The sequence below is a fragment of the Bifidobacterium sp. LH_419 genome (genome assembly GCF_056356955.1).
This window is the reverse complement of record NZ_JBKEVG010000009.1, coordinates 1-57,671: the sequence shown is the minus strand read 5'-3', so window position 1 is coordinate 57,671 and position 57,671 is coordinate 1. Positions and strand designations below refer to the sequence as shown.

46 protein-coding genes, 4 tRNA genes, 1 rRNA gene and 1 pseudogene are annotated in these 57,671 nt (G+C 66.4%); 36 read left to right on the top strand and 16 right to left on the bottom strand.

Annotated elements, in window-relative coordinates; genetic code table 11:
• The first annotated feature begins 49 nt into the window (after positions 1-49).
• The 5 genes from AC1AYX_RS07030 (at position 50) to pstB (ending at position 5,102) form a co-directional block, all read left to right on the top strand.
• The gene (locus tag AC1AYX_RS07030) at positions 50-757 is read left to right on the top strand and encodes a response regulator transcription factor (protein ID WP_476502838.1); all 708 of its coding nucleotides are present in this window, start codon (positions 50-52) and stop codon (positions 755-757) included.
• A gap of 260 nt (positions 758-1,017) precedes the next feature.
• Positions 1,018-2,145 carry a phosphate ABC transporter substrate-binding protein PstS gene (gene pstS / locus AC1AYX_RS07025; protein WP_476502837.1) on the top strand — a complete coding sequence of 376 codons (1,128 nt, stop codon included), beginning with the start codon at positions 1,018-1,020 and terminating at the stop codon, positions 2,143-2,145.
• Positions 2,146-2,325: 180 nt separating this feature from the next.
• A complete protein-coding gene (gene pstC / locus AC1AYX_RS07020; protein ID WP_476502836.1) occupies positions 2,326-3,279 on the top strand; it encodes a phosphate ABC transporter permease subunit PstC in 954 nt (317 codons plus the stop codon).
• The gene (pstA, locus tag AC1AYX_RS07015; RefSeq protein WP_476502835.1) at positions 3,279-4,277 is read left to right on the top strand and encodes a phosphate ABC transporter permease PstA; all 999 of its coding nucleotides are present in this window, start codon (positions 3,279-3,281) and stop codon (positions 4,275-4,277) included. Before pstC ends, pstA begins: the two co-directional genes overlap by 1 nt.
• 45 nt (positions 4,278-4,322) lie before the next feature.
• Entirely contained in the window at positions 4,323-5,102 is a 780-nt protein-coding gene (gene pstB, locus AC1AYX_RS07010) for a phosphate ABC transporter ATP-binding protein PstB (protein WP_055427879.1), read from the top strand.
• A gap of 701 nt (positions 5,103-5,803) precedes the next feature.
• Here the strand turns inward: pstB and AC1AYX_RS07005 are convergent.
• Entirely contained in the window at positions 5,804-7,198 is a 1,395-nt protein-coding gene (locus AC1AYX_RS07005; protein ID WP_476502834.1) for an NCS2 family permease, read from the bottom strand.
• Between the two features lie 128 nt (positions 7,199-7,326).
• Between AC1AYX_RS07005 and AC1AYX_RS07000 the strand changes: the two genes are divergently transcribed.
• From AC1AYX_RS07000 to AC1AYX_RS06975, 6 genes are all read left to right on the top strand, one after another.
• Positions 7,327-8,088, top strand: a complete 762-nt coding sequence (locus AC1AYX_RS07000; RefSeq protein ID WP_476502833.1) for a hypothetical protein — start codon at positions 7,327-7,329, stop codon at positions 8,086-8,088.
• Between the two features lie 376 nt (positions 8,089-8,464).
• Positions 8,465-8,986: a 50S ribosomal protein L10 gene (rplJ, locus tag AC1AYX_RS06995; protein ID WP_034527148.1), complete on the top strand. Its 522-nt coding sequence runs from the start codon at positions 8,465-8,467 to the stop codon at positions 8,984-8,986.
• A gap of 128 nt (positions 8,987-9,114) precedes the next feature.
• Positions 9,115-9,495: a 50S ribosomal protein L7/L12 gene (gene rplL, locus AC1AYX_RS06990; protein ID WP_101621482.1), complete on the top strand. Its 381-nt coding sequence runs from the start codon at positions 9,115-9,117 to the stop codon at positions 9,493-9,495.
• A 200-nt stretch (positions 9,496-9,695) separates the two neighbouring features.
• The gene (locus AC1AYX_RS06985; RefSeq protein WP_476502832.1) at positions 9,696-11,141 is read left to right on the top strand and encodes an FHA domain-containing protein; all 1,446 of its coding nucleotides are present in this window, start codon (positions 9,696-9,698) and stop codon (positions 11,139-11,141) included.
• A gap of 13 nt (positions 11,142-11,154) precedes the next feature.
• Positions 11,155-14,763 carry a helicase gene (locus AC1AYX_RS06980; protein ID WP_476502831.1) on the top strand — a complete coding sequence of 1,203 codons (3,609 nt, stop codon included), beginning with the start codon at positions 11,155-11,157 and terminating at the stop codon, positions 14,761-14,763.
• Positions 14,760-14,960 carry a hypothetical protein gene (locus AC1AYX_RS06975; protein WP_476502830.1) on the top strand — a complete coding sequence of 67 codons (201 nt, stop codon included), beginning with the start codon at positions 14,760-14,762 and terminating at the stop codon, positions 14,958-14,960. The genes AC1AYX_RS06980 and AC1AYX_RS06975 overlap by 4 nt, the downstream gene beginning before the upstream one ends.
• Before the next feature lie 9 nt (positions 14,961-14,969).
• Here the strand turns inward: AC1AYX_RS06975 and AC1AYX_RS06970 are convergent, their stop codons facing one another.
• From AC1AYX_RS06970 to AC1AYX_RS06960, 3 genes are all read right to left on the bottom strand, one after another.
• On the bottom strand, positions 14,970-15,671 hold the full coding sequence (locus AC1AYX_RS06970; RefSeq protein WP_476502829.1) for an SAF domain-containing protein: 702 nt from the start codon (positions 15,669-15,671) through the stop codon (positions 14,970-14,972).
• A gap of 219 nt (positions 15,672-15,890) precedes the next feature.
• Positions 15,891-16,076 (bottom strand): FmdB family zinc ribbon protein, encoded by a 186-nt coding sequence (locus AC1AYX_RS06965; protein ID WP_476502828.1) that lies wholly within the window; start codon positions 16,074-16,076, stop codon positions 15,891-15,893.
• Positions 16,077-16,272: 196 nt separating this feature from the next.
• Entirely contained in the window at positions 16,273-16,905 is a 633-nt protein-coding gene (locus AC1AYX_RS06960; protein ID WP_476502827.1) for a 5-formyltetrahydrofolate cyclo-ligase, read from the bottom strand.
• Between the two features lie 111 nt (positions 16,906-17,016).
• Here AC1AYX_RS06960 and AC1AYX_RS06955 point away from each other — a divergent pair.
• From AC1AYX_RS06955 to dapC, 13 genes and pseudogenes are all read left to right on the top strand, one after another.
• A pseudogene (locus AC1AYX_RS06955) lies at positions 17,017-17,679 on the top strand (GNAT family N-acetyltransferase); the annotation flags it as partial.
• 155 nt (positions 17,680-17,834) lie between these two features.
• Positions 17,835-19,241 (top strand): hypothetical protein, encoded by a 1,407-nt coding sequence (locus AC1AYX_RS06950; protein WP_476502826.1) that lies wholly within the window; start codon positions 17,835-17,837, stop codon positions 19,239-19,241.
• Between the two features lie 159 nt (positions 19,242-19,400).
• Complete coding sequence (gene groES, locus AC1AYX_RS06945) at positions 19,401-19,694, top strand: co-chaperone GroES (RefSeq protein ID WP_034527158.1); 294 nt, start codon at positions 19,401-19,403, stop codon at positions 19,692-19,694.
• A gap of 148 nt (positions 19,695-19,842) precedes the next feature.
• Positions 19,843-20,793 carry an AAA family ATPase gene (locus AC1AYX_RS06940; RefSeq protein WP_476502825.1) on the top strand — a complete coding sequence of 317 codons (951 nt, stop codon included), beginning with the start codon at positions 19,843-19,845 and terminating at the stop codon, positions 20,791-20,793.
• Between the two features lie 2 nt (positions 20,794-20,795).
• Complete coding sequence (locus tag AC1AYX_RS06935) at positions 20,796-25,445, top strand: transglutaminaseTgpA domain-containing protein (RefSeq protein ID WP_476502824.1); 4,650 nt, start codon at positions 20,796-20,798, stop codon at positions 25,443-25,445.
• A 254-nt stretch (positions 25,446-25,699) separates the two neighbouring features.
• Positions 25,700-25,781: transfer RNA gene (locus AC1AYX_RS06930), tRNA-Tyr, on the top strand.
• A gap of 1 nt (position 25,782) precedes the next feature.
• Positions 25,783-25,854 (top strand) — tRNA-Thr (locus tag AC1AYX_RS06925).
• A gap of 4 nt (positions 25,855-25,858) precedes the next feature.
• Positions 25,859-25,932: transfer RNA gene (locus AC1AYX_RS06920), tRNA-Met, on the top strand.
• A gap of 63 nt (positions 25,933-25,995) precedes the next feature.
• On the top strand, positions 25,996-26,163 hold the full coding sequence (rpmG, locus tag AC1AYX_RS06915) for a 50S ribosomal protein L33 (protein WP_007053013.1): 168 nt from the start codon (positions 25,996-25,998) through the stop codon (positions 26,161-26,163).
• A 125-nt stretch (positions 26,164-26,288) separates the two neighbouring features.
• On the top strand, positions 26,289-27,539 hold the full coding sequence (locus tag AC1AYX_RS06910; protein WP_476502823.1) for a UDP-N-acetylmuramate dehydrogenase: 1,251 nt from the start codon (positions 26,289-26,291) through the stop codon (positions 27,537-27,539).
• Between the two features lie 105 nt (positions 27,540-27,644).
• Positions 27,645-29,174 (top strand): amino acid permease, encoded by a 1,530-nt coding sequence (locus tag AC1AYX_RS06905; RefSeq protein WP_476502822.1) that lies wholly within the window; start codon positions 27,645-27,647, stop codon positions 29,172-29,174.
• Positions 29,175-29,251: 77 nt separating this feature from the next.
• Positions 29,252-29,575: a ferredoxin gene (fdxA, locus tag AC1AYX_RS06900; protein ID WP_034527169.1), complete on the top strand. Its 324-nt coding sequence runs from the start codon at positions 29,252-29,254 to the stop codon at positions 29,573-29,575.
• A gap of 124 nt (positions 29,576-29,699) precedes the next feature.
• A complete protein-coding gene (gene dapC / locus AC1AYX_RS06895) occupies positions 29,700-30,872 on the top strand; it encodes a succinyldiaminopimelate transaminase (protein ID WP_476502821.1) in 1,173 nt (390 codons plus the stop codon).
• 73 nt (positions 30,873-30,945) lie between these two features.
• On the opposite strand, the gene dinB is transcribed toward dapC, so the two are convergent.
• Positions 30,946-32,220 (bottom strand): DNA polymerase IV, encoded by a 1,275-nt coding sequence (dinB, locus tag AC1AYX_RS06890; protein WP_476502820.1) that lies wholly within the window; start codon positions 32,218-32,220, stop codon positions 30,946-30,948.
• A 51-nt stretch (positions 32,221-32,271) separates the two neighbouring features.
• Here dinB and AC1AYX_RS06885 point away from each other — a divergent pair, with 51 nt between their 5' ends.
• Entirely contained in the window at positions 32,272-33,219 is a 948-nt protein-coding gene (locus AC1AYX_RS06885; RefSeq protein WP_476502819.1) for an EamA family transporter, read from the top strand.
• A gap of 290 nt (positions 33,220-33,509) precedes the next feature.
• Here the strand turns inward: AC1AYX_RS06885 and AC1AYX_RS06880 are convergent, their stop codons facing one another.
• From AC1AYX_RS06880 to AC1AYX_RS06835, 10 genes are all read right to left on the bottom strand, one after another.
• On the bottom strand, positions 33,510-33,665 hold the full coding sequence (locus AC1AYX_RS06880) for a hypothetical protein (RefSeq protein ID WP_476502818.1): 156 nt from the start codon (positions 33,663-33,665) through the stop codon (positions 33,510-33,512).
• Between the two features lie 539 nt (positions 33,666-34,204).
• Complete coding sequence (locus AC1AYX_RS06875; protein WP_476502817.1) at positions 34,205-34,537, bottom strand: HNH endonuclease signature motif containing protein; 333 nt, start codon at positions 34,535-34,537, stop codon at positions 34,205-34,207.
• 312 nt (positions 34,538-34,849) lie between these two features.
• Positions 34,850-35,032: a hypothetical protein gene (locus AC1AYX_RS06870; protein WP_476502816.1), complete on the bottom strand. Its 183-nt coding sequence runs from the start codon at positions 35,030-35,032 to the stop codon at positions 34,850-34,852.
• Between the two features lie 61 nt (positions 35,033-35,093).
• Positions 35,094-35,495 carry a hypothetical protein gene (locus AC1AYX_RS06865; RefSeq protein ID WP_476502815.1) on the bottom strand — a complete coding sequence of 134 codons (402 nt, stop codon included), beginning with the start codon at positions 35,493-35,495 and terminating at the stop codon, positions 35,094-35,096.
• Positions 35,492-35,680 carry a hypothetical protein gene (locus AC1AYX_RS06860; protein ID WP_476502814.1) on the bottom strand — a complete coding sequence of 63 codons (189 nt, stop codon included), beginning with the start codon at positions 35,678-35,680 and terminating at the stop codon, positions 35,492-35,494. Before AC1AYX_RS06860 ends, AC1AYX_RS06865 begins: the two co-directional genes overlap by 4 nt.
• Before the next feature lie 138 nt (positions 35,681-35,818).
• Positions 35,819-36,010 carry a helix-turn-helix domain-containing protein gene (locus AC1AYX_RS06855; RefSeq protein ID WP_476502813.1) on the bottom strand — a complete coding sequence of 64 codons (192 nt, stop codon included), beginning with the start codon at positions 36,008-36,010 and terminating at the stop codon, positions 35,819-35,821.
• Between the two features lie 1,282 nt (positions 36,011-37,292).
• Entirely contained in the window at positions 37,293-39,899 is a 2,607-nt protein-coding gene (locus AC1AYX_RS06850) for a toprim domain-containing protein (protein ID WP_476502812.1), read from the bottom strand.
• Between the two features lie 212 nt (positions 39,900-40,111).
• A complete protein-coding gene (locus AC1AYX_RS06845; protein WP_476502811.1) occupies positions 40,112-40,321 on the bottom strand; it encodes a hypothetical protein in 210 nt (69 codons plus the stop codon).
• 447 nt (positions 40,322-40,768) lie between these two features.
• Positions 40,769-42,259, bottom strand: a complete 1,491-nt coding sequence (locus AC1AYX_RS06840) for a site-specific integrase (RefSeq protein ID WP_476502810.1) — start codon at positions 42,257-42,259, stop codon at positions 40,769-40,771.
• Positions 42,260-42,469: 210 nt separating this feature from the next.
• Positions 42,470-42,557, bottom strand: a tRNA-Ser gene (locus AC1AYX_RS06835).
• A 316-nt stretch (positions 42,558-42,873) separates the two neighbouring features.
• Here AC1AYX_RS06835 and AC1AYX_RS06830 point away from each other — a divergent pair.
• The 7 genes from AC1AYX_RS06830 (at position 42,874) to rpsI (ending at position 50,274) form a co-directional block, all read left to right on the top strand.
• Entirely contained in the window at positions 42,874-44,244 is a 1,371-nt protein-coding gene (locus tag AC1AYX_RS06830; RefSeq protein WP_476502809.1) for a CapA family protein, read from the top strand.
• Between the two features lie 35 nt (positions 44,245-44,279).
• Complete coding sequence (locus AC1AYX_RS06825; protein ID WP_476502808.1) at positions 44,280-45,341, top strand: NAD(P)-dependent oxidoreductase; 1,062 nt, start codon at positions 44,280-44,282, stop codon at positions 45,339-45,341.
• Positions 45,341-45,982, top strand: a complete 642-nt coding sequence (locus AC1AYX_RS06820; RefSeq protein WP_476502872.1) for an IMPACT family protein — start codon at positions 45,341-45,343, stop codon at positions 45,980-45,982. Before AC1AYX_RS06825 ends, AC1AYX_RS06820 begins: the two co-directional genes overlap by 1 nt.
• A 22-nt stretch (positions 45,983-46,004) precedes the next feature.
• A complete protein-coding gene (locus tag AC1AYX_RS06815; RefSeq protein ID WP_476502807.1) occupies positions 46,005-46,655 on the top strand; it encodes an AbrB family transcriptional regulator in 651 nt (216 codons plus the stop codon).
• A gap of 91 nt (positions 46,656-46,746) precedes the next feature.
• The gene (gene malQ / locus AC1AYX_RS06810; RefSeq protein WP_476502806.1) at positions 46,747-48,912 is read left to right on the top strand and encodes a 4-alpha-glucanotransferase; all 2,166 of its coding nucleotides are present in this window, start codon (positions 46,747-46,749) and stop codon (positions 48,910-48,912) included.
• Between the two features lie 400 nt (positions 48,913-49,312).
• On the top strand, positions 49,313-49,762 hold the full coding sequence (gene rplM, locus AC1AYX_RS06805; protein WP_476502805.1) for a 50S ribosomal protein L13: 450 nt from the start codon (positions 49,313-49,315) through the stop codon (positions 49,760-49,762).
• Positions 49,763-49,782: 20 nt separating this feature from the next.
• Positions 49,783-50,274 carry a 30S ribosomal protein S9 gene (rpsI, locus tag AC1AYX_RS06800; RefSeq protein ID WP_034527187.1) on the top strand — a complete coding sequence of 164 codons (492 nt, stop codon included), beginning with the start codon at positions 49,783-49,785 and terminating at the stop codon, positions 50,272-50,274.
• A 137-nt stretch (positions 50,275-50,411) separates the two neighbouring features.
• On the opposite strand, the gene glgX is transcribed toward rpsI, so the two are convergent.
• Positions 50,412-53,177: a glycogen debranching protein GlgX gene (gene glgX, locus AC1AYX_RS06795; RefSeq protein WP_476502804.1), complete on the bottom strand. Its 2,766-nt coding sequence runs from the start codon at positions 53,175-53,177 to the stop codon at positions 50,412-50,414.
• Between the two features lie 307 nt (positions 53,178-53,484).
• Between glgX and AC1AYX_RS06790 the strand changes: the two genes are divergently transcribed.
• The 4 genes from AC1AYX_RS06790 to AC1AYX_RS06775 all read left to right on the top strand — a co-directional run.
• Positions 53,485-54,489: a zinc-dependent alcohol dehydrogenase family protein gene (locus AC1AYX_RS06790; RefSeq protein WP_476502803.1), complete on the top strand. Its 1,005-nt coding sequence runs from the start codon at positions 53,485-53,487 to the stop codon at positions 54,487-54,489.
• A gap of 429 nt (positions 54,490-54,918) precedes the next feature.
• Positions 54,919-56,226, top strand: a complete 1,308-nt coding sequence (locus AC1AYX_RS06785) for an MFS transporter (RefSeq protein ID WP_034527192.1) — start codon at positions 54,919-54,921, stop codon at positions 56,224-56,226.
• 127 nt (positions 56,227-56,353) lie between these two features.
• Positions 56,354-56,755: a VOC family protein gene (locus AC1AYX_RS06780; protein ID WP_034527195.1), complete on the top strand. Its 402-nt coding sequence runs from the start codon at positions 56,354-56,356 to the stop codon at positions 56,753-56,755.
• 587 nt (positions 56,756-57,342) lie between these two features.
• Positions 57,343-57,671, top strand: a 16S ribosomal RNA gene (locus tag AC1AYX_RS06775); the annotation flags it as partial.

The following is a 57,671-nucleotide window of genomic DNA, read 5'->3' as shown; positions in this document are numbered from 1 at the left end:
GGGCGAACGACTAGGATTGTCCACGTAACAAAACAGGGGAAAGGTGATCATGACGCGCATTCTCATCGTGGAAGACGAGGAATCCTACAGGGAACCGCTGGTGTACCAGCTTACGCGGGAAGGATACGACGTCTCCGCCGCCGCGACCGGCGAGGAAGGGCTCGAACTGTTCACCAAGGGCGGCATCGACTTCGTGCTGCTCGACCTCATGCTCCCCGGCATCGACGGCACCGCGCTGTGCCGCCGCATCCGCGAGCAGAGCCGCGTGCCGATCATCATGCTCACCGCCAAATCCACCGAGATCGACAAGGTCGTCGGGCTCGAGCTCGGCGCCGACGACTATGTGACCAAGCCGTACTCGTTCCGCGAGCTGCTCGCGCGCATCCGCGCCGTCATGCGCCGCAACCAGCAGCCCTCGGGATCGGGCGACGGCTCCGGCGCCGACGACCTGCCGCTCGTGTGCGGCGACATCTCGATGCAGGTCGGCCAGCATCAGGTCACCGTGCGCGGCGAGAACGTGTTCTTCCCGCTCAAGGAGTTCGAGCTGCTCGAATACCTGCTGCAGAACAAGGGCCGCGTCATGACCCGCCACCAGCTCATCGACCGTATCTGGGGCTCCGACTATGTGGGCGACACGAAGACGCTCGATGTGCACGTCAAGCGCGTGCGCGCCAAGATCGAAGAGGACCCGAGCCACCCCAAGTACCTCACCACCGTGCGCGGCCTCGGCTACAAGATCGACAAGCCGGCCGCCTGACCCATTCAGGCTCCCTCTGACGAGGGAGCCGGCAGCCTTCTCGTCGCAGGAGGCCGGCTCATGCGCCAAACTACGCGCAAGTCCCTGAAAACGACGTAGGCATTGATTGCGGATTGTTCATCGTCCGTTCACTGATTTCGGCCGGTGAAAGCCGTCGCTCCCTCTAGTCTTGAAGATGTCAAGAAATGACGGACGGTTCGGAATGCGTCTCCACACCACATCCGGATCGCCTCTTGCAAGTGATAGAGGGAAAAGAAACAATGCGTAAGAACATCCTCGTTCGCTCCATTGCCGCCCTGTCCGGCATCGTGATGCTGGCCGGCCTTGCGGCCTGCGGCGACAACACCGCCTCCACTTCCAACGGTGGCTCTGATTCCACCACCAAGTCCGAGCCCATCTCCGGCAACTTCGCCGGCGCCGGCGCCTCCTCCCAGCAGGCCGCCGTCGAGGCTTGGACCGCCGCCTTCCAGGGCACCAACCCGGACGCCAAGATTGCCTACAACCCGTCCGGCTCCGGTGCGGGCGTCTCCACCTTCCTCACCGGTGCCACCGCGTGGGCCGGCTCCGACAAGGCCCTGTCCGACGACGAGGTCTCCCAGTCCAAGACCGTGTGCACTTCCGGCACCGCCTTCGACGTGCCGGTGTACATCTCCCCGATCGCCGTGGTCTTCAACCTCAAGGGCATCTCCGACGCGGGCAAGCACATCGACCTCGACGCCTCCACCATCGCCAAGATCTTCGACGGCAAAATCACCAAGTGGGACGATCCGGCCATCGCCGACCAGAACAAGGACCTGAAGCTGCCCGACACCGACATCACCGTCGTGCACCGCTCCGATAAGTCCGGCACCACCCAGAACTTCGTCTCCTACTTCAAGGACGCCGCCCCGAACGACTGGAGCTACGACCTGTCCGAGAACTGGCCGAACTCCGTCGGCCAGGGCGCCAAGGGCACCTCGGGCGTGATCTCCACCGTGCAGCAGGCCGACGGCACCATCGGCTACGCCGACTTCTCCCAGGTCGGCAAGCTCGGCACCGTCGCCGTGAAGGTCGGCGACACCTACAACGAGATCTCCGCCGAGGCCGGCTCCAAGGTCATCGAGGATTCCGAGCTCGACTCCTCCGCCAAGGGCGACAACCGTGTGGTCGTGAAGATCAACCACGAGACCACCGCCAAGGGCGCCTACCCGATCGTCCTCGTGTCCTACATGATCGCCTGCCCGGCCTACAAGGACGCGAAGCAGGGTGAGTTCGCCAAGGCGTGGCTCACCTACGTCACCTCCTCCGATGGCCAGAAGGCCGCCCAGGACGCCGCCGGCTCCGCGCCGCTGCCGTCCAGCCTGACCGCGAAGATCACCAAGTCGATCGAAGCCATCAAGACCAAGTGATGACCTTCCCGGGTCGTCCATACGGGCGGCCCGGCACGGTCCGAACAGCTTAATTGAAGACACCGAATCTGTGAGCCGCAGTCGTGCGAACGGCTGCGGCTCACAGCCGGTTTTCGGAAAACCGTGCTTGAAGGTTCTCACGCACTCGCAATACGCACCAATTTCCACTAAGGAGAATCCGTGAGTTCGCAAGACACACCGGTCACGCAGCCGGCCGGCGGCAAAACGGCGGACAAGGTGTTCAAAGGCATCGCGTATGCCTGCGGCATCCTGATCCTCGTCGTGCTCGCCGCCGTGTTCCTGTTCCTCTTCTTCCGCGCATGGCCGCTCATCGGCGGTGACCAGACCGCCAACAGCGCCACCATCTCGAGCTTCACCGGTGGCAAGACGTCGAGCTTCTGGGGCTACGTGCTCCCGCTGCTCTTCGGCACCGTGCTCGTCTCCATCCTCGCCCTGCTGATCGCCTTCTTCGTCTCGATCGGCATCGCCCTGTTCATCTCGCACTACGCGCCGAAGAAGATCGCCACCGCGCTGAGCTACGTGGTCGACCTGCTCGCCGCCATCCCCTCCGTCATCTACGGTCTGTGGGGCGGCTTGATCCTGGTGCCGGCCATCTACCCGTTCTGGAACTGGGTGGCCACCTACCTTGGCTTCATCCCGTTCTTCGCAGGCCCCGCCGCCAACCCGCAGCGCACCGTCGCCACCGTGGCCGTCGTGCTCGCCGTGATGGTCCTGCCGATCATCACCTCCATGTCGCGCGACATCTTCCTCCAGACCCCGACCCTCCAGCAGGAGGCCGCCTACGGTCTGGGCGCCACCAAGTGGGAGATGATCAAGCTGGCCGTGATCCCGTTCGGCAAGTCCGGCATAGTGTCCGCCTCCATGCTGGCCCTCGGCCGCGCCCTCGGCGAGACGATGGCCGTGTTGATGATCCTGTCCCCGGGCCTCACCTACTCCATCAAGCTGCTGCAGGCCTCGCAGAACCAGACCATCGCCGCGAACATCGCCGCGCAGTACCCTGAAGCGAACGATCTGGGCGTCTCCACGCTGATCGGAACCGGTCTGATCCTGTTCCTCATCACCTTCGTGGTCAACTACGTCGCCCGTAAGATCACCGAGAAAGCGAGCGTCTGATGGCTGAAGCAACCGCGACCAAGAAGAAGAACCTCGACGGCGCGCCCGTCATCGACTTCGACAAGTTCCGTCCGACCCGCTCCTCGGAGAACGCGCGCAAGCGCAAGGACTACTTCATGACCGGCCTGATCGGCCTGGCCTTCGTCATCGCCTGCCTGCCGCTGATCTCCGTCCTGTGGACCACCATCGTCAACGGTCTGAAGCGACTGAACCTCAACTTCCTGTCCTACAACATGACCGGCGTGGTCGGCGGCAACCCGACCCCGTCCGGCGGCTACGGCGGCGTGCTCCACGCGATCATCGGCACGCTGGAGATCACCGGCGGCGCCATGGTCATCTCCATCCCGATCGGCATCATGTGCGCCGTGTACCTCGTCGAATACGCGCACGGCGGCAAGCTCGCCATGACGATCTCCCTGCTCGTCGACGTGATGAGCGGCATCCCGTCCATCGTCGCCGGTCTGTTCGCCTTCTCGATGTTCACCATCGTGTTCGGCCCCGGTACGATCAACGGCTTCGAAGGCTCCGTCGCACTGTCGCTGCTCATGCTGCCGACCGTCGTCAAGTCCTGCGAAGAGATGCTCAAGATCGTCCCGAACGACCTGCGCGAGGCCTCGCTGGCCCTCGGCGTCACCAAGCAGCGCACAATCACCAAGATTGTGCTGCGCACCGCCCTGCCAGGCATCGTCTCCGGCTGCATCCTCGCCATCGCGCGAGTGATCGGCGAGACCGCCCCGCTGCTCATGACCGCCGGCTACATCTCCAGCACCAACGTGAACCTCTTCTCCGGCCAGATGACCACCCTGCCGGTGTTCGTCTACCAGGAGTACTCGAAGCTCAACGCGAACTGCCCGGCCCACGCGACCGCCGCCTGCGTGCCGACCATCCCGATGGAACGCGCCTGGGCCGCAGCCCTCGTGCTGATCATCATCGTGCTGCTCCTCAACCTCATCGGCCGTCTCGTCGCCAAGGTCTTCGCCGTCAAGACCGGACGCTGAGCCGCGAAACGTAACGCATCGTAAGCAACCAAAAGGAAATTCATCATGGGACAACGCATTGACGTCAACCACGAGAACATCTACTACGGCGACTTCCTCGCCGTGGAGGATGTGAACATCAACATCGAGCCGAACAAGGTGACCGCGTTCATCGGGCCGTCCGGCTGCGGCAAGTCCACCGTGCTGCGCACCCTGGACCGCATGCACGAGCTCATCCCCGGCGCCCACGTCGAGGGCGAGGTTCTGCTCGAAGGCAAGAACCTGTACGACAAGGACGTGGACCCGGTCTCCGTCCGCCGTGACGTCGGCATGGTCTTCCAGCGCCCGAACCCGTTCCCGACGATGTCCATCCGCGAGAACGTGCTCGCCGGCGTGCGCCTGAACAACAAGCACCTCAACAAGTCCGACGCCGACGACCTCGTCGAGTGGGCCCTGCGCGGCGCCAACCTGTGGAACGAGGTCAAGGACCGTCTCGACAACCCGGGCATCGGCCTGTCCGGCGGCCAGCAGCAGCGTCTGTGCATCGCCCGCGCCGTGGCCGTCCACCCGCAGGTCGTGCTGATGGACGAGCCGTGCTCCGCCCTCGACCCGATCTCGACCTTGGCCGTCGAGGATCTGATCAACGAGCTCAAGGACGACTACACCATCGTCATCGTCACCCACAACATGCAGCAGGCCGCCCGTATCGCCGACTTCACCGCGTTCTTCAACCTGAAGGCCGTCGGCGAGCCCGGCCACCTGGAGTATTTCGCGGACACCACCACGATGTTCAACAACCCCCAGAACGAAGAGGCCGAGCGCTACATCTCCGGTCGCTTCGGCTGATCGCGCGACGGATATCGCCGTCACCGCATCGGAAAGCCCCGTCGCATACATATGCATTGCCTGTGTATGCGGCGGGGCTTTCCCGTTTCTGTGGCGTTCCTCTATGGGGAACACCACGCCAGCGGTGTCTGCGACGCGTCGGTGTTGCTAGGCATCCGTTTCGTTTCGCAGGGGCGCTTCCTAGTGAAGCATGTGGGGCTCAGCGTGTCCGTTTCGTTTCGCTGAGTTGGCTTCTATCTTCTGGTGAAACGCATGGGGGTTGTGATATCCGTTTCGTTTCGCTGAGCGGGGGAAAGGGGACGCCAGCGGTGTTGAAGGGGGACGCCAGCGGTGTTGAAAGGGACGCCAGCGGTGTCGGATATGCGCCGGTGACTCCGTACCAAACACCCGTTATCCGCTCTTTACAGTGCCAAACACCCGTTTCGAGGGGGTCGAACCGTCCATTTGGCGCTGTAGATACCTGATAACGGGTGTTTCAGCCGGGGAAAGGACAGCAGCGGCCTAGCCTTGGCACAGTTTCGATTTGGTCTCGCCCGGTCCATGCTTGGCCTTGATTCGCCTGGTCTAAGCTCCCTGATTCGTCCTCCGGATATGGAAAGACCCCGCCGAAGCGGGGTCCAGTCATCATGCGCCATGATGAACCAGCCGGCGGCCACCACGTGACCAGCCGACCGTCACCACAGGATCACAGGATCACGCGATCACAGGATCGCCATGCACACGAAGTCGATGATGAACAGCGCGGCCACGACCCAGATGATCGGGTGGACGTCCTTGGCCTTGCCCTTGCAGGTCTTCACGATGCAGTACATGATGAAGCCGCCGGCGATGCCGTAGGAGATCGAGTAGGAGAACGCCATGAACGCGGTGGCGAAGAACGCCGGAATCGCGTCCTCGATGTTCGTCCAGTTCACTTCCTTGAGGGATGCGGCCATCATGCAGCCGACGATGACGAGCACGCCGGCGGTCGCGGCGGACGGCACGGCGGAGATGACCGGGGCGAGGAAGATGGACAGCGCGAAGCAGATGGAGACGACCACGGAGGTCAGACCGGTGCGGCCGCCCGCCGCGATGCCCGCGGAGGACTCCACGTAGGTGGTGGTGTTCGAGGTGCCGCAGATCGCGCCGATGGAGGTGGCGATTGAATCGGCGAACAGGGCCTTGTCCATCTTGGAGGAGAAGCCGGAGCCGTTCTCCAGCGCCTTCTCGTCCTCGAGGGAGAAGATGCCGGTGCGGCGGCCGGTGCCGAGGAACGTGCCGAGCGTGTCGAACGTGTCGGACATGGAGAATGCGAAGATCGTGACGATCACGAGCGGAAGCCTCGCCGGGTCGGAGAACAGCGCGGGGAAGCCCTGCGGCGTGAAGATCGCGCCGAACGTGGTCGGCAGTTCGGAGAACGTCTGCGACAGGGACTGGGCGGAGCCGAAGTTGGTCACGCCGAACGGGATGCCGACGATTGTGGTGATGACGATGGCGAGCAGCATGCCGCCCTTGACCTTCATCACGGTGAACACGACGGCGAGGATCAGACCGATGAGGAACACCCACAGCACCGGGGTGTTGAACGTGGCGAGACCCGGCGTCGCGGCGGTGGCGAGGCCCTTGCCTGCGGCCTTCGTGTCCTTCGGGGTGAAGGTGATGAGACCGACGTTGAGCATGCCCACGTAGGCGACGAACAGGCCGATGCCGCCGCCGATCGCCTGCTGCAGCTGCTCGGGGATTGCCATGATGATCATCTTGCGGATCTTCGTGACGGTGATGAGGATGTTGATCAGGCCGCACAGGAACACCATGCACAGCGTCTCCTGCCAGGTGAATCCGAGGCCGAAGCAGACGGTGTACGTGAAGAACGCGTTGAGGCCCATGCCGGCCGCCTGCGCGTACGGCACGTTGGCGAACAGGCCCATGACGAGCGTGCCGATGATCGCCGCGATGATCGTGGCGAGGAAGACGCCGCCCCATGGCATGCCCGTGGACGACAGGATCTGCGGGTTGACGACGATGATGTACGCCATCGCGAAGAACGTGGTCAGACCGGCCAGGATCTCGGTCGAGGCCGTCGTGCCGTTCTCCTTCAAGTGGAAGAACTTCTCCATATTCTCTTCTTTCCTTGGAATGGTTGGCAAAGCCGTGGCCGATTATATCGCGGGCGCGTTGCGCGGAAGCGGGGCCGGCGGGATTAGACTGGGCGGCGGAACGATAGGTCTCGCATGATGGGGGAGCGATGGGCAAGCCGGCGGTAGAGGTGTCGATTCGCGCGTGGAGGAAGAACACGGTGCATCCGGGGCAGGAGCGCGGCCGCGTGCTGCTCATGCCGGGCACCGGCTACAACTGCGACCGTCCGCTGCTGTACTGGTCTGCGCAGGCGCTCGTGGAGGACGGCTGGCGCATCGACCGCATGAACGTCGCCCACGCCTCCGACGACCTGTCGACGGTGATTCCGGTATTGAACGGGGCGATCGACGGGTGGGTGGCTTCCGTGCGCGCCGAGGCGGCGCCGTCGGAGCGTCCGCCGCGGCTGCTGCTCATCGGCAAGTCGCTCACGACGATGACCTATCCGCACGTCGCCACGACGTTCGGCCTGCCGTTCGTGCTGTTGACGCCGGTGCTGCATCACGCGGACTTCGACCCGTCCGCGCGCGTCATCCCGGTGCCGCGCGTCGGCGACGACATCATGGCCGAGCCGGACGCGCCGGCGGTCGGCGTCGCGCGCGCGGTCGTCGACGGCGACGCCGCCGCGCTCGCGGGCGGCGACGCCGAGCTGGAACGGTGGCGCACGTCGCGGTATCCCGGTCCGGCACCGCTCGTGTGCGCCGGCACCGCCGATCCGTTCTATGACCGGGCGCGTGCGAACGCGTTGACCCCGCACGTGCACGAGTATCCGGATGCGAACCATTCGATCGAGGTGCCCGGCCACTGGCGCCGTTCCCTCGACTATCTCAAGGAGGTCGCCGCCTCCGTCGCCCAGTACGCCGCCACGATCTGATCGGTGATCGCGGCCGGGTCCGGCTCCCTCGATCGCGGCCGGGTCCGGCTCCCTCTGATGAGGGAGCTGTCGGCGGAGCCGACTGAGGGAGAGACGACCGCGGGGCCGGACGATGGACGACGCGACACGCCCATGTGACGCGTTGTCCGTGACCCCACGTAACTTATCCACTCGTAAACCACAGACCGTTGGTTGAGGTGCGCGTGAGTGCATCTCCGAAGTTCGGCACGCCGAGCCAACGCAGGTTGAGAGATATAAGCCCATTTACGGGTGAGCCGGAAACGGCCTTATGTTGCTCTGCCTGCGCGCAGGGCTTTTTTATTGCCCGGCGGGGCGTCCGAACCTCAGGTCAACGGCCGACTTAGGAAGGAACGCCATGAAGAGGCCCGAAAAGGAAGCGGTGGTCGCTCAGCTTACGGCTCAGTTCCGTGATGCTGACGCGGTCTACCTGACCGAGTACCGCGGGCTTACCGTTCCGCAGATCTCCGATCTGCGTGAAAAGCTAGGCCGCGATACTTCCTACACTGTGGCAAAGAACACGCTGGCACGCATCGCCGCCAAGGAAGCGGGCATCGAGGGTCTCGACGAGATTCTCGCCGGCCCGACCGCCATCACCTTCGTGAAGGGCGACTTCATCGAGGCTGCGAAGACCATCCGTGACTTCGCCAAGGAAAACAAAGCCCTCATCATCAAGGGCGGCTATGCCGATGGCACCGTCTACGACGCTGAAGGCGCCACCAAGCTGGCGGATCTCAAGTCCCGCCCGCAGCTGCTCGCCGAGTTCGCCGGCGACATCAAGGCCACGATGTCCAAGGCCGCGTACCTGTTCAACGCCCTGCCGACCAAGGCCGTGCGTACGATCGATGCGCTGCGCGAGAAGCAGGAGAAGGCCGCCTGATTCATGCCTGGCGCGGGTTCGTCCCCGCCGCGTGAACCGAACGGTCATAACTGAAAAGAAACCAAGTTTTTAGGTGGCGGACGCCCCTCTTCAATCTGTCCGCCGCCAAAGATCGAAAGGAAGCCATAATGGCTAAGTACACCAACGATGAGCTGCTGGAAGCCTTCGGCGAGATGACCCTGGTCGAGCTCTCCGAGTTCGTCAAGGCCTTCGAGGAGAAGTTCGACGTCGAGGCCGCCGCCCCGGTCGCCGCCGTTGCCGCCGTTGCCGGTGCCGCCGCCCCGGCCGAGGAGGAGAAGGACGAGTTCGACGTCATCCTCTCCGCCGTCGGCGACAAGAAGATCCAGGTCATCAAGGCCGTCCGCGCCATCACCAACCTGGGCCTCGCCGAGGCCAAGGGCCTCGTCGACGGCGCTCCGAAGGCCGTCCTCGAGAAGGCCAAGAAGGAAGACGCCGAGAAGGCCAAGGAGCAGCTCGAGGCCGCTGGCGCCACCGTCGAGCTCAAGTAATGCACGCGGTCGGGAAGGCCGCTCATTACCAGCTTCGCACGTTTCTTCGTGCAGGAACCCCGCATCCGTCGCTTCGGATGCGGGGTTTCCCGTATCCGGGCGGATTCTGTCGATTCGTCGGACGATAATGCGAACAAATGCGCCGGGGCATGACACAATAGGAAACAGTGCGTGAAATCATCAGAAAGGGAGGCCGCGCGGTGAGTGAGCAGACGGCGAGCCAGTGGCGATTGAAGGTCGCGGGCGGGGACCAGGTGAACGTGCGTCCGGGCGAAAGCCTCGAAATCGGCCGCAAGCCGCTGCGCCCCCTGCCGGATGAGGGTATCGCCCGTCTGGAGGTCGACGACGCGACCAAATCCATGTCGAAGCGCCACGCCCGGTTCTCCGTGGCGGCCGATGGCGGCGCGGTGCTGCGCGACCTGAATTCGACGAACGGCTCCTACGTGGTGAACGAGAAGGGCGAGCTCATGCGCCTGCCCGCCGGCCGCGACGTGCCGCTGCCCTCCTCGCCGATGCGCATCCAGTTCGGCGATGTGCCGGTCGATTTCGTCCGCGTCGAGCCGGATACGCGCCCCGAGGCCGAGGTGCCGAACCTGTTCGACTATTCCACGACCGCGACGACCCGTCAGGAGCCGGATGCGGCGGACATGTCCGTCGACGAGATCCTCGACCTGCGTGCGGGCGAGCCCACGGCCGTGTTCAACGCGCAGAACGCCCGTCACGCCGCGACCTCCTCGCCGTTGGCGCGCATCGCCGACATCGAGCCGCTCACGTTCGCGCAGGTCACCTCGCCTGCCGGCGGTCAGGACGATCCGGACGATCGGGATGACGAGGAGCCGCCGATCGTGTTCTCCGAGGCTGATTCGCGTACCGATCTGCCCGTGACCCCGGCACCGAACGCCACGCCCGTCGTCATGCCGGACGATTCCGGAACCGTGGGGAACGGCGCGGACGTCTCCGCCGCCTCCGATGCCTCCGTCGCGCGGGAGCCGTCGACGGATTCGGTGCCGCTGCACGTCGTCGAAGCGGCCGATCCGGTGTCTCCCCGCGACCTGTTCGCCGACGCGATGAACAAGCCCGCCTCCGCCGCGTCGGAATCGGCCGCGACGCCCGTCGCCTCGTCGCCGGAGCCCGTCGTGTCGGCCAGGCCCGTCGTGTCCTTCGGGGCCGTCGCGTCGTCCGGTGCCGTCGCGGCGTCCGATCCCACCGTGTCGCCGGAACCCTCCGTGTCGTCCGACGTCGAGGCCGAATCCGCGCCGTCCGAGGACACGACCACGCCGATCGTCGTCGGCGCGGCGCGGGAGACCGTGTCCGTCGGCTATGACGATGACGCCACCGGCGTCTACAAGCCCGCCTTCGAGCCCGGTTCCGTGTTCGACAAGGTCTCCAAAGGCGAGTTCGGCAAACCGCAGACCCCGATGATCGAAGTGGACGGCCTCACTTCCGAGGACGCGCGCCACACCACCGACATGACCCTCCAGTTCGAGATGGCCCGCCACGCGGAGCTGCTGCCCTTCCTCGCGATGAACCCCGCGCTGTACGACGACCTGTACGCCTGGCTCGCCGCGCAGGGCGACGCCGACATCGACGAGGCGCTCGCGCACAACGTGGGCTACCAGGACTACCGCGAAGCGGTCGGAAAGTGAAGGAGAGCGGACGATGAGCGCACAATCCACGAAACCCACGCTCGACTGGCTGCAGCAGTGGCATGACCAGTACAAGGCGGCACTCGTGCCCTCCCCGCTGGAGGACGTCAACCAGCTCGCCGCGCAGCTCGACCTGACGCACGCGCACCCCTCGGGCATCGCCCAGCTGTTCGCGTCCGGGCACGTCACGCTCGAATCGCTGTTCCGCGACAACGGCATGCTGCGCGCCGCGGAACGCCGTCTCGGCCGCGTGCTCGACGACCGCGCCGCCAAACGGCGCGTGAGCGGCGTCGCCGAACTGTCGCTCGTCGTCGGCATCGCCACCTGGCACGGCAACGCGCGCCCGGTGCTGCTCTACCCGGTGCAGGCCGTCGCCTCCACGACGCCCGGACAGTCGACGATCGCGTTCACCGGCACCGTGACGCTCAACGCGTCGTTCGTCGACGCGATGCGCGAGGCCGGCGTCACGCTCGACGCCGACTACCTGTTCGACGGATCGCACTATGCGTCCGGGTCCCCCGAGACGTCCGCCGTGTTCGCCGAGATCGCGAAGCGCGTGAAGCCCGCGGTCGGCGACTTCAACATCGAACGCCACATCATCCTCGGCTGTTTCATGGAGCCGTCCACGCAGATCCTCACCGAGACGCAGCGCATCATCGACCAGCTGGGCGAAGGCCCCAGCGGCAACACGCTGCTCGACGCGCTCGCCGGCGACCGGGATGCCGCCGACACGCTGCGCGGCGCGCCGATTCCCGACTACAGCCCGTTCGACGCCGACCCGCACAGCGAGTACGAGGTGGGCGACGTCGACAACACGGTGCGCTACGCCGCCCAGCTCGCCGCGTCCGGCCACAGCGTGGCCGTCGACGGCGCGGTCGGCAAGGACACGGTCGAACAGGCCGCGGCCATCGCCACCCGCTGCGTGATGAACGGCCGCACCGTGCTGTACGCGCCCGGCGTGGCCGAGCAGAAGCGGCGCTTCATGCAGGTCATGCGCGCCAACGAGACGTCCGGCATGGTGCTCGACATCGCCGACGAGCAGGCGAACGCGGACATCGACCGCCAGCTCATCGCCGCCGTCGGATTCCGGTCCGGCGTGGCCACGCAGCATTTCGACCAGCTGGCCGACGAGCTCGTCGGCGTGCGCTCGCGGCTCACCCGCTATCTGGGCGACCTGCACGGGGTGAGCGAGAAGTGGGGCGTGTCTGCCTACCAGACCATCCAGAACCTGGCGGCGATCTCCGTCGCCCCCACCCATCCCTCCACGCACGTGCGGCTGTCCGAGAACACGGCCCGCAGCGTCGCCGGGCACATCGACGAATGGACGGCGAAGCTCGAACGGGCGGCCGCCGTCGGCGAATACACGATCGGCCCCGACGACACCGCCTGGTACAAGGCGTCCGTCACCAGCGAGCAGGAGGCGGTGGACACCTACCAGCGCGTCGTCGACCTGCTGCAGAAGGTGCTGCCCGCCGTGCGCGAGCACGTCGCCTCCACCGTGCAGGCCTGCGGATTCCCCGTGCCCGCCACCGCGCGCGAATGGGAGCGCCAGATCATCGTGCTCAAGAACCTGAGGCGCGTGCTCGACGTGTTCCAGCCGGAGATCTTCGAACGCGACATCGATTCGATGATCGAGGCAACCAAATCGAAGGCCGACCGCAAGGCCGAAGGCACCACGATGGGCTTCTGGGAGCGTCGCCGCCACACCCGCGAGGCGAAGTCCCTGCTGCGCGTCGGCGCCCAGGTCGAGGACCTGCACGGCGCGCTCATCATCGTGAAGAAGCAGTCCGAGCAGTGGCGTTCGCTCGTGCCGCACGGCGGATGGCCGGTGCTGCCGCCCAAGCTCGACCAGATGATCGCCGCGCAGGAGACCATGTCGCGCCACATGACCGCGCTCGACACGGTGCTCAGCACCACGCCGAAGGGCGGCGAACTCGAATCCCAGGACTTCAACGACGTGGAAAGCCGGCTCAAGGCCCTCTACGACGACCACAAGTCGCTCGACGACCTGCCCGAACGCTGCCGCCTCGAGAACGAGTTCCAGGCCGTGGGCCTCAACGACCTCGTCGCCGACTTCTCCAACCGCCACGTGGACGCCTCCGCCGTGGGCGCCGAGCTCCAGCTCGCCTGGTGGACCACCGTGTTCGAGGACATCGTCCGCTCCTCGCCGATCATCTCCAACCAGGACGGCTCGGTGCTCGCCAACGCGACCGAGCGTTTCGAGCAGGTCGACGTCGAGCACGTGCGCTCCATCGGCCCGATGGTGGCCCAGGAGTCGATGCGCCGCCTGTGCGACCTGCTGTTCGCCCGCACGCAGGAGGCGAACCTGCTGCACACGAAGCTCGCCGGCCGCGGCCACATGCCGCTCGACCGCATCCGCCGCGACCATGCGGAGATCCTCGCCGCCGCCAAGCCGATCCTCATGGCCACGCCGGACACGCTCGCCTCGCTCACCGAGCCGAAACCGCTCGCCGACGTCGCCATCATCGACGCGTGCGCGCACATCCCCGCCATCCAGCTGCTCAGCATCGTCGTGCGCGTCAAGCAGATCGTCATCATCGCCCATAGGGACACCGTCACGTGCCCGGGACTCAAGCGGCTCATCGACGCGCTGCCCGTCGTCGAGGTGAAGTCGCACCCGGTGCGCCGCGCCCCGAGGCTCAGCGCCTTCCTTGAATCCGAAGGCTACGGCGCCGTCCGCTACGACGTGTGCACCGACGCGGCCCGCGGCCGCATCGCCTACCACAAGGTCGAGGCGACCGGCACGCCCGTGTTCGCCACCGGACTGGTCGAATCCAGCCAGCAGGAGATCGACGAGGTGGTGCGGCTCATCACCGAGCGCGCCCACTCGTTCACCATCGTGCCGGCCAGCTACCTGCTCACCGTGGTCTCGCTCACCGACGTGTTCCGCGTGCGTCTCGGCGCGGAGCTCAAGGCGCTCGCCGCCAAGGACAAGTCGATGAACAGCTTCCTGCGCCACGTCCGCCTCGTCGGCATCCGCGAGGTGGCCGGTGCCCGCGCCACCGACGTGATTCTCGCGATGTGCTACGCGAAGACCTCGCACGGCCGTCTGCTCCAGCAGTTCGGCGCCTTGGAGGACACGGGCGGACGCGGCATGCTGCTCGACGCGCTCGCGCTCGCCGACCATCACGTCGATATCGTCGCCGCGTTCACATCCGACGAGATGGAGGACGAACGCATCCACGCGCCCGGCGTGAAGCTGCTCAAGACGCTGCTGACCTGGGCGGAGCATCTGCCCGACGAGCCGGCGCTGCCGGCGTGCCGCGAGTCCGGCGGCAACACGCTGTTCAACGATCTCGCGGACCGCATCCGAGCCCGCGGACTCGACGTCGCCATCGACTACGGCTACGACAACGGCCTGACCATCCCGATGGTCGTCGGCCTCAAGGGCAAGCCGTTCGCCTTGGCCGTGCTCACCGACGACGCCGGGTACATGTCCATCCAGTCAACGCGCGAACGCCACCGCATGCTCACCGCCGACCTGATGACCCTCGGCTGGTCTGCGGTGACCGTGTGGAGCGTCGGCTCGTTCGTCAATCCGGAGAAGGAAGTCGACCGCATCGTCGCCAAGGTCGGCGAGATCTACCGGGAGGTGCAATGAGCGAGTACTCGTCCACCCGACGCACGCCGCGCAAGCACAAGCGCGTCGTGCGCGAGGGCACCGAACGATTCGACGCGGACGGCGTCAAGCTGGAGCCTTCGGACATGATGACCGAGCGCCAGCGCGAGGCCGACGACGACAAACGCATCCTCGGCGAACTGCCGCCGCACTGGGCCGTGTTCAACGAGAAGAGCTGAGCTTCGGCATCACCGGGTCACGGCGACGATCGCGCCGAGCTCGGCCGACGCCATCACCCTGACCGCGGCCTCGGGCGTCATGGCCATCGTGACGACCGCCGTGCCGGCGCCGTTCTCGTCGCGCCGCGCACGTTTCATCACCAACGCGTCCCGCGCGATCGTGCAGGTTCCCGCATCGCCGTCCGGTCCGTCGTCCGGCTCGCCGGTCGGTTCTCCGCCGTCCGGTCCGTCATCGGCCGATTCGCCATCGGCCTGGCCGCACCCCACGGCGGACACCAGCCGCACCGTATCCCCGGCGACCAACGCCGAGGCGTCGTTCGACACCGCCACCTGAAGCACCGTCCTGCCGCCCGGCACGACAGGCGCGTCGCGGGCGTTCGTCGGGAAGAGCGGCTGGCTTTCGTCCACATCGTTCTGCGCGATCCGCCCAACCACGTCGTCGGCACGGGAGAACGCCCCCGCGACGACGGGTGAACGGGGCGTCTCCACCACGGCGACGTCGCCGGCCCCGATCACGTCGCCGCGACGGATCGCGCGCGTCGCGACGACCACATCGGTCGTCGCGACCAGGACGTTCACCAGTATCACCGCGATCACCGCGACGACGATGACGCAGCACGCGGCGACGATACGGGTGAGCCGCGCGCGGGCACGCCGCGCGGCGAGCGTGGGGCGTGTGAGCCTCGCCCAAGGCGGATCGGGTATTCTCATATGCCCAGCGTCGGGCATCGGCACGGTCGGGTGCAAACCGTACCGGCAATGTGGATAGAGCCCCCGGAAATCTTCACATCCTGTTCGAACGGGTACGGCGACCGCCGGCGCCGCCGGCGCGCCTTGGGCCCCGGACCCGGATACGACGAAGGCGGCGCACTGGATGACATCATCCGATGCGCCGCCTTCCCGCGATGCGCCGCCGGCGCGGCGCGGACCTCACTTCTTGCCGGAATCGGTGCGGTAGAAGCCGCTGCCCTTGAACTCGATCGGCACGGCGGAGAAGATCTTGCGCACCTGCTCCTCATGGCACTGAGGGCAGACGGTGATCGGCGTGTCATCGAACGACTGGCGTTCGGTGAAATCGTAGCCACAGCTCTTGCAACGGTAATGATAGGTAGGCAACGTAATCCTCCAACGAAACGAATCCGGCCCGGAACCCCACGGCATGGCCACCCGGCGAAAAGCCCGCGGCTCCCCGCGTGTCCCGGCATATGCAACCGTACATATCCTAATCGCCCGCGCGACACGTCCCGCCGGAAGCGAACACCGGTTTCCAGCATGCGGAACGGTAGCCGGAACGGGCGGCGAGGCGTCGGCGTCACGCGAACATCGTCACGCCGTCCGGCGTGAGCGCGCCGTCCACCGGCAGATCATGCGGCTCGCGGGGCAGCGGGTCCGCATCCGCATCCAGCAGCTCCCACGGCCAGCAGACGGCGACGACCGGCGCGTCGGGCGCGCGATGTCCGAGCGCGCGGTCGTACCATCCGCCGCCGCGTCCCAGCCGGGTCCCCGACCGGTCCACCGCCAACGTGGGGACGATTACCAGTCCGGCCTCGCCCAGCGCCTCGGGTGGCAGCGTCGGCACCGTCGGTTCGTCGGGCCGGTGATGCCCGTTCCCGCCCGCATCCACCGCACGCAGGTCGTCGAGATTGCGAAGCACGCCCCAGCCGACATCCAGCCCCGAGCCCAGCAGCGGCACGAGCACGCGTGCGCCGGCCTCCAGCAACGCGCCCAGCAACGGACGCAGCTCGACCTCCGACCCCATCGAGACGTAGGCCGCGACCGTCATGCCGGCGAGGTCGTCCGTGGGCCAGGGCAGGTCGCGCATCAGCGCGGCCAGACGCGTCCCCGCCTCGGCGCGCTCCCCGGCGGGCACCGTCTTGCGCCTGGCGATCGCCTCATGGCGCAGCCGCCGCTTCGTCTCGATCCGCTCGTCCCGTTCGACGTCCATCGTCCGTCCTTTCGTCCGGTTCCATCCGTTGCGTCCACGGCCGCCGGCGTCGCCGTCCGGCCGTTCATGACGCGCAACCATACGCCGTCGGTTTTTCGCGCGCGTGGCACAATGGTGGGCGTGTCAGTATTCCAGACCATCCGCCACGCGTTCGCGCCCGCCGACCCGAACGCCATCCGCACGCCCGTCGTCCTCAACGCGCCGGCCGGAGCGCCGCCGATCACGCTGCGCACGATGAGCGCCGACGACGAGGCCGAGTGGAGCGAGGTGCGATGGAACAACGACGCATGGCTCAGGCCGTGGGAATCCGGCGACCCGATGCACGGACCGGGCATCACGTTCAACCAGTGGATGGCCATCCAACGCCGCAACGAGGAACGTGGCACGGGCATCGTGCTCCTCATCGAACATGGGATGCGCATCGTCGGGCAGATCTCGATCGGCGCGATCACCTACGGTGCGATGCGCACCGGCGTGGTCGGCTACTGGGTGGCGCAGGATGCCGCCGGGCACGGCATCGCGCCCATGGCGCTCGCCATGCTCGCCGACTGGGCGATCGGGGACCCGACCGGGCCCCGCCTGCACCGCCTGGAGATCGCGATCCTGCCGGACAACGCGCGTTCCCTCGCCGTGGTGCGCAAGGTGGGCGCACGACGCGAGGGGTTGCGCGCGAACTATATGTATGTGGCCGGCCGGTGGCGGTCACACGAGACGTTCAGTCTGATCGCGGAGGACATGGGCTCCGGGTTCGCCGCGCGTCTCGTCGCCTGCGGCGGCGACGCGTCCGAGACGGCGGCGCAGGCGGACCCAGCGGCCGCCGACGGTCCGGCGCCCACGGACGCCGCCACGCCGTCCGCCCCTACGCGGGCAATCGACACGCCGCCGCACAATGCGGACAATGTGACGACCGTCTCCTATTCTTGAGCATTATGGGTTACGAGCAGTTGAGCACGATCATCGTGCTCGTCATCGTACTCATCGGAATCGTGGCATGGCTGCCGGTGCGCACGGCCAAAAGCATGCGGCATGTGGAGGAACATCGCGAGGATCGCTTCTCCTCGTCGCTACATCTGGTCGATGAGCACAGCGGCACGCGATTCAGCGATGACGGTACCTACGCGAAAGGGGTCTTGATGCAGCCGAACGAGAGGCGCGCGAACACGCTTACCCCCGAGCGCATCGCCGAAGTGCGGCGGTTGCGCCGTCAGGCGGTACGACGTCGCCAGATCCTCGTCGTGTCGTTGCTGCTGATCGCCGTCGTCGTCGCCGTGGTCGCGTTCCCTCTGCATTTCAATCCGTGGTTCGCCCTGATCCCCGTCGCCCTCGACGCCGTCGTGCTCGTGCTGGGCGCCCATGCCGCCGGCCAGGCCCGCGCGTGGGAGCGCAAGGTCGCCAGGGCGCGCGCCCGCGAACGCCGTTCGCGCATGGCCAGGACCCGCGCGCAGGCGCGGAACGTCGACGCCGAGACCGCCAAGGTGAAGATGGAGGCCGACGGGCTCAGGAGGTCCGCCGAGGCGATGGCTTCGGCGATCGCCGATGATTCGTCCGCCGCCGGTGCTGTCCGGGGCGAGGAGGTCCCGACCGCCGAAATGGAACGTCGTGAGATCCGCAGCGTGCTGCGTCAGGCGGAAATCGAACAGCGTCAGGCGCTGGCCGCGCACGGCAAGCTCGATGCGCCCGAGGTGCAGGTGGTCGACGTCTCGGCCGCGGGTGCCGAGGCGGCCGCCGCCGGGCGGGATACCTCCGTTCCCGCCGCCACGCCCGCCGCCGCGCAGCAGGACGCCCGGACCGTGCCCTCCGACGCCACCACGGAACTTGCCGAAGTGCGCCCGGCGAAGGCCCTTGACGCGTTCGACATGGCCATCGCCTCGCCGGACCTCATCTCCTTCTCGCTGGGCGAGCCGCGCAACGTGGCCGAAGACAAGCCCGCCGCGTCGGAAAGCCGCGAGATCAAGTCGATGCGTCAGGTCGCCAAGGCCGATCCGGTGGACGCCGACGAGGAGAAGAGGCTCGCCGAGGAGGCGCGCATGGAGACCGAACCCGCCAAGGGCTCGGGCGATGGCGTCGCATCCGACGCCCAGGCCGGGGAGACGACCGGGAAGACGTCGGACGACGCTTCCGTAGCCGCCGACGCATCATCCGCCGTTGCCGACGCTTCCGCCGCGTCCGACGCTTCGGACGGCAGCGTGATCGCCGCGGTGCCGCAGGATTCCGGCGTCTCCGACGTGAACGCGTTCCACGAGTCCGAGGAACAGGCGAGGGTCGCCGTGCCCGCCGCCACCTCCGATTCGCTGGGCCATGACCTGCAGGCCATCCTCGCCCGCCGCAGCTCCTGACGTTCGTTTCTCTCACAGCGTTAGCACTCGAGTTGGCAGAGTGCTAAAAACCGCGCTACCATGTGAGGCAGTGCTTGGGATCGTGCAAGTGATCGTCAGCCTCTTGGGCGTTTCCGGCGCGAAGACATCGAACCTACAAGAAATACGAGGTGACCCACAGTGTCGATCAAGCTCACACCGCTGGAAGACAAGATCATCGTCAAGCAGGCCGAGGCCGAGACCCAGACCGCGTCCGGTCTGTACATCCCGGACAACGCCAAGGAGAAGCCGCAGCAGGGCGAAGTCCTCGCCGTCGGCCCGGGCCGTCGCGATGACAAGGGCGAGCGCATCCCGGTCGACGTCAAGGTCGGCGACAAGGTCCTGTACTCCAAGTACGGCGGCACCGAAGTGCACTACGAGGGTGAGGACTACCTCATCATCGGCGCCCGCGACGTGCTCGCCATCCTCGGCTGAGACACCCGCGCATACGCGTATATCGATTGCGAAAGCCCCGGCGGTCAGCCGGGGCTTTTCTCGTATCCGCTCGCAGCGTATTTGAGACGCCATGCCCGCCGGCCGTACACTGGACGCGGATTCGAGCCCCCGTCGAAGGAGCGCAGTCATGATAGACACGCCCGGCATCCCCTCGCGCATCGCCGCGATGCTCCGCGACGCCTTGTCCTGCCCGCCGGACGTCATCGAGCTCGCCGTCCTCACGTTCGTCGCCGGTGGTCATCTGCTGCTCGAAGACGTGCCGGGCGTCGGCAAGACCACGCTCGCCCGCGCGTTCGCCCGCGCCATCGACGGCGAGGTCAGCCGCATCCAATTCACCCCCGACATGCTGCCCGGCGATCTGACCGGCGTGAGCATCTGGTCGCAGGGCGAAAGCCGGTTCGTCTTCCACCCAGGTCCCCTGTTCGCGAACATCGTCATCGCCGACGAGATCAACCGCGCCAACCCGAAGACCCAATCGGCCATGCTCGAGGCGATGAACGAACGCCAGGTGAGCGTCGACGGCGAAACCCACCCGCTGCCCGACCCGTACTTCGTCATCGCCACGCAGAACCCGATCGAACTGGAAGGCACCTACCCGCTGCCGGAAGCGCAACTCGACCGGTTCATGACCTGTACGGCATTCGGCTACCCGACCGCCGAAGCCGAGGCGCTGATGCTCACCGCCGGCGACTGGTCGCACCCGCTCGACCGTGTGGACCGCGTCTGCTCCGCGGCCGAGGCGGCCGCCGTCCGCCGCAAGGCTCGCGAAGTGACGCTCGAACGTCCGGTCGCCGACTATATCGTCGCCATCACGCAGGCCACACGCGGGCGCGACGGCGTGCGCTACGGCGCATCGCCGCGCGCCAGCCTCGCGCTCGCCGCGATGGCCCGCGCCCGTGCGTTCGTCGACGGACGCTCCTACGTGCTGCCCGACGACGTGCGCACGCTCGCCGTGCCCGTGCTCGCCCACCGGCTCGTGCTCGACGAGACCGGCATGGGGTATGCCGACGGCACGCTGGAACGGGCGCGCGCCGTCGTCGCCGACGTGGTGCGCGGCACCGCGGTCCCGAGGGCATGACCATGCGACGGCCGGGGCGTTCGGAGTGGGGGAGGGGAATCGCCCGGCAGCATATTCCGCGGCTTGACCTGTGGGACCTTCGCCATCATGGTCTGATTCGTCCCACGGCCGCCTGCCTGGCATTGGCCGTGTTCGGCGCGCTCGCCTGCTATGCGGGATTGCTGTTGGACGAGCGCACGCTGATGGCCACGGTCATCGTGGCCGGCTCTCTGATCGTGCTGTCGCTGTCCGCCGCGGTGGTCCAGTGGGCGATGGCCGGGCACGGGGACACGGCACGATCGCCGCGGCTGTTGCTGCCGTCCGAGGTGACGGCCACGGCGTTGTATGAGCGCCTCGACCAATACGGGAACGTCGTCGACCGGTGGGCGGGCGCGTTGCCCCGTGAACGCGGCCTGTACCGGCGGGTCGGCACGCTGCTGCGCTGGCGCTCGCCGTTCGGCCTCTTCGTGGTGCGTCGTCGCGTCGCCGCCGCGGGGGAGACGATGGTGCTGCCCGAGACGGCGGATGCGGCCGCGCGGGAGACGGGCGCCGTCGTCTCCGGGCGGACCGTCGCCTTGAGGGACGCGGAGGATTCGGGGGCCGTGCGCGGCTACGAGCCCGGCGACCCGATCAGACGGATCGCATGGCGGCACAGCGCCCGTCGCGGCAAGCTGATGACCCGTGAGAGCGAGGGGAACGAACGCGCCACGCTGCTGCTGGTCGTGAACGTGGACGGTTCGGATGGCGTGGATGCGCGGCGGCTCGACGGCGCGGTCGCCGCGTTGCTGCCGTATGCGCAGGCATGCCACGGCATGGGGCGCGGCATGGGTCGCGGCATGGACGTGGTGGCCACCGACGGCGTCCATGTGGCCGAAGGGAAGCGGGCGGTCCTGCGGTTCCTGGCCGCCGCGCGTCCGGTCGGCGGGCGGGGTGATGCGCGTGGCCGCGATCGGCTCCGCGGGTGTCTCCGCGAACGAGTGTGTATGGTTCTTGCCCGAGCGTGTATGGTCCTCAGACGTATGTGCATGGTCCGGGGCGCAACCTGCACGATTCCGCAGGCAACATGCAGCATTTCCGCGGCGACCTGCACGGCGTCGGTGGGAAACATCGTCCGGCGCCGTTCCGGGCCGGTCGGGGTGCTGGTCTGCGATGCCGGTGATTCCAACGGTTTGGCGGATGCCCTACGTCGCTCGTCGCTCGCCGCCTCGGTGCGTGTACTCGACCCCACCCCGCAGGAACGGGTCGTGATTACGCAGGAAGGGTCCGAAACCCCGCACGTTCGACCCGAAACCATGCAGGTCCCCTCCCGAACTCCACAGGTTCACCTCGAAACCAAGCGGATCCGCCCCATCGGACCGCGTACGGCCCTGCGGACGCCCCGAATCGTCGCCTCGCTCGCCCTGCTGACGTACTTCGGCGTCATGCTCAAGGCGCTCGTCGGGCTTGTGGAACCCACGGGCTGGTGGATATGGTTCGCCGCCGGGGCACTCGCCGCCGCCGTTCTCGCCTCGACCGTGCCGATGCCGTCCGGACACCCGGTCCGATTCTCTCTGATCCGCGTGTCGGCTTTCGCCTTCGCGGCGGGAATCACGGCCGTCGTACTGGTCGTTGCGCGATTACGCGACGGATCCGGCTCGGTGGGAGGCGGCTCCGGTGCGGGTGGCACAGGCGGTGCGGCCGCTACGGGCTCGGGCGTGCAGGACGGTCTTGCCGGATTCCCGACCCGCCTCGTCGACGCGCTGTCCGTCGGATTCGACCGGCTCGACCGCCAGCTGCCGCCATTGAAGGTCGTTCCGGCGTCCGACATCCTGCTGATCCTCGTCGTCTTCGCGGCCGCCGTCCTCATCCGCTGCCTGCTCCTGTGGCGTCCGGCCGTCCCGTCGTTCGCTGTCCTCCCCGTCGTCGCGCTCGCCGCCGACTCCGCGATGCTCGGCCATGTCGCCCCCTGGTGGGCGGTCGCCCTGCTCGCCGCCGCCTTCCCGATGAGCGTGTGGGCGTCGGCGTCCCGTCCTCGCTCCGGTTCAGGTCCCGGTTCGGGTCCCGCATCCGCGACGCCGGCCGCCGCCTGCAACGCGCCGGCCGCCGCCGCACCCGTCCCCTCGGAACCGCCGCGGGCCCTGCGCGCCGCATTCGCCGCGCTTCTGGTCATGGCCGTCACCTTGGCCTGCACCCCTGCCGCCGAGACCCTCGCCTACCGGGTGCCGCTGTCAATCGGCGAGGGCGGCGGCATGTTCTCGTCGAACACGGTCAGCCCGCTCATCGACCTGAAACGCAACATCGACGCCGGTTCCGATTCGGTCGTGCTCGGCTATTCCGCCGACCGCCGCCTGTACCTGAAGCTCACCACACTCGACGCGTTCGATGGCGACACGTGGGGCTACGACCGGGAGCTCGCCATCGACGCCGGTCTGTACGGCTCGGGCATCCGTCTCGGCCGCGACGAGTCCGACGAGCTCACGATGGAGCAGCGCCGTGCCGGCGACCCGATCGGCATCTACGCGTGGCTGCTCGGCTACGCCGGCTACACCGCATCCACCTCCGGCACTGGCACAGCCACCGACGGCACTGACGGCACCCGCATCGACGAGCACACGCTCGAACGCTACGAGACCACCGCGAACGTGCGCATCGACACGCTGCGTTCGCGTTTCCTGCCCGTCCCCGGCATCGCCAGCGGGGCGAACGGCGTCGGCTCCTCATGGCTGCGCTACCGTGACGGCAGCATGGTCAACCGCACCGACGCGACGTCGTCGGGCATGCGGTACGCCGTGTCCGGCACGTATCTGGATCCCATCTCGTCGGCGTCCGGATTCTCCGAGCTCGATCCGGTGCGCGAGGTCGTCGCCGCGCTGGAGCGGCAGCGCGACGATTCCGGCGGCCAGCTTGACGGCTGGCTTGAGGCGCGTCGCGCGATCGCCGATTCGGGACTGGGGGAGACACGCGACGGGTTCGCCGTGATCCGCGCCTCCATCGACGCCGACGGCGTCGTGAGCGCCCCCGACGGCACGCGCATCGGCAAGGTGAGCGCCTACAGCATGGCGTTCTCCGGCGAGCAGGACAACGACCGTGTGTGGGGCGGCGGGACGACGACGCCTTCCGCGGGCCGATACTCCCAGCATCCCTCCCACATCGTCTTCGACGATGCATTCGAGGCGCGATACGGTGCCGACGGCGCCGGCATCGTCTACGGCTTCTCCGAGAACGGCGACGCCGTGACCCTCGTGATGCCCCTTACGAACATGACCGGCTCCGACGGCTCTTCCGACGGCACGCGCGGTTCGTCGCCGTCGATCGACGGCAGGTCCGGGTCCGGCGCGTCGACCGTCTGGGCGCAGAACGCCATCACCATCCTCTTCCAATCCGACACCACCATGTCCATCGCCGTGGAGGCCGGATCCGCCGCCGACGACCGCCGCATGGCGCGCCGCATCCTCGCCATGGTCGCCGCCTCCGACGAGGAGGCCCGAGCGGGCCGCTACACGTCCCTGCCGAAGTCGCTGCCGGCCAATGTGCGCGCCGTCGTGCGCCGGGCGCGCGCGGCCGGCGTCGCCGCGAAGGCCGGGACCTACGACGAGCAGGTGCGCGCCATGCGCTGGCTCGTCGGGTATTTCGCCGACAAGGCCAACCATTTCACGTATTCGCTGGATGCGCCGGACGGCGACGGCCGCTCCAACATGCAGGTCGTCGACGACTTCCTCGACCCCGACACCGGCCATGCCGGCTACTGCCAGCACTACGCCGCCGCGCTCGCCGTGCTCGGGCGCGCGCTGGGCGTGTCGACGCGCATCGTGCTCGGCTACAACGCGGGCACGAACGCGCGCGATGCCGACGGCTATTTCCCGGTGGCGTCGCGTCAGTTGCACGCATGGGTCGAGGCGTATCTGGACGGCGTCGGCTGGGTGCCGTTCGACGTGACGCCGCCGAGCGAGGAGAACGGCATGCTGACGGCCGACGGTTCGCCCGCCGCGTCTGACGCGTCGTCCGCCGGATCCTCGGGCACGTTGACCGGCGACGACGGGTCCGCCATCACCGAATTCGATACGACGGGGAACGACGGCGCGTCCACGCGACGGAACGGCGCGGACGGCGGCGCGTCCGCGAAATCCGACGACACCGTCTCCCGCGACAGGGATACGGGCGGTTCGTCCGAGGCGTCCGGTCCACCCGTCTGGCTTGCACGGCCCGTGGCATGGTTCGCGGCATTGCCGGTCCGATGGCGTGTCGCGCTCGCCGTCGGCGTGGCCGCGGCGGCGCTCGTCGCGTGCGTGGCCGCACCTCGCGCCGTACGCGCCTGGCGTCGCCGGCGTTGCGTCGCCGCCGCGCGCCGCGCCGAGTCCGCTTCCAGCGGCGGTTCCGGTGGCGATGATTCCGGTGATGGCGATGCCGCCGCGTCCGCCGCGTCGCGTGCGGCCGCGTGGCGCATGGCATGGGCCGAGATCCGTCGCGAGGGGCGTGCGGCCGGTGCACGATGGGATGACGCCGCCACCGACCTGATGATCGCCGATCGCGTCGCCGCCGTATGGCCGGGAGGATCGGATGACGATCGCGGGCATCGCGCCGTGATTCTCCGGGTGGCCCGCGCCGCCGATTCGGTCGCGTTCGGCGGTGGCGCGCCTCCGGTCGATGGTCTGGCCGACGGACTCGATGCGCTGTTCGCGGCGACACGCCGATGAACGGGATTCGGAAGTGGTTCGGACGGCTTTCCGACGTCCTGATTCGGTGCCGGAACCCTGGAAATGGCGTCGCGACACGCCGATGAAGCCGAAAAGTTGCACGTCCTTGTTTCGTTGGAATTCCAACGATTATGACGTATATGGCGGGTGATTTCGCGGGGTGTTCGCCATGTCCGGGTTGCGCGACCGGGAATCCCGTGGCATGATGTTCGAGTTGCCTGACGAGGTCAAGACCTCGGAGGGAAACAGAGACTGGCGGATTTCCCAAGCGGTCAAAGGGAGCTGACTGTAAATCAGCCGCTTCGTGCTTCAGTGGTTCGAATCCACTATCCGCCACGCCCCGATAGCTCAGTGGTAGAGCACTTCCTTGGTAAGGAAGAGGTCGTGAGTCCAATTCTCACTCGGGGCTCTCTGGCGGGGTAGCTCAGCTGGCTAGAGCGTACGACTCATAATCGTAAGGTCAAGAGTTCGAGCCTCTTCCTCGCTACAAATCGCGCCCACCAACCGGTGGGCGCATATTATACCTAGTAAAACACAGAGGTGAATGACAATGGCTAAGAGCGCCGACATCCGTCCGGGCATCACGCTGGCCTGCACCGAGTGCAAGGAGCGCAACTACATCACGACGAAGAACCGTCGTAACACGCCCGACCGTCTCGAGCTGAAGAAGTTCTGCCCGCGCTGCGGCAAGCAGACCGTGCACCGCGAGACCCGCTGAGCGCATTCGAGATTTGCGAAGACCCGACCGTATGGCCGGGTCTTTTCGTATTCCCGGAGGTTTTTCCCGCTTTGTTCATGCCGCTTGCGGGCGAGCCCGCCAAGCCGCGGATAGGATAGGCAACTATGACCAGCTTTGCAGAGATCACCACGATCGGTGTGGGCGGCGAGATCGCCCGTTTCGTCGAACCGACCACGCGCGTCGGCGTCATCGAGGCCGTCGAAGGGGCGGACGCGCACGGACTGCCCCTGTGCGTCATCGGCGGCGGCTCCAACATGCTCGTCTCCGACGAGCCGTTCCCCGGCGTCGTCGTGCGCGACGCGCGCCGCCGCATCACCGTGCCCGACGAGGCGGCCCCCGTCGAAGGAAGCGACCGCACCGTGCACGTGAACGCGGAGGCGGGCGCCAACTGGGACGATTTCGTCGCCTTCACCGTGGAACTCGGCCTGGAGGGCGTCGAGGGCCTGTCCGGCATCCCCGGCACGGTGGGCGCGTCCGTCGTGCAGAACATCGGCGCCTACGGCCAGGAGGTCGCCACGTCCGTCGAATCGGTGGAAGTGTGGGACCGCGAGACGAAGACCACGCGCGACCTCAAGCCCGCGGACCTCAAGTTCGGCTACCGTTCCTCCGCCTTGAAGTCGAGCATGTACGCGGCCCCCGCCACGCCGGCCGACCGCTTCTTCCCGACGCCGCGCTACGTGGTGCTGTCCGTCACGTTCGCGCTGCGCCACAGCGCCGAAGGCACGGTCGGATTCGGCCAGCTGGCGAAGGCGCTCGGCGTCGAGGTGGGCGCGCGCATGGCCACCACCGCCATCCGCGACGCGGTGCTCGAGGTGCGCGCCTCCAAGGGCATGCTTGAGGATCCGACCCGCTACGCCCTGCCGGTCATGTCCGACACGAAGCGCGAAGGCAACATCATCGCCGACCTGAAGCGCCTCGCCGCGGCCGCCACGCCGGCCGACGACGGCTCCGGCCTGCCCGCGCCCGACTGGGACCGACACAGCTGCGGATCGTTCTTCATGAACCCGATCCTGCCCGAAGCCGAGGCCGCGCGCCTGCCCGAGGACGCGCCGCGCTTCGCCGCCGTGCTGCCCGACGGCACGCCCGGCGTGAAGACCTCCGCCGCATGGCTCATCGATCACGCCGGATTCCACAAGGGATTCGCCGTGGGGGAGCCGGACGGCTCGGAGACCGCGGGGCCGGCCGCGCCGGCGAGCCTGTCCACGCACCATACGCTCGCCCTGACGAACCGCGGGGACGCCACGGCGTCGGATGTCGTCGCCCTCGCCAAGACCATCCAGCAGGGCGTGAAGGAACGGTTCGGCGTGGCGCTCGTGCCCGAACCCGTGTGCATCGGCATCGACCTGCGCCCCTGACCGGCGTCGCGTCCCGAATGTGGGGAAAGGGCCTTCGCGTCGCAATCCGGTGGGCATATACTATGCCGTTGAACCTAACCGGAGAGACAAGAAGGTCCCAGCACCATGCAGATATTCCGAACGAAATCCGTCGAGCAGACCATCGCCGAGACCGGCGAAGAGGGTCGCACGCTCAAGCGCAACCTCACGTGGTGGGATCTGTCCATCATGGGCGTCGCCGTCGCCGTCGGCGCCGGCATCTTCTCCGTGGGCGCGCAGGCCGCCGCCTTCCACGCGGGTCCGGCCGTCATCATCAGCTTCCTCATCGCCGGCGTCGTGTGCGGCGCGGCCGTCATGTGCTACGCCGAATTCGCCTCGATGATCCCGGTGGCCGGCTCCGCGTACACGTTCACGTACACCACCGTCGGCGAGGTCGTCGCGTGGATCATCGGCTGGGACCTCATCCTCGAGATGATGATGGCCGGTTCGGTGATCTCCAAATACTGGGGCGTCTACCTGGACGACTTCTTCCACCTCATGGGCTGGGGCGTCGACACGAATCTGACGTTCGGCTCGTTCCACATCGACATCGCGCCGATCATCATCGTCGCGTTCTTCACCACGCTGCTCGTGTTCGGCACGAAGATCGGCGCCCGCGTCGACGGCGCGATGACCGTCCTCAAGATCGCGATCGTCCTGTTCGTCGTGGTCGTCGGATTCTTCTACGTGAAGATGTCGAACTTCACGCCGTTCATCCCGCCGAGCCAGCCCGCCGACTCCCTGCCCGGCAGCTCCGTCGCCGCCGACGTGCTCAACCAGCCGCTGTGGCAGTGGGCGACCGGCATGGTTCCGAGCGTGTACGGCGTGCCCGGCATCCTGTCCGGCGCGGCGCTCGTGTTCTTCGCGTTCCTCGGCTTCGACGTGGTCGCCACCGCCTCCGAGGAGACCGTGAACCCGCACAGGAACGTGCCGCTCGGCATCGGCGTGGGCATGGGCCTCATCATCGTGATGTACATGCTCGTCGCGTTCGTCACCACCGGCATGGTCTCCTACAAGGACCTCGCCAAGCAGGACAGCCCGTCGCTCGCCACCGCGTTCGAGCTGGTCGGCGCGAACTGGGCGGCGAAGATCATCAGCTTCGGCATCGTGCTGGGCCTCGCCACCGTGGTCATGGTGCTGCTGCTGGGACTCACGCGCATCGTGTTCGCGATGAGCCGCGACGGCCTGCTGCCGCGCGGCCTGTCCAAGACCGGCAGGCACGGCACCCCGGTCGCGCTGCAGATCGGCGTCGGCGTGGTCGTCGCGCTCGTCGCCGCCTGCTTCGACATCGGCGTGCTCGCCGACATGGTGAACATCGGCACGCTGTCCGCGTTCACGCTGGTCGCGATCTCCGTGCCGATCATGCGCGCCCGCCGCCCCGAACTGCCGCGCGCGTTCAAGATGCCCGGCAACCCGTGGGTGCCGATCCTCATCGCCGTCGCCAACCTGTGGCTGATGCTCAACCTGTCCGTGCTCACCTGGCTGCGTTTCGTCGTGTGGCTGGTCATCGGCTTCGCGATCTACTTCGGCTACGGCTACTGGCATGCCCGCCTCGGCAGGGGAGCGCTCACCGAGACGCTCTCCGAGGAGACCGACAAGGCCATCAACACCGACTGACGGAGTGTCAAACCGTCCCCGCACGCGCCTAAACTGGACGGTCAGAATAGTCAGGAACGTGTTCTAAGGAGAATCCCATGCCGTACGTTGTCGCCCAGCCTTGCGTGGACGTGAAGGACAAGGCCTGCGTGGACGAGTGCCCGGTCGACTGCATCTACGAGGGCGATCGTTCCCTGTACATCAACCCGAACGAGTGCGTCGACTGCGGCGCGTGCGAGCCGGTGTGCCCCACCGAGGCCATCTTCTACGAGGATGACCTGCCGGAGGAGTGGGCCTGGTACAAGGACGCCGCCGCCAACTTCTTCGCCGAGGTCGGCGATTTCGGCGGCGCCTCCGCCCACGGTCCGATCGGCAAGGATCCGGCGCAGGTCGCCGCCCTGCCCCCGCAGAACCAGGACTGACCGATTGATTGGATGACTCCCCGCTCCCGGGGAGTCATCGTTGTTTTTATCATGCTCCCCCTTTCCCCAGGGGGAGTCGTCGGCTTCGCCGACTGAGCGGGGTTCTCCCCGGAGAGGCATCACCATGGGCTTCCACACCTACTCCTCGCCATACGACTGGTCGCGCATCGCCGGCTACAAGACCACCGCGAAGGCGGTCGACGGCGGCATGATCGACCTGTCCGTCGGCTCGCCGGTCGACCCGGTGCCCGCCAGCGTGCGCGACGCGCTCGCCGCGGCGGCGGACGCGGCGAACGCGCACGGCTATCCGGCGACCATCGGCACGCGCGACCTGCGCGACGCGATCGACGGCTGGTTCCGCCACCTGCGCGGCGTGGACCTGAAAGCCGTCAACGCGGCCGTCGTGCCCACCGTCGGATCGAAGGAGGGCGTCGCGCTGATGGCGTCGCTGCTGCACCTCGGCCCGGGCGACGTGGTCGTCCAGCCGAAGGTCTCCTATCCGACGTACGAGATCGGCACGCAGCTGGCCGGCGCCACCGTGCTCAAGGTCGACGACGTCGCCGACGTGGACTCGTGGAGGAACGTGCCGGGCGTGAAGGCCGTGTGGGTGAACTCGCCGTGCAATCCTTCCGGCGACGTGCTCGGCGCCGACTGGCTCGCCGGCATCGTCGCGGCGGCGCGCGCGATCGGCGCGGTCGTCCTGTCCGACGAATGTTATGCGCTGATGGACTGGCGCGCGAGTCGTGGAGCCACCGACTCCAACGAGCCCGCCTCGGCGGACGCGTTCAGCCTGTCCGCCACGCCGTGCGCGCTGAGCCCGCAGGTGTGCGAGGGCAGCGCCGACGGCATCCTCGTGCTGTATTCGCTGTCCAAGCAGAGCAACATGGCCGGCTACCGCACCGCGCTCATCGCCGGCGACTACCGTCTCGTCACCGAGATGGCCGAGTACCGCAAGCAAATCGGCGAGATCATCCCCGGACCCGTCCAGGCCGCGATGGCCGCGGGCCTGCGCGACGTCGAATCGGTGCGCGTGCAATGGCAGCGCTACCGCACGCGCCTGTCGAAGCTCGTCGCCGCGCTGCGCGCGTACGGGTACGACGCGGCGATGCCCGACGGCGCGCTCTACGTGTGGGTGAAGGCCAAGTCCGGCGACTGCTGGACGGACATGGCCGATCTCGCGAAGCTCGGCATCATCGCTAGCCCCGGCGAATTCTACGGAGCCCCCGCCTATCTGCGCTTCTCCGCCACCGCCACCGACGAGGCGATTGAAGCCGCCTGCGCCCGCCTCGCCGCCTGATAGGCCCCCTCTGACGAGGGGGCTGTCGGCGAAGCCGACTGGGGGAGAGACCCACTTATCCGGGTACATGGCCTCACGCGCCGAACCGGGCCGCGCCTTTTCCGAACCTCCGGCGCACTTCGTCCAGCGCGCTCTCCGCGCGGCGCTGCCGGTCCGAGACGGTGCTCGCGTCGGCGCTCGTCGCCTCCTCGAGCATGTCGTCCAGTGACGGCTGCACGGCGGTCGCGGCGGCGGCTCCCAGTCCGCTCGCGCTCATCCCCGCCAACCGGATGAGCTTCGGCAACGGCGCGTCGGGGGAGGAGCCTTCGGGCATCCCCAGCATCCCATGCAGCAACCGCACGCACACCGGATACAACGCGCCCGCCGTGTCCACCGGGCGTTCCAGCGTCCGTGACCGCGTCCGGTAGCTCAGATCAGCGAACCGCAGTTTCACCGTCACCGTGCGTGCCACGAACCCTTTGCGGCGCAACGTTCCGGCCACCTCGTCGCACGCCTCGCGCAGCAATCCGAGTACGACTCGCTGATCGGTGGTGTCCTTCAGCAGCGTCTCCTCCGAGCCGACCGACTTCTCCTCGCGCACCGGCGTGACCGTGCGTTCGTCGAGACCATGCGACGCCATCCACAATCCGCGAGCCGCCGCGACCGAACCGGTCGCCTGCTCCAAGGCCCGGGGACTCATCGCCGCCAGATCGGCCACCGAATCCACGCCCCACGCGTTGAGGCGCTTCTCCAACGACGGCCCGATGCCGGGGATGCCACGCAACGGCATCATCTGCACGAATTCGGCGGACCTGGCGGCGGGGATGAGCAGCATACCGTTCGGTTTCGCGTTCGTCGACGCCATCTTCGCGACGAGCTTGTTCGCCGCCACGCCCACCGAGCAGGTCACGTGGAAACGGCGCTCCACTTCGGCTCGGATCCATGCGCCGATCGCCGTCGGGCGCTTCCATGCGAGCAGCGCGCCTGAGACGTCCATGTAGCCCTCGTCCACCGACACCTGTTCCACCCGGTCGGTCACGGCGTGGAACACCTCGGTCATGATCCTGTGCGAGACCGCGCGGTAGTAGCGCATGTCCACAGGGAGGAACACGCCGTCCGGGCACAGCTGCCGCGCGCGGGCGGAAGGCATCGCCGAGTTGATGCCGTAGTGTCGCGCCTCGTAGCTCGCGGCGGACACCACCGAACGCGGCCCCGTACCGATGATCACCGGCCTGCCCGTGAGTTCGGGGTGACGCGCCACCTCGAGCGAGGCGTAGAACGCGTCCATGTCGATGTGCAGCACCGTGCATCCGGTCTCGTCATGCCCCCAATCGCGTTTCGCGGCGGCCAGTCTTGGTGCGGTGCTCATACCGCCATTCTACGGTCGTGCGTGGCGGGTCAGGATATTACCGTAGGGGATATGAAGCGAGTGGTTGTGAATGCGCTGAACCATGTGCCGGTGGTCGCCATCGTCGTGTGCGAGGCGATCGTCATCTACAGTGCGACCGCCGTCGCGAAGCTCGCGTTCACCCAGCTCGACCCGCTGTACGCCGTGTGGTACCGTGTCGGATTCATGGCCGTGCTGATGCTGTTGTGGCGGCGTCCATGGCGGGCCGACAAACGTGCGGCGCTGCTCCGTCATGATGCGCGTGGCTGGGGGTTGGTGGTGCTGTTCGGCGTCTCGCTCGCGCTGATGAACACGATGTTCTATGTGGCGATCTCCAACATGGATCTGGGCATCGCCGTCTCCCTCGAGTTCCTCGGACCGTTGTCGGTCGCCGTGATCACCGGTCGCAGCTGGCGTGAATGGCTCGGCATCGGCATCGCCGCGATCGGCGTGGTCCTGCTCGCCGGCATCTCGCTTGCGGATCCGGAGAGCGGCGGCAGGTTCCTCGTCGGTCTGATAGCGATCCTCATCGGCGGGTCGATGTGGGGCGTGTACATCGTGGCCGGCAGACGCATCGCCGCGGGCGGCAATTCACTCGACAATCTGTGCGTCGCCGTCACGATCGGATGGGCGATGCAATCGCTGTTCCTCGGCGTCCCGGCCGTCACGCACCTCGTCCATCCCAAGGCGACGGCCACGTGGGCGGCGGCTCCCGGCGGCCCGTTGAAACTGTTCGCGCTGCTGTTCCTCGTGTCGTTCCTCGCCTCGTTCGTCCCGTATGTCATCGAGCAGGTGACGCTGCGTCGCGTCACGCCCGCCACGTTCTCCGTCATGCAGTCCATCAACCCGGCCGTCGCCATCGCCGTCGGCCTGGTATTGGGGGAGGTACCCGGATTCGGCGAGATGGCCGGCGTCGCGTTGGTGATTCTGGCCGTCGTCATCACCTTCTCCGGAGACAAGGCCCCCGCCCCGGGGCGATGATTACGCTATGAAAAAAGGGATTCACGTGAACCCGTGAATCCCTTGGTGGCGGAGTGAGGGGGATTCCGCCCCGATACGGTCTAAACCGTTGGAAACATTGATATTCAAGGATTCTCTTAAAATCCGTACCCCACTAGGTACCCCACAATCGACAGTTATCGGCGTGTCGCCACGCGCCAATACGCGCCTTCGCCTATCCCCATCGTAACGCCGTCGCGCTCGCCGGCGAGCGCCGGGGGTTCAGGGTTCGGGCGCGACGCCCACGCGGGACGCCGCGCCGCTGATGACCGCTACACGAGCAGTCGCAGCAGCTGGTACAGCTGCCATATGCTGCACACGTTGAACCGTGTGCCGTCAACCGTGGCGAACATCTCACCGTCGCCCATGTGAACGACGACTATCCGCCCGTTCACGGTCAGACTGCCGTGCATCGTGATATGCTTCATCTTGAACCCTTTGGTTAGGGGCGTAAGCCGATAACCAGTCAAGGCCCGATGTCGCAAGCGTCGGGCCTTTTCTTATCGGCTCGCGCCGATTTCGGCCCGTCATATCAACGGGAACGCCGCATGTCACGGCGTCGCGCTCCAGCTTAGCAGCACATTGGGCGGTGGGCACGGGGAGTGCCCCCACCCCCTACGTGCCGGCTCCTCCCGGCGCATAGCGCCCATCTCTCCCCGCTGAACTTTCCGTAACGCTGAAATGCTGTGAACCGTTGCCGTTATTGATTTTCAGCCTTATAAGCGTTACGTTTCCGTCACCCGTTCCGTCACCTTGTTGCGTCACCGTTAACCGTTAACGTCACGCTTAATGTCACGGTTAACGGTCGATGTCACGGCGTCGCGCCTACTGCCGTAACGGTTTCCGACGATTCGATAACGTAACGCGATAACGTAACGCCGAAAATGCCGGGGGGATATCGGCCCTGCGCCCGAGGGGGCCGCGACGGGGCGGGCGGGGGATGGTCCCCCTACCCGTCGCCCGTGGTCTACCAGTCGCCGCTAGTGGTGAACGGCAACGACGTGGCGCGCGGCAGCGGCTCGCGTGCCAACAAGGCGCGTGCGCGCGTGTCCGTCCCGTCGCTCTTGAGCCTGTTGCAACGGCGGTGGACTAGGCGGCAGTTGGCGAAGCTCAATGGGTCGCCGCCGCGTGACACGGGTACGAGTTCATCGACTTCGGCGCTCATTGGGTGGGGCGTCCTCAACGTCTTGTCCACCGGCCGGCCGCATATGGCGCACACGTCGTAGGCGGCGAGCACGCGCGCCCTCAGTTGCCGGCGTCGCCACCCGTTGCGGTTCCTCGGATTGCCTCTAGTGGTCATGTCCTCCAGTATGCGCGCCCATGACGGGCGACGGGTAGGGGACGACAGCCCGTGTATGCGGCGTGGCGTGGTGGCTGTGTGGTGGTTTGGGGGGCCGCGAAGCCAACGATTGCAGTGGTTGCGTGCTCGCGGGCGTGTGGAAAATCGGCCGTGGGGAAAACGGCCCTTCACCCGAGGTGGCCGCGACGGGCCGGGGCAGGGGGTGCCCCCACCCCGGATATGAGAGAAGCGCCCGTGACGATGACGGTCGGGGCGCTCCCTCGGGGCGGGGCGTCATGCGGACGCTTGCCGCGCGTGGTGCTTGAAACGGCGCTATCCGTTGACTCGCTCGACGGTCAGGCCGGGGTAGAGGCCGGTCAGGTGGGCTACCACGGTGCCGATGTCGTCAAGCCATTGTTGCAGCATGTCCGTCTTGTCGGCGAGCGCCAATGGTTCCTTTTCGGTCTCGAACGCCCAATAGGCGACGCTGCCGGGCAGCATGGCGAACGACAGCATGGGGCGCGGCTCGCCTTCGGTTCTCCAGCTTACGCACGCCGTGAAGTCGAGGTTGAACGGCTCACACGCGCTGTCGAACAACGACAACATGCCGTCCTGTTCGTCCGTCTTGCACTCCCAGCCGGGCGTGTGCTCCAGTTGCAGGCGGGGGGGGGGTGTTGTTCCGGGCGGTGTCGATGATGTCCGGGACGTTCCACGGGGCGTGCTTCGGCGGCGCGTAGGCGCGTCCGTCGATTACCGTCATGCGTGTGTAGTCCGTCGTGGCCGCGTTCACCTCGGCCGCTAGGGACTGTTCCGGCGTCTGGCACGCGGGGCACATGAACCCGGTGACGACGCCGTGGGTGAAGGTCACGTTCCACAGGCCGGCGTCGTCCGCGTCCGACCTGTAACGCGCCCCGCACACGCCGCATACGGCACTGGCGGCGAGCGCTTCGGCGCTTACGGGGATGCTCGTGAAGCTCATCGCGTCACCTCCGTGAGCCATGCGGCGAGACGCCGCGCCTGAACGTGGTCGAGGTCGGCCACGACGTCGGTAATGCCCATGTCGCCCATTCGGATTTCAACGCCGGTGGCGCTCGCGGTCAGCTTGAGGGGGCGTGCGGGGTCTCGCGTGTTGTCGAACGCGAGGGATTGCGTGGTGGTTGTCATGGTGTGTTCCTCTCCAGCCGGAACATGCCCCGCGATACGATTGGGGGTGCTTCCGGCTAATGATTTGTTCTAGGTAGGGATTTCGTTATCTGTGAAGCGCTCGGCCCGTTGGTGTTGCAGCACCTTCGGGCCATTTCGCTAATCTCCGATGTGGCGTAGGTCTTCGCAGCCGAGCGCGTCGGCGAGCGCTATAGCCCGCCCCAGCGGCATGTTTTTCCAGTCCTTCGCGCCGTTTTCGTAGGCGCTTATCACCTGTTGCGGCACGCCGCTGACCTCGGCTAGATGTGTCTGTGTCCAGCCCTTCGCCTCTCGGAGTTCCTTAAGGGTCATTCTCACCTCCCACTCTTCGCATATACCTACATTCTACATAGTTATCTATAAACAATCAACTAGATAACTATGTGTAGTGGATGTCGTGCCGTGTCCAAGTGGTCGCGGGAATGGTCGGTCTGGTCGCGGAAACGGTCGATTGGACACCCGAAAACGACCAGCCAGACGCCATAACGAACACCCTTGGGCGGCGGTACGACACCGGCGATGCCGGCGCGTCCGCAAATCTTTGAACCCCGCGTACATCTCGGAGACCTCACCGGCGGTCACATCCGCGTCGGAACCTACCCCACCCCCCGGTGTGCCGGCGGCGCTCGCCGGCGCTGCCGCGGTATTTGCCCCGCAATCGTCACGAACGCGCGTCATCGCCCGTCGCGCCTGTCGCCGCAATGGTTCCGGCATTTTCGTAACGGGGTGAAAACCAAGGTTCGCCGCGTATGTATGGCCGGACATGCCACCCGGCGGTCATGGGCCGGCGCGTTCGGAGTCCTCCCCCACGGGGCCGTGCGTCGCGCTCGCCGGCGGACATGGCCGGGTATGTCGGTTGTGAATCGTCAAGGATGCTTGTGGCCGTTCCGCGTGACTACGGCGACGGCCGACGGCGGCGCGCCCTCGCGCGCATGATGGGGTACCCCGTCACGGGGAGGGAGGGACACGGGCCACGCGGATAGTGTTCCGGCCGTGAGCGCAATGGGGATTCGACCGCCCCCTCGGTGTCGGCGGCTCCAATGGTCGGCAGCGTCGGCGAGCGCTGCACGTCGGTGTGTACGTCGCGGGCTGCTCCATGCCGCCGCGTGATGGCTGTCGGCGCTCTTGCCGCAAGTGCCCCTATATGCGTCCCGTGGCATCGCCTAGGCGCGTTCCGTGTTCCGTGCGATGGGATTCCCCGTGTCGTGGCTGTCGGGCGTTCTATGGGCCGGTTCCGTGACGTTGTGACGTTGTGACGTGGGCCGGGGTGCGGCCACGGTGTTAACGAATGGTTCACGGTTTGATGGTGTGTGCCGGCGCGCGTCGGCCTGTCGTCAATCGGTGGTTCATGCTGTTCGAGGGGCGGGGCTTGCTTCATGTGGTGTGTTCCGTGTGGCGTCTACTCTCTTCCATATCCGGGTAGACGCGTCTACCCGTCTACCCGTTGTGGCAGTAGGGCTGACGGGCGTCTACCGGTAGCGTCTACCCGTCTACCGGGTTGGTCGCTGGTCGCGTTTGGTAGACGGGTAGACGCTGGGGTAGACGGGCGGAAACCGTTGCAATCATTGAGGTAGACGGGTAGACGCGTCTACCTTCACTCGGTACTCTCCCGCAAGCGCCATAGGGAACCCGAAATAGTGGCCCCCGCCTTCACGCAAGACACCTTCGCGTCGTCCTGTTTCGCCATGTCGGCGAGCGCGGTGTTAACGAATGGTCTCCACTTCGGACGTAACCCGTTGCGTATCTGCTTGCCGGTGAATGATTGGCCGCGTCGTTTTTCGAGGAACTGGAGAATCTTCACGGTCGCACCCTCGCGTAGTTCGTCCTGTTCGTCGCGTGCCTCACGGGCGGCGGATTGTTTGAGCTTCGCGAGGTCGGCGGCGCGCTCGCGGCTACGGTCGCGCTCCAGCGCCATGCACTGCCGGCGCACCATCTGCGAGTAGGCGAGCACTTCGCCCGATAGTCTCCAGTCCTCGACGGTCACGGTCAGCGGGTCAATACGGTCGGGGTCGAGCCACGGCAACAGGGCGGCTACCTTGAGGCGTACTAGGTTGCCGTGCATGTCGAGACGGTCGCCCGCCTCTCCCGCCACGATGGCGCGCCGCTGCTCGAACGTGGCGCGCCGCGCCTCTTCCGGGTACGTGACCTCGGTCAGCGGGTAGGCGCTGCCGTGGCCCATCATCGCGTAGCGGTCGCCTTGACGGTACAGGGTCTGTATCGCGTCGGTGTCGTCGGGGAACCGTGTGGCGTCGAGTAGCGGGGCCATGCCCGTATGTCCCCACTCGTCGTACTGGATGACGTGGGTGGGATTGTCGCGCATGTCGGCCCATAGGAACCGTTGCGGTAGTCCTGTATCCGATTGGGAGAATAACAGGCCCGCGTTACCCGGCTGCACGCCCGTTATGAGGTTCAGCCGGTACCCGTATCGGGGCACGCGATACGTGTCGGCCGCGTGCTTGGTGCGGCTTCCCAATGGCTCCCCGCTCCATGCCTTCGTCAACTCGCCCGCCAACGTCGAACCCTGACGGGCCATGACCGCGCCCAACGTACTCACCTCGGGCACGGACAACAGGGCGCGACGGTTCACGCATTGCAGCACGGTACGTGGCCCGTCCCCGTCCTTGTCGCCGCTCTCGTCCGCCACGCGCTCGCAGAACATCGTGGCTAGGCTCTCCCCGCTGCCGGGCTGGGAGGTCACGGCGTCGCGGATGTCCGGCAGCAGGGCGGCGGCGACGCTCTCGGCCGCACCCTTGCCCATGCCACTCGCGCCCACGAGCGCCACGAACGTGTTCAACGACGCGCCGCCCGCGCCAACGAACGGCGGGATTATCACGTGAGGCGGCAGCACCGTAGCCACACGCGCCAATAGGGACATGAATACGCCCCACGGGCTGGTGAGCGACTGCCGGGCCGCGTCACGAATCACGGTCAGATACGGGGCCTCAAGCCAAAACCGCTCGAACCGCTCCACATCCACCGCGCCCGTATCATCGTCCGCGTCGCCCGTACCCGCGTCATCCACAGACACGACGGCGGCGCTCGCCGATGCGTCCGGCTCCGATGCGGGGGCGGGCATGGGTTGTGGCAGTTGCTCGAACCGTTCGCGCAACATCACCGCGTCCGAAGCGTCGTGCGCGGCACCAGTGGCCCGCACCACCGTAAGCGAGCCGGCCACCGGCGTCAGCAGCTCCACCACCTGAGAACGCCACTTGCAGCCCGTCACGTCCCTATCGGCCACGGCGATTACGCGCCCGTCACCTAGCGTGGCCGCGACGTTCTCCACGTCGAGTACGCTTGAGAGATTGCCGCCGCCGCCCGGCGCGGTGGTCGCCGCATACCCGCAAGCCCACAACACGGCCGCGTCCTTCTCGCCCTCCACAAGGAACACCGGATTACCGGCCTTCGCATAAGGTGCCACACGGTCGGCCAACCACAACGAGTGCCGGCCACCGGTATTGCCGTGCTGCCGTATCCGCTTCGCCGGCGAGCGTGACACCTTCAACCCGTCCCCGTACTCGTACACGGCTCCACCGGGATTGTCGTAAACCATGACCTCGCGCCCGTTCGAGCCCACGCACGCCGTATCCGCCTGTAGGGCGCTCGCGAGCGTGCCGGCGTAATCCTCACTACCGCCGCACGCCTTGCAACGCAACAAGGTGGCCGTCGTGAACGGCGCATACAGGACACGCAACGCGTCCGCCTCGCCACACACGGGACACGCGGCAGCAGTCGGCCCATAGGCGGGCGTGACCTCCAGTCGGGTGCACAAGTCCCGGAACGGCGTGGAAAGCGTTCCACGCGCCGATTCCGGCACATACGGGGCGGGTATGTCGAACGGCTCCCACTTCGCCGCGTCCGCTTCGCGCTGCCGTGTCCTGTCGGCGAGCGCCCGCAACTCTTCGGGCGTGAGGGTGGAATACGTGCGTCGGTAGGCGGTGCGGGCCGCGTCGCGTGTGGGGCGGGGCTTGTCGAACAGGTCGCCCCAGTCCAGTCCCAACGCCTTCAGGACGTCGAGAGGTGTACAGTCCGCGAAGCATTTGAGCAGCACGCACCCGCGTTCGCGCCTGTAGACGACGTGCAGTGAAGGCGCGTCGTCGTCGTGCGCGGGGCATTGCATCATGTAGTCATCGTCTCGGCGGGTCTCTATGCGCAAGCCGTGGGCGCGCGCCGCGTCAAGAATCCTGTCTATCGACGTGCTCATATCATCCCCTCACATATGGCGCGGTGCATGGCCGCGAAACCTTGCGGCGAGCGCCTGTAGGGCTTTCGGAATAGGCGGGTATCGGGCGCGCGTCGAGACCGGCGCATAGCGGCATGAACCGTATCGACGGGCGGCACAGGGAGTGAAAAAAGGTGCGCTGGGTTAGCCCCTCGCGGTTGGCGGGGGCTGTGTTCTCAATGGTCATGGCGGCGTCAGCACCCCACGAACTTGTCAAGAGATGCGGTGGTAATCATCACGCGCGTACCGACCTTGATGGCCTTGAGCTTGCCTTCACGCACGAGACGCATGGTCACGCGTTCATCCTTGAATCCCAACGATTCCGTAGCGGCCTTCAACGGCTCCAGACGGCGGCGCGACGCGGCGTGAGTCGGATTCGTATAGACGGGGGTATTAGTATCCATTATTGACCTCCTTGACGAAGCATTTGCTTCGTGTTTGCTTCAAGCAATTGCTTAAGCAATTGCTTTGTGAGATGTACAGGGTGCGCGTCGGATTTGCGTCCGACGCGCGGGGGGTTGTTGAGCGCTCCGAAGGTACCAGCTTCGGGGCGCTCGTTTTTTCGACACGCTTACTGCCGCGTGGGAACACGTGCGGTAGGCGAGCGCACTACGTAGGATAGCGCACCGCCGCGCGTGACGCATTTGGTGTTATAGCGCCGCAGCGCCATATCCAGCCAAAACGAACATTTTCTATGTTCGGTTTATTAAAAACGGTATAAAATGTAATCTTTCTACATCTTTCTGACGGTTTCTGACGGCGTTTGCCACATGTGGTAGGTAGTCCCGAAAAATGTGAGAAATACCCCACCGACTGACGGACATGACTCCACCCTATCCGGCGTGTCGCAATCATGCCATCACCTCCCCCAATAGTCCCGTCATGGTCTCCACTCGCACCGGGGACGGCAGCAGCTCCAGCACACGCGCCCGACGCTCCACCGGCAACGGCCGCAGCACGGCCACGCGCTCCACGGTCTCCATGCCGGCGAGCACGTCGGCGAGCGCTCGCAGTTCTCCCGTATCGTCGCCCGTGTCGGCATCCGAAGCAGTGGCCGGCACGGGCGGCGTCGGTACGGTCGTGGTGTCCGTCGCGCTCGCCGGCGCGTCGTTTCCGTTGTCGTATGCGTTCATGCGGGCCATGACCTCGCCTAGGTGTTGTTCGCCGGTGACTTGGTAGCGGCTCGCGACGGCCATTGTGGTATGCCCGCCCTGTCGCATGACCTCGCTCACCGTGGCTCCCAGTTCCATCATGCGAGAGAGACAGTCCTTGCGGAGGTCGTGCGGGCGCATGGTCTCAAGGCCGGGCACCTGTTCGCGTGCTTTGGCGAACGCGTTGCGGTAGTGCTGCCCATAATGCACGTCGCCGGTGCGGTCGGACGTGAACAGGTGCGCGTCAGAGTCGGTGATTCCACGCTGTTCCATCCATGCGGCCAACCGGTCGGCGAGCGCGCGGGTCATGGGGACGGTACGGATGGAGGAACGGGTTTTCGGTGTGAGTATCGCCGTATCGCCCTTGCCGGTCTTGGGATTCTTCACGCGCTGCACCTGTTCGACCACGTGAATCGTCAACCCGTCAAGGTCGATGTGACGGCGGCGCAATCCCAGCGCCTCACTTTCACGTAGGCCCGCGCCGTTGCATAGCAGCACCACAAGCCGCACCCATTCGGGCATGACGGCAATCAACGCGTCGAGCTGTTCGCGCGTGGGGCGCACCGGCACGTGCTTTACGGCCGGCTTGCCGACCTTCAGCCGGCACGGGCTGGACGGTATGAGCGTGTGTCCTTCGTCGTCTATTGGTGTTTCGGCGGCGCTCTTCATCATCGTGGCGAGGTGACGGTACACGTGGGCGCGCCTGTCCTCAAGGTCGGCGTCGAGCTGCACCGGCCGGAACGCGTCGAACCACCGTTGCACGACTGCCGGGGTTATCGAGGTCATGGGCATATCGCCGAAGAACGGCAGCAAATACAGTTCCAGCGATTCACGGTACTTCTGTTTCGCGGTCTCTTTCAGGTCGGTGCCGTCCGGCTTCTTGCGGTGTTCCACCCACGGGCCGGCATACTCGCGGAACGTGACGGATTCACGCCGGGCCTGTTCCCTCTCCGATTGCGGCGGTGTCCAAGTGCCGGCCTTGATTGCGGTCTGTGCCGCCGTCAACCACGCTTCGCCCTCCCACTCGAACTCTTTCGGCACCATCTTGTAGCAGCGCTGGGGGAGTCCCGGCCATTGGGCGAACGCGTCAATAGGGGTCGCGTATGAGAACTCTAGGTAGTCCCGGCCATGCTTGCGCGTGGGCTTCACGTGGCCGAACGCGCGCCGCTTGCGCTTCGCCTGTCTCGCCATGCAGCACCTCCATGTGGCTTAGTGGGGTACGAGCGTCCCCGGCCGATTTCGTTACCCCACTATGTACCCCACACCGTCCCCATATCCACGCGCCAATACGCGCCATCGCGCGAACGGCCGGCGAGTGCCGGAATGGCCCGGAACCGTTGGAACGCCGCCGTTTTCGGCATGAAAAAAGGGATTCACGAGAAACCGTGAATCCCTAGCGGGCGGAGTGAGGGGGATTCGAACCCCCGAGCCGCTCAAAGCAGCTAACACCTTAGCAGGGTGCCCCTTTCGGCCACTCAGGCATCACTCCACATTGTGTCATGAACACAACAGCATGAAACTATACACCACCCCTCGGATGCGACCCGCCGTATTCACAAAATCCATGATTTTCGCATACCCACATACTGACAGGGAACCTCCGGCACCGCCATCGTGCGTCATGTGTCGCATACCGCGTCGCATGCATATAGGCGGAGCCGGAGGTACGCCATTGTCCGTCCGTCTCCTGCGGGCCATTCTATCCCCAAACGTCGCGCGACACCCGGTTCCCACGGCAATCCCCGTGGCGGCATGGGCGGCGGTATCCTCGACGGAAAGAGCGGGAGAAGAAAGGCAGAGCAGCCATGAGACACATCAACGGCGTCGGTCGTCATACGCCGCCGTCCAGCGGACCGTCACACGTCAGGACCATCGTGGTCGTCGCGCTGGTCGCGGCGATCGTGCTCACGTTCAGTGGAGGCGCGTGGGCGGTATCCACCGGCCGGATCGGCCAGAGCATGGTCGGAGCATCACCGGAAACGCAGGAAACAGCGGCGGCATCCACGGAATCCCGGATCAGGCAGGCCGTGCCCAAGCCCGCCGCCGAGCATCACGGCAACTCCCCGGACTGCCCGGACACGGACTGCATCGCGATGCTCGTCAACGGCGACCTGCTGTTCCATGAGGGTCTGTGGGAGCATTTCGCGGGGCCGGACACCACGGCCACCGACGGCACCGCGTTCGACTTCGACCCGCTGTTCGAGCCGATGAGGAAGTACATCCAGGCCTCCGACATCGCCGTATGCGAGTTCGAGACGCCGATCGCCCCGCGCGGCGGCCCCTACTCCGCGTACCCGGTCTTCAACATCCCGCCCGAGGTGGCGGACGCCGCCAAGCACGTCGGCTACGATGCGTGCACGCACGCCACGAACCATTCGTGGGACCAGGGCTCCGACGGCATCGCGCGCCTGTGGGACACGCTCGACTCGCTGGGCATCGCCCAGACCGGCTCGTACAAGACCGAGGCGGATTCCGTCAAGCCGCTCGTCATCGACTCGCCGACCGGCGGTGGCAAGCTGGGCCTCGTCACCGGCACCGTCTCGCTCAACGGCCAGACTGCCGACCAGGATTGGCGGGTGGACCGTCTGCGCGAAAGCGGCGACCCGCACCATGATTCCGACATCCAACGCGCGGTCGACAAGGCGGACAAGGCGCGCGAACAGGGCGCCGACGTGGTCGCCATCGCCATGCACTCGGTGCAGGAGTACCTCGACTACGCGGATTCCTGGCAGGTGTCCGAGGCGCACGAGCTCGCCGACACGGGCGCGTTCGACGTGATCTATGGCGCCGGATGCCATTGCGCGCAGCCGATCGAGCATTACAACGGCACGTGGATCGTCTACGGTCTCGGCAACGCGGTCACCGTCACCTCGTACATCCCCGGCAACGAGGTGAACAACCAGGGCGTCACCGCGCGCATCCAGTTCGCCGGCAAAAAGGGCGTCAAGGGGTCGTGGCGCGTGAGCCGCATCGACTGGCTTCCCACCGCGAACATGCGGCAGGGCCAATACGTGTGGTGCCCGATCTCCTCCGACCATCCGGACGGCACCTGTTGGAACGAGACGGAGGACGCGAGGCAGCGCCAGCGCATCTCGAACGTCATCTACGCGATGGGCGCCGATCCGGACGTCGTGCACGAGTGGAACATCACGGGCGAACGACAGGCGACCCGGTGACGCGCACCCGCGCCGACCGCGCTAAGGTAGGCTCCATGACCATGCCGCACACGCCATCCGCCACATCCCCGATCATCCTCGACACCCAGCCGGAGCGCACCGACCTGCCGCTCGTCGTCATGCCCGCCGTGCTTGGCTCGATGATTGCGCCGCTCACCGCGCAGCTGGAACGTCTGCATGACGTCGCCCGCGTGCACATGTACGGCGACTTCACCGAGGACGAGGACCTCATCGCCAGTCGCGTGGCCGGCGCGACCGTCATGCTCAACGGCGGCCCGCACATCTCCGACGCGCTGCTGCGCCGCCTGCACGCGGACGGCCTCAAGTGCATCGTGTTCTCCGGCACCGGCGTCGCCAGCTACATCGATCTGGCGCTCGCGCGCGAGCTCGGCATGCGCATCTGCAACGCCGTCCACTACGGCGACGCCGCCGTCGCCGAACACACGTTCGCCCTTCTGTTCGAGCTCACGCGGCATGTCGGCGCGCTCGACGCGGGCGTCAAGGCGGGCGGCTGGTCCGGTCCGTTCGCGGACGGCATGCAGCTCGCCGGCCGCCGTCTCGGCATCATCGGCCTCGGCGGCATCGGCGGCGCCGTCGCGCGGATCGCGCGGGCGCTCGGTATGGACGTGTCCGCATGGTGGACCGGGCATACGCCGGTCGACCGGTTCACGCGGTACGGCGTCACGCCGGTCGACGACCTCGGCGCGCTCATCGCTGCCTCGGACGTCGTCACCGTCCACCTGCCGCTCATCGACGGAGCGACGCGCGGCATCGTCACCGCCGACCATCTCGCACGCCTCAAGCCCGGCGCGTTGTTCGTCAACACGGCGCGCGCCGAGGTCATCGCGCCGGGCGCGCTCGCGGAACGTCTCGCGCGCGGCGACGTCCACGCGGCACTCGACGTGTTCGACAAGGAGCCGCTTCCCACCGACGACCCGTTGCACGCGATGGACAACGTGATCCTCACGCCGCACGTCGCGTGGCGCACCGACGGCGCGTTCGCCGATCTCACCAGGCAGATGGCGGACGCCACGCTCGCCTACCTCACGGGCGGCGACGTGAACGTCGTCGTCTCCGAACACGATCGCGAGGCGTGATGCGGACGATCCTCGACCCGACGGACCAGCCCGCGCACGACGCGTTCGTCGAGAAGAAATCCGAGTTCATCGGCGACGCCGCGCACGTCGCGACGCTCGACGAGGCGCTCGCCTTCGTCGAGCGGATCCGCGAGCGGCATCCGAAATCACGTCATGTCGCCTACGCGGCCGTCTGCGGCGGCGCCGACGGCCGCGTGGCGGAGCGCATGAGCGACGACGGCGAGCCGTCCGGCACCGCCGGCAAGCCGATCCTCGACGTGATCCGCGCGAACGACCTCACCGACTGCGTGGTCGCCGTGACGCGGTATTTCGGCGGCATCCTGCTCGGCTCCGGCGGGCTCATCCGCGCGTATTCGACCGGTGCGTCGATCGCCGTGAAGGCGGCGCGGCAGGCGGCGATCGTGCCGTGCCGGCGCTACCTCGTCGCGTTGCAGTACCCGCAGCTCAAACGGTTCCAGCAGATCCTCGCCACGGTGCACGGCACGCAGTCCGACGAGACGTACGCGGCCGACGTGACGCTCGTCGCGTCGCTGCCGGTCGACGAAGCTCCGCGATTCGAGGATCTCGTGCGCGAGACGTTCAATGCGACCGTCGTGCCGGAGCCGCTCGACGTGGTGAACCGCGCGGTCGCGCAGGACTGACACGCGCGGTAGGCTGGGGCGCATGAGCGACACCGATTTCGAGCCGTTGACCGTCACCTACGAGCATCTGCGCCATAGCGAGGATTCCGCCGAACTGTCCGAATTCGCGCGACGCGAGCTGCCCGACCGCGCCGACCAGGCCGCGTTCTCGCGCGCCACCGCACTGCTCGAGGCCGTCGGCGGCAACCCGCATACGCCGGTCGCCGACCGCGTCTTCCTCGCCGAGACGATGCCGTTCCCGAACGTGCTCGTCAAACTCGCCGCGGATCCGGAACCCGAAGTACGCAAGGCGGTCGCCGGCAACGAAAGCGACAAGAACTGGCTGGTCGGGCGCCTCACCAAGGACCCGGTGCCCGAAGTGCGCGACGCGGCGCTGCGCAACACGAAGACCTCGTGGAAGATGCGGCTCGAAGGCGCGCAGAACCCTGAGGTGGACGCGGCCACGCTCGCCTTCCTCGCCACGCTCGGCACCGAGCTCGAACCCGGCGCGCCCGCCGTGCTCTCCTCGATGGTGCGCCGCGCGGTGGCGCTCAACCCGAACGCCACGCCCGAGACCGTGGCGAAACTGGCCGACGACCCCTCCGCCGAGGTGCGGCACGCCGTGGCGAAGCGCAAGGCCGCACAGGCCGGCTGGCGGGCCGGCGGGTCTTCCGGGGCGACGGGCCCGGCCTGAAGGCGGCTCACGCGCGCGAGTAGTGTACGGCATCGCCCATGTAAACCCCACGTGTCGGCGTTTTCTCCACCTCGGCGTTACACTGGGAGCCATGACTGAGAGAACGGAAAGCGCTGAGCGGCTCGCCCGTCCGCTGATTCAGCTGGCCAAATTGGTGGGCATCGGCACCAGCTATGTGGGGATGAGCGACGACTACCACGAGATCGAGGACGATGTCCTGGTGGATCTGCTCGCCGCCTTGGGCATCGACGCCTCCGGAGAGGATGCGATCCGCGGTTCCATCAAGCACATCCGCGACGCGCGTCGCAGCCGCCTCGTACCGCCCACCGTGCTGCACACGGTCGGCGAGGACACGCGCGTGCTCGTCAACGGCGGCGTGTTCGACCTGCCGAAGGCGACCATCACGCTCGAAAGCGGCGAGGATTACGGCAGGACGCTCGACTACGGTCCCGGCGACGGCTCGAGGGCCTACGTGCTCAACGACCGGTTCATCACCACGTCGTCGATCACCATCCCCGCCGACCTGCCGGCCGGCTACCACACGCTGCACGTCACGGTGGGCGAAACCACGCAGGACGCCACGCTGATCAGCGCGCCGTCGCGCGTCGAACTGCTCGACGAGATGAAGAACGGCCGCCTGTGGGGCTGGATGGCGCAGCTGTACTCCATCCGCTCCGCGAACTCGTGGGGCGTGGGCGACTTCCAGGACCTCGCCGACCTGCTCAAGGAGGCGAAGCGCCGCACGGGTAGCGACTTCGCGCTCATCAACCCGGTGCACGCCGCCGAACCCGTCTCCCCGCTGACGCCGTCGCCGTACCTGCCGATCGCGCGCGGTCTCGTCAACTTCACGTACATCCGCCCCGAGGCCATCGAGGAGTACCAGCTGCTCGGCAAAGAGAGCCTCGCGCAGGTCGAGGAGCTGCACTCCTCCGTCGAGCCGCTCAACGGCGACGCCCAGCTCATCGACCGCGATTCGATGTGGCGCGCGAAGATGCACGCCCTGTGGATCATCTTCAAGCTCGGCCGTTCCCCGGAGCGCCAGCAGGCGTTCGCCGACTACTGCAAGGCCGCCGGCGACGACCTCGAAGGCTACGCCACCTGGTGCCTGTGCTACGACAAGTGGGGCGCGCCGACCCGCGAGCTCGACAACTGGGAGCAGAAGTTCACCAAGGATTCGCCCGAGGTCCAGGGGCTCAAGCAGCAGTTCCCCGACACGCTCAACTTCTACCGCTGGCTCGAATGGATCGCCACCGAACAGCTCGACCGCGCGCAGCGCGAGGCCCGTGAGGCGGGCATGCGCATCGGCCTCATGGCCGATATGGCCGTCGGCGTGCACGCGCTCGGCTCCGAGGTCTGGTGGCATCCGGAGAACTTCGCGAAGGGCGCGACCGTCGGCGCCCCGCCGGACATGTTCAACCAGCAGGGCCAGGATTGGAGCCAGCCGCCGCTGAGCCCGATCGCCCTGGAGAACACCGGCTACGCCCCCTACCGCAACCTCGTGCACAACATGTTCGCGCACGCGGGCGCGGTGCGCATCGACCACATCCTCGGCCTGTTCCGCCTGTGGTGGGTGCCCGCCGGGCGCAAGCCGGTGGACGGTGCCTACGTGCACTACGATTCCGAGACGATGCTCGGCATCCTCGCGCTCGAGGCCTCCCGCGCCGACGGCGTGGTCGTCGGCGAGGATCTGGGCGTCGTGCCCGCCTACGTGGCCGATTCGCTGTCCAAGCACGGACTGCTCGGCTGTGCCGTCGAATGGTTCGAGCAGCGCGACGGCAAGTTCCGCGCGCCCTCCGACTGGCGTCCGTACGCGCTCGCCTCGGTCAACACGCACGACCTGCCGCCGGCGGCCGGATACCTCGAGCTGGAGCATGTCGAGCTGCGCGAGCGCCTCGGCCTGCTCACCGAGCCGAAGGAGAAGGTCGAGCAGGACGCCATGAACGAGCAGAACGCCATGCTGGAGATGCTCGTGCGCGAGAACTACCTCGACGCCGACTTCGCCGACCATCGCGAGGATCACGAGCAGGACATCATCGAAGCGCAGTATCGCGCGCTCAAGGGCTCGCCGTGCAAGCTGCTCGCCGCCTCCATCACCGACGCGGTGGGGGAGAAGCGCGCGCAGAACCAGCCGGGCACCAACAACGAGTACCCGAACTGGCGCATCCCGCTCGCCGACGACAAGGGCGACGTGGTTCCGGTCGAAGGCCTGTTCGAGCGCGAGTCCGTGCAGCGCCTCGCCGCCATCATGAACGGCTGACGCGTTCGGACGAACGGTTGATGTGCCGTCCGTGTCCCTGACGGCCGAAAGTCCGCTCCCTTCACGGGGAACGGACTTTCTTTATTCTGCGCCCCCTTCAGGGGGAGCTGGCGGCCGCAGGCCGACTGAGGGGGGTGCCGGGAGCGTCGGGGCGGAACGGCCCCGCCCGACTCCCGATTCTCACCGCCACGACACGCCCGGGGTGATGTCAAGGCCGGCGATATACTAGTGGATTGTTGTGTTTCCCTAAGGGGTCCTTCAAAGCGCTTTCCCACTCGCCATCGAGGACTTTCAGGGAGCCCACGGATAAAGAGGTCTGAAGCTTATCGGATCGCGCGCCCTAACCAAGCGCACACCGAGCAGCCGAAGCCCGGAACACAATAGTGAAAAGGTAGATACAGTGAAGACTTTCACTCCGAAGCCAGCTGATCTGACTCATGACTGGTACATCGTCGACGCTTCCGATGTGGTGCTCGGTCGTCTCGCCTCCCAGGTCGCGAACCTGCTGCGTGGCAAGAACAAGCCGACCTTCGCGCCGCACGCCGACTCCGGCAACTACGTTATCGTCATCAACGCCGACAAGATCGCGCTGACCGGTAACAAGCTGGGCAAGGAACTGTACTCGCACTCCGGCCGTCCCGGCGGTCTGCGTCGCGACAAGTACTCCGAGCTGCTCAAGAACAAGCCGGAGCGCATCATCACCTCCGCCGTCAAGGGCATGTTGCCGAAGAACCGTCTGTCCAAGGTGCAGCTCGGCCGTCTGCGTGTCTTCGCCGGCTCCGAGCATCCGCACGCTGGCCAGAACCCGCAGGTCTTCGAGATCCAGCAGGTTTCTCAGCAGGCTAAGTGAACCGAAGGGAGATAGAGAACATGGCTGAAAACACCAACAACTCCGCGGTTCAGGAAACCGAAGAGGAGCTCACCAGCTACACCACCGAGACCAACGCCGGCGCCGGCACCGGCACCTCCGCGATCGAGCCGGGCTACGGCACCGGTCGTCGCAAGGAGGCCGTCGCCCGTGTCCGCCTGATCCCGGGCTCCGGCAAGTGGACCATCAACGGCCGCACCCTGGAGGAGTACTTCCCCTCCAAGCTGCTGCAGCGTGAGGTCAACTCCCCGATCGTGCTCCTCAAGCTCGAGGGCAAGTTCGACGTCGTCGTCCTCGTCGACGGTGGCGGCACCACCGGCCAGGCCGGCGCCATCCGCCTCGGCGTGGCCCGTGCGCTGAACGCGATCGACCGCGACGCCAACCGCGCCGAGCTGAAGAAGGCCGGCTTCCTGACTCGCGACGCCCGCGTCGTCGAGCGCAAGAAGGCTGGTCTCCACAAGGCCCGTCGCGCCCCGCAGTTCTCCAAGCGTTGATTCGCCTGGGCGCTGCCCATCACGACAAGGAACCCCGTCACCGTTCATCCGGTGGCGGGGTTCCGTCGTTTTCGTAGGGGGCTTACGGAGCGTCCCGGGATCTCGCGGAAGACCCCGGGAGCTTGGGACCCCGGTCCTCAGCTCAGCTGCTTCATCAGGCTGATGCTGAGTGCGGGGAACGTCCACACGTTCGTGTCCGGCTCGGACTCCGTCTCGGCACCGGTCGCGGCCTCCGGTTGTGCCGGCGCGGCGGTGGGTCCGGTGGGTCCGGTGGATTCCGGTCCGGAATCGGCGACGGCCGCGTCGGCGTCCTTCACGTTCGCGGCGTTCGTACCGTTCGTGCCGTTGCCGTTCGCGACGTTCGCGCCACCCGTAGCAAGCGGCGTCGGGATGGCGCCGGTCATGGCGTGCGCCGCCTGCTGCGGCTCCGGCGCGTGCCGGTGCAGCAGCAGTGCCGCGGCCTTCTCGGCTCGCGCCTGCTCCTCCTTCTCCGCGGCGGCCTTCGCCTCCGCGTGGGCGATCGCCTTCATGTCCGCGTCGAGCGCGTCGGACAGCTGGCGCGCGGTGGCGCCGTCGCCCTCGCCCTGCATCCGTTCGACCAGATCGTGGATCTCGCTGCTTTCGGGCACGCTGATCGTCCACAACGTCTGCTGGCCGTCCAGTTTGAGATCCGCGACGGCGCGGCCGCGGCCGGGCATATGGCCGGTGCTCTCCGCCGAGCACCATGCGGGCGTCCATTCGCTGTCCGAGGGGAGTCGGAACTGCTTGTCCTCCGGCACGCCGTTGATGACGATGAGGATGTCGGTCTCACTCGCGTCGAGCAGCTGCATCGCGAAACTGCGCTGGCCGAGGTCGAACCAATCGCGTTCCATCGGCGTGGTGCCGTTCGGCAGGAACCATTGGATGCGGCTCGACGGCTTGAGCAGGCCCAGCTGCGTGAGCCTGGTGAAGAAGCCCTCCTGATGGTACAGGTCGAGCGACTTGCGCAGGGCCACCAGCTTCGACACGGTCTCGAGGCGGTGCATGTGCCAGCTCTTCTCCGGCTGGTACAGCCAGTCCCATTTCAGGTAGCTGATCGGGCTGTCCTGGCAGTAGGCGTTGTTGTTGCCGTCCTGCGAATTGCCGAATTCGTCGCCGGCGAGCATCATCGGCGTGCCGAGGCTGAGCAGCAGCGTGCCGAGCATGTTCATCGCCGCGCGTTCGCGCCGCGCCACGATCGTCACGTCGTCGGTCTCGCCTTCCGTGCCGAAGTTCGCGGAGTGGTTGACGTTCGAGCCGTCGTTGTTGTTCTCGCCGTTCGCCTCGTTGTGCTTGTTCGCGTAGCGGGTCAGATCGGTGAGCGTGAATCCGTCATGGCAGGTGACGAAGTTGATCGACGACGCGGCACCGCGGCCCGGATCGGTGGCGAACAGGTCGGCGGATCCGCACAGGCGCGTTGCCATCTCCTGCATGCCGATGCGGCCGACGCGTCCGCCACCCTCCACGTCGGTGAGCCAGAACTGGCGTGACGTGTCGCGGAACCGGTCGTTCCACTCGGCGAACGGCACGGAGAACTGCCCGGTGCGCCAGCCGAGATTGCCCAGATCCCATGGTTCCATGATGAGCTTGAGGTTGCCGAGCAGCAGGTCGGCGCGCAGCGCGTACAGGAACGGGTGGTGCTGCGTGAACTCGCCGTTGAGGCGGGCGAGCGAGACGCCCAGGTCGAAGCGGAATCCGTCGATGCCGATGCGTTTCGCCCAGTAGCGCAGCGAGTCGATCGCGAACGTGACGACGTGCGTGTTCGTGAAGTCGAACGTGTTGCCGCAGCCGGTCGTATCCTCCAGACGGCCGATGTTGTTCTTCTGTCGTCGGTACGTGGAGATCGCGTCGAGGCCGCGCCAGCAGACGGTCGGTCCCTCCACGCCGCCCTCGCACGAATGGTTGTAGACCACGTCCATGATGACTTCGAAGCCTGCCTCGTGCAGGGCGCGCACCATGTCGATGACCTCCTGGCGCACCGCCTCCGCTCCGGCCTCCTGCGCGGCCTTCGTCGCGTAGGAGGGTTCGGGGGCGAAGAATCCGAGCGTGTTGTATCCCCAGTAGTTCACGCGATTGCGTTCCTGGAGGAACACCTCCGGCTGTTTCGCCTGGATCGGCAGCAGCTCGATCGAGGTGACGCCGAGCCCTTGCAAGTAGGCGAGCGTGGTGGGGTGGGCGAGACCGGCGTAGGTGCCGCGAAGCTCCTCGGGCAGCCACGGCGCCTGCGCGGTGAAGCCCTTGACGTGCAGCTCGTAGATGACGGTCTTGCTCCACGGGATGTGCGGATGGTCCGGGTCGTCGTCATGCTTGGTCTTGTCGCGGTCGTCGATGGCGACGGACAGCGGCATGTGGCCGAGCGAGTCGACGGTGCTCATATTGCCGAACGCGGAGCCGGTGACGCGGTTGTCCTTCACCTCGCACTCGTAGGAGAAGGCGGCGGGGGAGAGCTCCATCGTGCCGTCGATGCCCTTCGCGTACGGGTCGAGCAGCAGCTTGTACGGGTTGAAGCGCACGCCGTGGCGCGGGTCCCATGCGCCGTCGACGCGGAATCCGTAGCGCATGCCGCTCCACGCCTTCGGGATGTGCACGTACCACAGGCCGTAGTTGGGGCCCTGCATGCGGAACAGGGTCTCGCGCACGTAGAGGTCTTCGAGGATGCGCATGCAGACGGGGAATTCGCGGATCTGGTCGACGAACGGCACGTTCGGCACGTCGAACAGTCGGATGGCGTCCTGATAGAACGCCGTGGGGTCGTCAAGCGATTCGATCACGCTCAGCCACACCTGATCGGCGGTTTCGGACCGGACGACGACGTCCGCGCCGCCGTCCTCGGTGAAGTAGAAGCCCGGGCGGGTGGCGTAGCGATGCAGCGGTGGATTTCTCATACACCCATTGTAGACGTGTCGGGTTTTTGCGGGGATTGCCGGTGGTTTCCTGCGGTTTTCTCCGTGGGCGGTGCACCTGGTTCGTGCCGTACGGCTGCCGGGAATGGCGGAATTCCGGGCGACACGCCGATGTGATTCGGTTTTAGAAAATGAATTTGCAAAACTCAAGAAAAGAAGTTATAGTGTGTATCAACACCTCGCAGGGAACGCGAGATGAACGAACTTCAACACCGTCGGTGACGACGGAAGAACAAGGAACAACACAGCAACAGTCTTCGCAGTCGAAGGCGCATCGAAAGGAACCATCATGAAGGCACTCGTGCTCACCGGCGTCAAGCAGTTCGAGATCCAGGATCTGCCCACCCCCGAGATCGCGCCGAACGAGGTGCTCATCAACACCGCCTACGCCGGCGTCTGCGGCACCGACCACGATCTGTACGCGGGCCGTCCGGGCTCCGCCGCCGCCGTCCCGCCGATCGTCCTCGGCCACGAGAACTCCGGCATCGTCGAGGCCATCGGCTCCGAGGTCACCAACGTCAAGCCCGGCGACCGCGTCGCCGTCGATCCGAACATCTACTGCGGCCAGTGCGAGTTCTGCCTCACCCAGCGTCCGGAGCTGTGCGACCACCTGTCCGCCGTCGGCGTGACCCGTGATGGCGGCCTCGCCGAGCAGTTCACCGCCCCGGCCACCGTCGTCTACAAGCTGCCGGACAACGTCTCCCTCAAGGACGCCGCCGCCATCGAGCCGATCTCCTGCGCCGTGCACGGCGTCGACCTGCTCAAGCTCAAGCCCTACCAGAAGGCCCTCGTCATCGGCGACGGCTTCATGGGCCAGCTTTTCGCCCAGATCGTGCAGGCCTACGGTGTGCACCAGGTCGACCTCGCCGGCATCTTCGACGAGAAGCTCCAGCGCAACCAGGAGCTGTTCGGCGTGAAGAACATCTACAACACCACCCGCGAGGCCATCCCGGAAGGCGCCTACGACGTGATCATCGAGGCCGTCGGCCTGCCCCAGACCCAGGCCCAGGCCGTCGCCGCCGCCAACAAGGGCGCCCAGGTGCTCATGTTCGGCGTCGGCCCGCAGGAGGCTCACTTCGAGATGAACACCTACGACATCTACAAGAAGCAGCTGACCATCCAGGGCTCCTTCATCAACCCGCTCACCTTCAAGGACGCGATCAGCCTGCTGGAATCCGGCAAGATGAACGTCGACCCGCTCATCAGCCACGAGCTCGAGCTCGAAGAGGTCCAGGACTTCCTCGACGGCAAGATCAAGGGCGTCTCCAAGGCCGTCGTCAAGCTCGCCCACTGAGTCCCGCAGCCGTGGCTCCGCTCCGGTCGGCGGGGCCGAGACCCGTCTTCGCCCCCGCTGGCGGGGGCTCCCGGCGGAGCCGGGTGGGGGGGGCGCGTCGGCGGGGCTCGGCAAGGACGTGGATTCCTGTCCTCGCCCCCGCTGGCGGGGGCTCCCGGCGGAGCCGGGTGGGGGTGGTCCGCGCGACTGTCCGCACTCGTCCGCAACCACCCTCCGGCGCTGCGCGCCACCTCTCGCCAGCGGGAGGGAGCCATAACGGCCCATTCACCCGCCGGCGTTGCGTGACTCCTCCGTCAGTGGGAGGGAGTCGTGGCTCCGCTCCGTTTCATAGACTTGGCCGCCGGTTTTCCCCTTTTTCCCGGCGGCCATTACACTCTTTGGTCATATACCGCCCCTTATCCGACAACGATGTTTATGTAGGGATTATTCATGATTCGCTTCTTCGAAAAGTTCGGCATCCCCCGCGTGCTGCTCCTCGGCTTCCTCGCCGTGGCCATCTTCATGACCGGCGACGGCTTCGAGCTCACCTTCCTGTCCAAGTACATGGTCGATCAGGGCTTCACCGCGGCGCAGGCGTCCGGTCTGGTCACCGTCTACGGCCTGTTCGCCGCACTCGGCGGTTGGACGGCCGGTGTGCTCGCCGAGATGTTCGGCGCTCGCCGCGTTATGATGTTCGGCGCCTGCTGGTGGATCGCCGTTCACCTGGTCTTCCTGGGACTCGCTTTGCCCAGCGGCATCTATCCGTTCATCCTCGCCGTCTACGCGGTGCGCGGCATCGGCTACCCGCTGTTCATCTACTCGTTCGTCGTGCTGATGGCGCAGTACATCACCCCCGCCCGTCTCGCCTCCGCCACCGGCTTCTTCTGGACCTGCTTCTCGCTGGGCATCGGCGTGTTCGGCGCGTATCTGCCGAGCTTCATCATGCCGCACTTCGGTGAGTACCGGACCTTCTGGTTCGCGCTGCCGTTCTCGATCGTCGGCACCATCATGTGCTTCCTGTTCGTGCCGAAGAACAAGGTCGTCAAGGGTGAGGGGCTGAGCACCAAGGAGAAGCTCAAGGAGCTCACCGACGGCGCCACCATCCTGTTCACCAACCGCAAGATCGCCATCTGCGCCATCATCCGCATCATCAACAACCTGCTGCTCTACGGCTTCCCGGTCATCATGCCGCTCTACCTGTGCACCACGAAGTACGGCGGCATCAACATCTTCAAGACCGAGGAGTGGATGCGCATCTGGGGCTTCGTGTTCGTCGTCACCCTGATCTTCAACACCTTCTGGGGTTGGTTCATGGACCGCTTCGGCTGGGTGTGGCCGATGCGCTGGTTCGGTTGCGGCGTGCTCGCCGTCGGCTCCGTCGCCTTCTACTACATCCCGCAGTGGTTCGGCGCGAACGCGCTGATGATGATCATCGCCTCCATCATCGTCGGCATCGGTACCTGCGCGTTCTCCTGCCTGCCGACCATCATGACGCTCGAAGCCCCCGGCAAGCAGGGTGCCGCCCTCTCCGCCTACAACCTGGCCGCGGGACTCACCACGTTCGTCGGTCCCGGCATCGCCACGGTCCTGCTGCCGTCGATCGGCATCGAAGGCATCTGCTGGACGTACGCGGCGCTGTACGTGGTGGCGCTGCTGCTCACCTGCACCCTGCACCCGAAGCAGCCCGGCTTCGACGAGAAGGGCCACCGCATCAAGGAAACGAAGACCGAGACGGCGGAGTCTGCGATCGCGGCCTGATCGGCAACGAAATACCAATGATTGATCATTCGGGCGGCATGGCGTCGGCCGCGCCGCCCGAATGACGGATTATCCTGAACCTGTCGAGACAATCGAATCAACCATCACCATTCAAAGGAGAATCATCATGGCCAAGAAGATGACCGAATTCACCACCGACTTCCAGCACTCCGGCATGATCGCCAAGGACCTGGATGAGACCATCAAGTTCTACACCGAGACGCTCGGCTTCGAACTCGCCGGCCTGTTCCACAACGGTGAGAACCGTTGCGCCTTCCTGCGCTACGGCCACCTGACCATCGAGACCTGGGAGGGTGATCCGGCCCCGCTGACCACCGGTGCGATCAACCACTGGGCGTTCGACGTTCCGGATATCGAGGCCGCGTGGGAGAACGCGAAGGAACTCGGTCTGGAGATCAAGGAGGATGAGATCCAGTCCATTCCGAGCTTCTGGGACAAGGGTATCCGCTACTTCAACGTCTTCGGCCCGAACCGCGAGACCCTCGAATTCTGCGAGATCGTCAAGTAACCCGCTCCGCCTCTCCATCCAACCAACAGTCTGCGCATGGCCGCCGCGTTCATCCGCGTCGGCCATGCGCATTCGTGCCTATGGAACGGATTGTGTCGCGTGGTGTTGTGGTGGTGTTGGTGGGCTGGTGTCTCCTCCCGTTGTCGCGTGGTGTCGCGTGGTGGTGTGTGGGTGTCGGTGGGTGGTTGTTGGTTGCGTGTTGGTGGTGTGTTGGGTCTTGTTTTCGACACGCCGGTGTTTTGGCTTGTTTCTGGGGTTTTTGGGGTGTTGTGTTGGGGTTGGTTTGCGTTGTGGTGGTTGGTGGTGTATGTTTGTCACTCGCTGCCGCTGAGCGGCTTGGTTCTTTCCTTGTTGGTTGGTTCCGGGGTTGTTCGGTGTGTGTGGTGGTTTGAGAACTCAAGAGTGTGTTGTACTACTTACTTCTTTATAGTCAATGATTGCCAGTCCGATGCCGGCTCCGGTTTTGCTGGAGTGCCCGAGGGGGTTTGAATGGTGTCGGGGTTTTTGTGCGAACCTCTTTCCTTATAAGGGGTTCCGTCTTTTTTCTTTTTCGGGAGTCATCTTTTCGGATGCTTTCTGCAAGTTTTTTTGTGGAGGGTTCGATTCTGGCTCAGGATGAACGCTGGCGGCGTGCTTAACACATGCAAGTCGAACGGGATCCTGCCAGCTTGCTGGTGGGTGAGAGTGGCGAACGGGTGAGTAATGCGTGACCGACCTGCCCCGTACTCCGGAATAGCTCCTGGAAACGGGTGGTAATGCCGGATGTTCCAGTTGATCGCATGGTTTTCTGGGAAAGGGTCTTACCGGTACGGGATGGGGTCGCGTCCTATCAGCTTGACGGTGGGGTGATGGCCTACCGTGGCTTCGACGGGTAGCCGGCCTGAGAGGGCGACCGGCCACATTGGGACTGAGATAC

What these genes read in the sequence shown, in the direction of transcription:
- AC1AYX_RS07030 (WP_476502838.1), top strand. Translation starts at nt 50, where the DNA reads ATGACGCGCATTCTCATCGTGGAAGACGAGGAATCCTACAGGGAACCG.
- pstS (WP_476502837.1), top strand. Translation starts at nt 1,018, where the DNA reads ATGCGTAAGAACATCCTCGTTCGCTCCATTGCCGCCCTGTCCGGCATC.
- pstA (WP_476502835.1), top strand. Translation starts at nt 3,279, where the DNA reads ATGGCTGAAGCAACCGCGACCAAGAAGAAGAACCTCGACGGCGCGCCC.
- pstB (WP_055427879.1), top strand. Translation starts at nt 4,323, where the DNA reads ATGGGACAACGCATTGACGTCAACCACGAGAACATCTACTACGGCGAC.
- AC1AYX_RS07005 (WP_476502834.1), bottom strand. Translation starts at nt 7,198, where the DNA reads ATGGAGAAGTTCTTCCACTTGAAGGAGAACGGCACGACGGCCTCGACC.
- AC1AYX_RS07000 (WP_476502833.1), top strand. Translation starts at nt 7,327, where the DNA reads ATGGGCAAGCCGGCGGTAGAGGTGTCGATTCGCGCGTGGAGGAAGAAC.
- rplJ (WP_034527148.1), top strand. Translation starts at nt 8,465, where the DNA reads ATGAAGAGGCCCGAAAAGGAAGCGGTGGTCGCTCAGCTTACGGCTCAG.
- rplL (WP_101621482.1), top strand. Translation starts at nt 9,115, where the DNA reads ATGGCTAAGTACACCAACGATGAGCTGCTGGAAGCCTTCGGCGAGATG.
- AC1AYX_RS06980 (WP_476502831.1), top strand. Translation starts at nt 11,155, where the DNA reads ATGAGCGCACAATCCACGAAACCCACGCTCGACTGGCTGCAGCAGTGG.
- AC1AYX_RS06975 (WP_476502830.1), top strand. Translation starts at nt 14,760, where the DNA reads ATGAGCGAGTACTCGTCCACCCGACGCACGCCGCGCAAGCACAAGCGC.
- AC1AYX_RS06970 (WP_476502829.1), bottom strand. Translation starts at nt 15,671, where the DNA reads ATGAGAATACCCGATCCGCCTTGGGCGAGGCTCACACGCCCCACGCTC.
- AC1AYX_RS06960 (WP_476502827.1), bottom strand. Translation starts at nt 16,905, where the DNA reads ATGGACGTCGAACGGGACGAGCGGATCGAGACGAAGCGGCGGCTGCGC.
- AC1AYX_RS06950 (WP_476502826.1), top strand. Translation starts at nt 17,835, where the DNA reads ATGGGTTACGAGCAGTTGAGCACGATCATCGTGCTCGTCATCGTACTC.
- AC1AYX_RS06940 (WP_476502825.1), top strand. Translation starts at nt 19,843, where the DNA reads ATGATAGACACGCCCGGCATCCCCTCGCGCATCGCCGCGATGCTCCGC.
- AC1AYX_RS06935 (WP_476502824.1), top strand. Translation starts at nt 20,796, where the DNA reads ATGCGACGGCCGGGGCGTTCGGAGTGGGGGAGGGGAATCGCCCGGCAG.
- rpmG (WP_007053013.1), top strand. Translation starts at nt 25,996, where the DNA reads ATGGCTAAGAGCGCCGACATCCGTCCGGGCATCACGCTGGCCTGCACC.
- AC1AYX_RS06910 (WP_476502823.1), top strand. Translation starts at nt 26,289, where the DNA reads ATGACCAGCTTTGCAGAGATCACCACGATCGGTGTGGGCGGCGAGATC.
- AC1AYX_RS06905 (WP_476502822.1), top strand. Translation starts at nt 27,645, where the DNA reads ATGCAGATATTCCGAACGAAATCCGTCGAGCAGACCATCGCCGAGACC.
- fdxA (WP_034527169.1), top strand. Translation starts at nt 29,252, where the DNA reads ATGCCGTACGTTGTCGCCCAGCCTTGCGTGGACGTGAAGGACAAGGCC.
- dapC (WP_476502821.1), top strand. Translation starts at nt 29,700, where the DNA reads ATGGGCTTCCACACCTACTCCTCGCCATACGACTGGTCGCGCATCGCC.
- dinB (WP_476502820.1), bottom strand. Translation starts at nt 32,220, where the DNA reads ATGAGCACCGCACCAAGACTGGCCGCCGCGAAACGCGATTGGGGGCAT.
- AC1AYX_RS06885 (WP_476502819.1), top strand. Translation starts at nt 32,272, where the DNA reads ATGAAGCGAGTGGTTGTGAATGCGCTGAACCATGTGCCGGTGGTCGCC.
- AC1AYX_RS06880 (WP_476502818.1), bottom strand. Translation starts at nt 33,665, where the DNA reads ATGAAGCATATCACGATGCACGGCAGTCTGACCGTGAACGGGCGGATA.
- AC1AYX_RS06875 (WP_476502817.1), bottom strand. Translation starts at nt 34,537, where the DNA reads ATGACCACTAGAGGCAATCCGAGGAACCGCAACGGGTGGCGACGCCGG.
- AC1AYX_RS06870 (WP_476502816.1), bottom strand. Translation starts at nt 35,032, where the DNA reads ATGCTGTCGTTCGCCATGCTGCCCGGCAGCGTCGCCTATTGGGCGTTC.
- AC1AYX_RS06865 (WP_476502815.1), bottom strand. Translation starts at nt 35,495, where the DNA reads ATGAGCTTCACGAGCATCCCCGTAAGCGCCGAAGCGCTCGCCGCCAGT.
- AC1AYX_RS06860 (WP_476502814.1), bottom strand. Translation starts at nt 35,680, where the DNA reads ATGACAACCACCACGCAATCCCTCGCGTTCGACAACACGCGAGACCCC.
- AC1AYX_RS06855 (WP_476502813.1), bottom strand. Translation starts at nt 36,010, where the DNA reads ATGACCCTTAAGGAACTCCGAGAGGCGAAGGGCTGGACACAGACACAT.
- AC1AYX_RS06850 (WP_476502812.1), bottom strand. Translation starts at nt 39,899, where the DNA reads ATGAGCACGTCGATAGACAGGATTCTTGACGCGGCGCGCGCCCACGGC.
- AC1AYX_RS06845 (WP_476502811.1), bottom strand. Translation starts at nt 40,321, where the DNA reads ATGGATACTAATACCCCCGTCTATACGAATCCGACTCACGCCGCGTCG.
- AC1AYX_RS06840 (WP_476502810.1), bottom strand. Translation starts at nt 42,259, where the DNA reads ATGGCGAGACAGGCGAAGCGCAAGCGGCGCGCGTTCGGCCACGTGAAG.
- AC1AYX_RS06830 (WP_476502809.1), top strand. Translation starts at nt 42,874, where the DNA reads ATGAGACACATCAACGGCGTCGGTCGTCATACGCCGCCGTCCAGCGGA.
- AC1AYX_RS06825 (WP_476502808.1), top strand. Translation starts at nt 44,280, where the DNA reads ATGACCATGCCGCACACGCCATCCGCCACATCCCCGATCATCCTCGAC.
- AC1AYX_RS06820 (WP_476502872.1), top strand. Translation starts at nt 45,341, where the DNA reads ATGCGGACGATCCTCGACCCGACGGACCAGCCCGCGCACGACGCGTTC.
- AC1AYX_RS06815 (WP_476502807.1), top strand. Translation starts at nt 46,005, where the DNA reads ATGAGCGACACCGATTTCGAGCCGTTGACCGTCACCTACGAGCATCTG.
- malQ (WP_476502806.1), top strand. Translation starts at nt 46,747, where the DNA reads ATGACTGAGAGAACGGAAAGCGCTGAGCGGCTCGCCCGTCCGCTGATT.
- rpsI (WP_034527187.1), top strand. Translation starts at nt 49,783, where the DNA reads ATGGCTGAAAACACCAACAACTCCGCGGTTCAGGAAACCGAAGAGGAG.
- glgX (WP_476502804.1), bottom strand. Translation starts at nt 53,177, where the DNA reads ATGAGAAATCCACCGCTGCATCGCTACGCCACCCGCCCGGGCTTCTAC.
- AC1AYX_RS06790 (WP_476502803.1), top strand. Translation starts at nt 53,485, where the DNA reads ATGAAGGCACTCGTGCTCACCGGCGTCAAGCAGTTCGAGATCCAGGAT.
- AC1AYX_RS06785 (WP_034527192.1), top strand. Translation starts at nt 54,919, where the DNA reads ATGATTCGCTTCTTCGAAAAGTTCGGCATCCCCCGCGTGCTGCTCCTC.
- AC1AYX_RS06780 (WP_034527195.1), top strand. Translation starts at nt 56,354, where the DNA reads ATGGCCAAGAAGATGACCGAATTCACCACCGACTTCCAGCACTCCGGC.